This is a genomic window from Streptomyces sp. NPDC024555 (assembly GCF_055559335.1).
This window is the reverse complement of the sequence record NZ_JBVHKV010000004.1, coordinates 57,672-115,342: the sequence shown is the minus strand read 5'-3', so window position 1 is coordinate 115,342 and position 57,671 is coordinate 57,672. Positions and strand designations below refer to the sequence as shown.

Sequence of the window (57,671 nt, the reverse complement as noted above, 5' to 3'; positions counted from 1 at the left end):
GCCCGCGATCCGCCGCGCGCCCGCAGGAGTTCGGTCTCGCCGCCGCGCTCGCTGCTGAGCAGCCGGGCCACCAGCAGCAGTGCGTAACCGGCGAGCAGCACCAGCTGCACCGCCACGATCGTCAGCGTCGAACGGGAGACCAGCAGCGAGCGGTCGATCTGTTCCAGGACGGTGGGCAGCGAGGTCTGCGCGGTGGCCCCGGTGCGGAACTCGGGCGAGGCCAGCAGCTTCTTGGGCCCGGCGGTCGCCGCGTCGTGCAGCGCGTCCATCCGGTCGGTGGTGACGGTACGGAAGTCGGCGGTGGCCAGCCAGGACGTCTCGCCGGTGCTGAGCCGGCCGGAGGCGAGCTGCGCCGGATCGGTGAGCAGCGGGCCGTAGGTCGTGAAGACGACCTTGCGCACCCCGCGCCCGCCGAGGTCGTCCAGCTGCCAGTACGGATCGGACTGGTCGGCGGCCCTGTAGAGGCCGGTGACCAGGATCTCGGCGGGCGGGCCGCTCAGCCGGTCGGTGAGCCTGAGCCGGGCGCCGGGCTTCAGCCCGAGGGCGTCGGCGGCGGCGACGGGCAGCGCCACCTCGACGGGGGCCCCGGCCTTCCCGGCACCGGCCGCGGGCAGCCGGCCCCCGGCGAGCCGGATCCGGCTGCGGTCCAGCGCGGCGAAGTGGGTGAGGTCGGGGTCGCCCCGGCGGGCGGCGGGGTCCTGGAGGCTGCGCGGCAGCGCGTACGGGCCGGTGGCCTCCAGGGTCCGTACGGTGACCGGGAGCCCGTCGAAGGTGGTGCGGGCGGTGCGGCGCGCGGTCGCGTCGGCGGCGTCCCGCTCGGCGGGCTCCACCGGCGCCGAGACGGTCAGCGTGGCGGAGGCGGCGGAGCGGTGGGTGAGGGTGTGGCGCAGCGCGGCGTCACCGATGGAGCCGGAGAAGGCGGTGAGCGCCGCCAGCACCGAGGTGGTGAGCAGGACGGCCAGGACCGCGGCTGCCAGCAGGAGCCGGTGGGCCCTCACCCGCAGAAAGACGAACCCCGTCACCTGGCCCCCTTGTCAGCACTCGCAGCGCACTCACCCGCCCCCCGGCGCGTCGTACGGATGCTGTCAGACGGCGGTCCGTCCGGGAAACCGCTTACGTGCGGACCTGGGTAGACCTTGATGGGATTGTGATCGATATCCGACTGTGGAGTACCGCATTCCGCACACGCGTGACCGCCCCGCACGCTGAGTGAGGGATTCCGGTCTCAGCCCTCGGTGTTGACCATCGACGCCGCCGCGTAGGTCAGGTAGTCCCACAGCTGCCGCTCGTGCTCCGGGGCGAGCCCCAGCTCGTCCAGCGCCGCCCGCATATGGCCCAGCCAGGCGTCGTGCGCGGCCCGGTCCACCCGGAACGGCGCGTGCCGCATCCGCAGCCGGGGGTGGCCCCGCCGCTCGCTGTAGGTGCGCGGACCGCCCCAGTACTGCATGAGGAACAGCGCGAACCGCTCCTCGGCCGGGCCCAGGTCCTCCTCCGGATACATCGGCCGCAGCAACGGGTCCCCGGCCACCCCCTGATAGAAGCGGTGGACCAGGCGGCGGAACGTCTCCTCGCCGCCGACCTGCTCGTAGAAGGTCAGCTCCTGCAGCGTGTCGCGCGGATTCTCAGTCACCCGTCCATGGTCGCAGACGCCGCCGCCGGACACGGGGGCCCGGGGAGGATCCCCCGCACAGCACGGCGGCCGGTACGGGAGTCGCCCTCCCGTACCGGCCGCCCAGGTGCGCCCGCCGTCAGTCCCGGCGGATCCTGATCGTCGTCCACGCCCCGACGTGCACCTGGTCGCCGTCCTGGAGCGGAACGGGGACATAGGGCTGGATCGGGTCCTCGGCACCGTTCAGCGTGGTGCCGTTGGTGGAGTTCTGGTCCACCACGGCCCAACTGCCGTCCGGCTGCTGCACCAGCACCGCGTGCTGGTGCGAGACGCCCGGGTCCTCCGGCGGCACCGACAGGTCGATGTCCGGGGACTCGCCCGTGCTGTGCCGGCGGCGGCCGATGGTGACCTGGGTGCCGGTGAGCGGCAGCTGCTGCTCGGGGGAGTACGCCGGCAGGTTCAGCCCGGTGGCCTCCGGGCCGCTGCGCTGCATCATCGCCAGGAAGTACTCACGGTCCGGGGCGATGACCGCCGTCCAGTTCATGGACTGCGGGGCCGGCGGCTGCACCGGTCCCTGGCCCGCGCCCTGGTGCGGGCCCTGGTTGGGGCCGGAGCCCTGGTGCGGCCCCTGGTTCGGACCGGGGAACGGCGGCTGCTGCGGGCCCTGCGCCTGCGAGGGCGGCGAGAGCAGCCAGTCGTCACCGCCGGCCTGCGGGGCCTGCGGCTGCGGCGGGGCCGGCGGGCCGGGCTGCTCGAAGACCGGAGGAGCCGTCTGCTGCTGGAACGCGGGAGCCGCGGCCTGCTGCTGGAACGGCGGCGGGGGCGAGCCCTGCGGCGAGTTCTGCTGCTGGGCGTGCTGCTGCCCCTGCGGGAATCCGGGCGGCGCACCCTGCGGACCGCCCTGCGGCCCCTGCTGCTGGAACGGCGGCGGAGGCGGCGGCCCCTGCTGGCCCTGCGGCTGGAACGGACCCGGACCCGGACCCGGCGGACCGGGGCGGTCGGGACCCGAGGAGAGCGGCTCGGCCGGCCGGTTCATCTGCGAGGGCCGCGAGCTCTGGTAGTCGAAGGGGTCGCGCTGCTGCGGCGGGCCCGGAGGCTGCTGGGCCTGGAAGCCCGGCGGGAGGTTGAGCCCGGGGACCGGACCGGCTCCCGGAGCCCCCGGCTGCGGCGCCAGCGGGGTGTACGACGTGGCCGTGTTCGTCAGGAAGTTCCAGCGGCACTCCTCGCAGAACGGGGCCATGGCCTCGCGCGGGGTGCGGCACTGGGGGCAGAGTTCGGCCTGCTGGGTCGCGTCGGGCCCCTGGGGCTGCGGATATCCGTAGCCGGGCGCGGGCGGCGGGGGAGGCGGCGGGGGCACCGCGCCCGCGGGCGCGCCCGGTCCGGCCATGCGGTGGCCGCAGACCTCGCACCAGTCCTCGGAACCCGACTGGTGTCCGTTCGGGCAGGTCGGCATGTCGGCGCTTCCCTCCTTCCTCGTCCGGCCGCGGGGGCCGTCATTTTTCTTCGTGCGCAGCCGCCCGGACCTCGTCGGCCGGGCGGCTCGTCGGTGCCGGTGGCGGGATTACTTCTTGACGCGAACGGTCTTGGTGGAGCGCGTTTCGAGGGTCATCTCGTCCGCTTCCGCGACCTTCGCCTTCAGTCGCACAGTACCCGTCGCCGCGTCGACGACGTCTACCACCTTCGAAAGCAGTTTCGCAGTGTCCTCGTTCCCGGACGCCGATGCCAACTGCACCGCGCGGCCGAGTTTGGCCGTCGCCCCGTCGAAGTCTCCCGACTTGCGGGCATCGAGCCCCTGCTGGATCACTTGTGCCAGTTCCGCCTGACCCGTGTAGTGCGCCACCTGCGGATTGATGGAGGTCGAGGCCGCCATGTCGTCCGTCCACACCGCCCGTACCAGCCCCTGCGAGAGCGTCTGCGGCGCCCCGCCCGCGGGGTCGGGAAGAATGAGCGAGACCCGGGCCGCGAGCATCTCCTGGCCGATGCCGGCCTCCGGCACCCGTACGCACACGTGGTAGTCGCGGGACTCGTCGCCCCAGGAACCGGTGGGGTAGTCGCCCGCCCGCGGCCCCGCCTCGGTGCGGCGGTCGGTCAGTTCGGCGACCGTCGGCGCGACCTGCTTGACGAACTTGATCTCCACGCCGACCGGGGTCCAGAGCCGCAGCGCCACGTCCGCGACCTCCTTGCCCATCGCGTTCTCCATCATCTGCGTGAAGTCCGCGGCCAGCCCCGCGGGATCGGCCACGATGTCGGCGGTGCCCAGCATCGCGGAGGCGATCCCTGTGACCTCTTTCACTTCCCAGTCGGTGCCGACACCGCGCGCGTCACAGGTGAACCGGCCGGCGCAGGAGTCGAGCGCGGCCTTCAGGTCCTCGGGCGACTCGTGCTCGTTGCGCCCGTCGGTCAGCAGGATCCCGTGCCGGATCTCCACGTCCGCGGCGCCCAGCAGCCGGTCGGCCAGTCGCAGCCAGGTCCCGATCGCCGTGCCGCCGCCCGCGCTGAGCCGGCGCAGCGCCTCCTTGGCCTGGGCCCGGGTCGTGGCGTCCGCGACCGCCAGGCGGCCGTTGCCCGGGTAGACCTCCTTGGCCACGTGCGTCCCGCCGACCACGGCGAAGGAGGTGCCGTCGCGCAGGGTGTCGATCGCCGCGGCCGTCGCGTCCCGGGCATTGCGCATCTTCGTCGGCGGATAGTCCATCGACCCCGAGCAGTCGACCATGATCACCACCGCCGCCCCGGCCGCGCCGCCCGTCAGCGGAACACCGCCCGTGGTGCCGCCCCCGGTGGAGGTGACGGTGATGATGCCGTTGACCTCGCGGCCGCCCTCGGGCAGGTACTCGTTCTGGTACACCTCGACGGAGAACTGCGGCACGTTCGACTTGGAGAAGTTGGCCATCTGATCGGCTCCTTGAGGCTCCACTCGTCAGGTGGAGGCCGTTTTACGGACAAAAGACGTCGTAGGGGGGTGGCCGGCGCTGCCGCCGGGCGCGGACGGAACGGGACTCACCCCCTGCTGTAGGCGGATCCTGCCCCCTGCGCCGGTACGGCGAACGGCACCAGGGCCACTGTTACGTTGTCGTGGCCCCCGCCGTCGAGCGCATGGCCCACCAGCACCTGGGCACCGTGCAGCGGCCGTTCGTACGCCTCGGCGGGCATCGCGGCGGCCATCTCGGCGGCCGACTCCGCGTAGTTCCACAGCCCGTCCGTGCAGACCACGACCACGCCCGGCCGGTCCGGTTTGAACGAGGCGGTGTGCGGCTCCAGTTCATAGGCGTCCGCGCCGAGCCAGCCGGTGATGGCGTGGGCGCGCTCGTCGGCGTACGCCTCCGCCTCGTTCATCAGCCCGGCCGCGACCATCTGCGCGGCCCACGAGTCGTCCTCGGTGAGCCGGGCCGGCGGGCCGGTGCGGTCGGTGGGCACCCAGTACACCCGGCTGTCGCCGACCCAGCCCACGACCAGCAGTCCATTGGCCATGACCGCGCCGACCAGGGTGCACGCCGGAGCGTTCTGGTGGCGGTGCGGCTCGTGCTCCGGCGCCCCGGACGGGTCCAGGGCCAGCACGTTGACCGCCTCGGCGGCGGCGACGATCGCCTCGTGCATCGCCTGCTGCGGATGCGTGCCGCGCGGCAGCGCCTCCAGCAGCGACTCGTTGGCCGCGGACGCGGCGGCGGCCGAGGCCTCGTCGGGGCGGCTCGCCGACGACACCCCGTCGCAGACGATCGCGACGACGGCCGGGGTGCCGTCCGGCAGCGCGGTGGTCGACACCGCGAAGGAGTCCTCGTTGCGGTGGTGGCGCAGTCCCCGGTCGCTGACCGCCGCGACCGAACCGAGCTCCAGCTCCATGTGGTCGCGCTCGCGCGGCTGGGCGTGGCCGCAGTTCTCGCAGTAGCCGTCGTCGTCGACCCGGCCGGCCCGGCAGGCCACGCAGACCTTGCCGCCGGCCGCCGGGGCGGGCGACGGATCGGTCCGCGGATCGGCCGTCGGGGCGGCCGGTGCGGCGGGCACGGGCGGCGCGGCGGGCGCGGCCAGCTCGAAGTCGCCCGAGTCCGCCGCCCCTTCGGGCGCGGTCGCCGGAGGTGCCGGGGGCGCCGGGGGCGCCGCCGGGCCCGGCGTGGTGATGGCGACGGTCGGACGGTCCGGCGGCGGCTCGGGGACGGCCGAGAGGTCGTACCCGCAGGCACCGCAGAACAGGTCCCCCGGTTCCAGCGGCTCCGCGCAGCCGGGGCACATCGACAGGGCGGACGCCTGGTGGTTCTGCTCCATGTTCACACCCACGTTCGGGGGCGGAAACGGTTGGCCCGCTCCACCAGTTCGATCCTCTCGTCGCCGGGCTCCGCAAGCCGGGCGAGCATCCGGTACGAACGCTCCAGCCCGAAACGCAGGCCGCGCTCGTCCACCTCACTGCCGAGCAGCGTCCTCGGCCCCTGCGCCCCGGCGTACGGAGCGGACTGCGGGTCCGGGGCACGGGCCGCGGGACTCCCGGAGAGTACCCAGTCCAGGGCGGTGCCCAGCACCTCGGCCGACAGCCGCTCCCGGCGCACCGCGTCGAGCCCCAGCCCGGCCAGCCCCGACACCTGGTCCGAGGCCGCCGTCAGGTCCGCCATCAGCGGCTCGTCCGGGGCCCGCTCCCGCAGTCTCGCCCGCACCGCTGCCACCCGGGCCGCCGTGTAGTGGATCGACGCCTCCGGCACCGACTCCAGCGTCCGCACCGCACCCGGCCGGTCCCCGGCGGCCAGCTGCACCCGGGCCAGACCGAACGCCGCGCTCACGAAGCTCGGATCCGTCATCCACACCAGCCGGTAGTACTCGGCGGCGTTGTCCAGCTGGCCCAGCACCTCCGCGCAGATCCCCAGCGCCAGCTTGGGCGCGGGCTCCCCGGGGAACGCGTCGTACACCGCGTCGAAGGACAGCGCCGCGTTCTCCCGGTCGCCGGTCACCAGCGAGGTGAGGCCCCGGCACCAGACCACGCGCCAGTCGTCCGGGTGCTTCGCCTCCAGCGCGGTCAGCGTCTCCACCGCCGTGCCGACGTCGCCCATCTCCAGACAGGCCCGCAGCTCGCGCAGCCGGGTCTCCAGCGAGGCCGCGGGCACCGCCCGCAGTGCGGAGATCAGTTCGGCGGGGGCCGAGGCCATCACCCCGGCCAGGAAGCCCGCGTTGGGGTCCGCCGCGTCGACCCGCGGCACCGGCAGCGCCAGCGAGGTCGCGCGCACGTCCAGCCCGGCCAGCCGGGGCCCCGGCCCCGGGGCCACCGGGACGGAGGCCGCGACCGCCGCCCGGGGCGCCGGGACGACGGGCTGCGGCGGTACGGGAGGCGGGGCGCCGCCGTTGCCCGGGGCGCCGCCGCGCACATGGGTGGCCGAGGAGGGCACCGGTCCGGCCCCGGCGGTGAAACCGGGCGGCGGGGCGGACGGCAGCGCGCCCGGGGCCGGGGCCGCGAGCGGCTGCGCGGGCACGGCGGGCGCCGCCACGGGCGCGGACCGGCCGCGCCGCCCGAACCGGCCGCCGGACTCCGGGGCCCTGGCGCCCAGCCGCGAGACCTCCCCGGTCTGCTCGGCGAACAGCTCCGTGTCGGTGACCCGCAGCTCCGCGCCGAACAGCGTCGACAGCGCCGGGCGCGGCCGCCCCGTCTGGAGCGACACCACCTCGCGCAGCACCCCGGTCAGCTGCTCCGCCATCTCCACGGCCGAGGCGAACCGGCGCGCCGGGTCCGGGTCCGTGGCCCGCACCAGCAGCCGGTAGAAGGACTCGTAGGTGCGGAACACCTCGATGTTGTCCGGGTCCGGCAGCGAGTCCACGAACACGTTCGTGTAGCCCTGGAAGTCGAAGGTGAGGACCGCCAGGGTCCGCGCGACCGTGTACAGGTCGGAGGCGACCGACGGGCCCACCTCGGCCACCTCGGGGGCCTGGTAGCCCACCGTGCCGTAGATGGCCGACTCCTCGTCGTCCATCCGGCGCACCGCGCCCATGTCGATCAGCTTCAGCTGGTCCTCGGTCTGGATCGCGTTGTCGACCTTGAAGTCGCAGTACAGCAGGTTGCGGCTGTGCAGATGGCCCAGCGCCTCCAGCGCCTCGATGCCGAACGCACAGGCCTGCTCCACCGGGAGCGGGTCCCGCTTGCCGGCCGGTGTACGGCGCTCGTTGGCGATCTCCTTGAGCGATTTGCCGCCGACGTACTCCATGACGATGTAGCCGTCGAGCGAACCGGTGCGCTGGTCCAGGTGCTCGACGAAGTTGTAGATCCGGACGATGTTGGAGTGCTCGATCTCGGCGAGGAAGCGGCGCTCCGAGATGGCCGCCGCCATCGCGTCCTGGTCACCCGTGTCCAGCAGGCCCTTGAGGACCACCCACCGGTCCGAGACCGCCTTGTCCACCGCCAGGTACACCCAGCCGAGCCCGCCGTGCGCCAGGCATCCGGCGACCTCGTACTGCCCGTGCACCACATCGCCCTCGTGGAGCTTGGGCACGAAGGAGTACGGGTGGCCGCACTTGGTGCAGAAGCCCTCCGTCCGCCCCGGGCGCTCGCCCCGGGCCCGGCCCACCGGAGCCCCGCAGTCCGACCGCGAGCAGAACCGCTTGCGCTCGGGCACCTCCGGGTTCTCCATCACGGCGGTCCGCGGATCGGGGCGCGGCACGTCCGGGACGAGCACCAGACCGGCGCCCAGCCGGTTGCGGCCCGAGGCGTTCGTCGACTTGGCCGAGGAGCGCACCGAGACCGAGCGCGAGGTGCTGCGGCCCGACAGGGCGCGCGACAGCCGCCCCGACACCGAGCGGCGCGAGGTCGAGGAGCGGGAGGAGCGCGAGGAGTGCGCCGACCGCGACGAGGCCTGCGAACTGCTGCGTGCCGAGGAGCTGTTGCTGCCCCGGCCGCCGCCCGCGACGCCCGTGGGCGGCGAGGCGATCATCCCGCTCGGCGAGACGACCGGCGCCAGCCCGCAGGTGTCGCAGTACAGCTCACCGCCGCCCATGTCCTCGTAGCTGCCCTCGCACGCGGGGCGCTGGCACTGCGTACTCATCGTCATTCCCCCTGTCCGCCCCGGAGCCGAACCGGCCACGATGCTCCGTCACTACCCGTCGCGCGCACCCCGCGCACCCCGTGCGCCCGGGGCCCCGGGCCCCTCACGCGGGGCCCCGCCGGTCCTCGGGCCCCGAGGGCCCCCGCCCGGCCATCAGATCCAGCGCCGCGTCCTGATAGCGCTGCACCGCCCCCGCCGCGACCCGCAGATCGCACGGCGCGCTCCACAGCATCCGGCGCGCCGCGTCGTACCGCTCGATCAGCACCGGATCCTCGGCCAGCCCGTGCCGGGCAACCTTCGCCTTGTACGCGTCGAGCCGGCCGCGCAGTTCCGCCCGCACGGCCAGCGGCGCGGTCACCGCCGTCAGTTGCTCCCGGGCCCGCTCCAGCTCCTCCTCCGCCTGCCGCTCCAGCGCGTCCAGCAGCGGCGACAGCCGGTGCCACTGGGCGTGTCTGCGGTACTCGGACGCGGCGGCCAGCCGCTCCTGGAGGACGGTCGGCGGGCCGTTGACCACCGGCACCTCGGAGGCGGCGATCTTCGCCAGCACCTCGCCGCGCGCCGCCCTGGCCTCCGCGAGGGTGCGGTCGGCCCGGGAGAGGACGTCCCGCAGCTGGACCAGCCGCTGCTCGGCGTCCTGCCGGACCCCGAGCACCGCCTCGACCTCCCGGCGCACCTCGTCGAGCGCGCGGGCCGCCCAGTCGTAGCGCGCGGTGTCCGGACGGCCGCCGCCGGGCGCCGAACTGCCGGGCCCCGGCAGCCAGAAGGCCAGCGGATCGGAGACCACCTGCCTGCGCAGCGTCGCCAGCTCCTCGGTGATGGACTCCAGATCGTCGCCCGCCGGATGCTCCCCGGGCCGGACGCCCACCGAATGCGCCAGCGAGTGGGTGCGGCGCAGTTCGGCGGCGAGCAGGTCTATCCGGGCGGGCATCGCCGACCACACCGCGTCCGAGGCGACCACCATGTCGAGCGAGCGCGCGTACAGCTCGTTCATCCGGCCGACCAGCTCCTCCAGCGAGAAGCGCTCGGAGAGCCGGGCCGGACCGGCCGCGGGGTCCTGGGCGCCCGCGGTGTGCGCCACGGTGACGCCCTGGTCGCGCAGGAGTTCGGTGAGGGCCACCAGGTCCTCGCGGTTGGGCTGGCGCCGCCTGGCCCGTATCGTGCGCGCCCGGTCCAGCGCGCCGGTGTACGCGTCGAAGTACGCCCAGAGCAGGGTGATCGCCTGTTCGGTGCCGGCCCACCGCTCGCGGGTGACACCGGTCAGCTCGGCACCCTCCAGGAGCCGGCGGCCGGCGTGGTCCTGAAGCGCGAGGAGCGAGGTCTCGATCGCCTCGTGCTCCGCACCGAGCCGGGCCAGCGCGCGGTCGGCCTCGTCCCGGTCCATGACCGGACCGGGAGGCCGGGCCGCGTAGCTGGGGAAGGGGCCCGCGACGCCCATCGATCACCTCTCCGCATCTCCCCGCCGGGCGGGGCCCGGCAGGATCCGTACTGCCCATCCGCGGTCCGGGTGCCCGCGTTCCTACAGTCTGGCCCCGGTCCGCGGTCCCGGCGGGACCTCCGGAGGCGTGCTAGGACCGGTACTTGGGCGCCGGCGGGCCCTTGACACCGGGCAGACCGTCCTCCAGCCAGGCGCGGTAGGACCGCATCCACGGGCTGTTCGCCCCGCCTGCGCGGTAGTCGACGAGCACCTGGTTGACCCGGGCCACCAGATCGTCGGCGCCCTTCTTCGCGGCCACGCCGTAGTACTCGGTGGTGAAGGGGTCGCCCTTCAGCTCCACCGCCGGGTCCTGCGCGGCCTGCCCGGCCGCGAGCGCGTTGTCCGTGACGACCGCGTCGACCTCGCCCATCTGGAGCCGCACCAGGCAGTCCAGCTGGTTGGGGACGGTCAGCAGGTCCTCGTCGGCGGCGGTGCCGTCGTGCTCGTCCTTGTAGACCGAGCCGAACGACTCCTTCTCCAGCGCCTCGTAGGCCGTGGACCCCTCGGCGGTGCAGATGCGCTTGCCGGCCAGCGAGGAGTTGAAACCGGTGATCGCCGAGTCCGCCTTCGAGGCGAGGACCTGCTGACCGGCCTGGAAGTACGCCGTGGAGAACGAGACCTGCTTCAGCCGGGCGCAGTTGATCGTCATGGTCCGCACGACGACGTCGACCTTGTCGTTCTCCAGTGCGGCGATGCGCTGGTTGGTCGGGATCGCCCGGAAGATCACCTTGTCGGGGCTGCCCAGGATGTCCTTGGCCAGCGCCCGCACCAGATCGATGTCGAAGCCCTCCAGATCACCGGACTCCGGATTGCGGAAGCCCCACTGGAAGCTGTTCTGGTCCACGCCGGCGATCAGCTTGCCGCGCTTCTTGATCTTCTCGATGGCCGGGCCGTCGGCGCCCGACGGCGGCAGGCTGGCCTCCGGGTCCGTGCAGTCGTCGGCCCGCGCCTGGACGGCGTGCGCCGTGCCCGCGCCCGACGCGTCCGCGCCCAGCGCGTCCTTGGTGCCGTGGGAGAGCGGCAGCAGGGTCAGCGACGCCGTCAGCGCGCACGCCGCCGCCATGGCGCTCACCCCGCCCCAGCCGCGCAGCCGGCGCGGCCGGTCCGCGCGGTCCGCCCCCGGGTCCTTCCGAGTCATCGCTCCCCCTGTCACCGGAACTCCGAGAGCCTGCGGTTGATCCCGACGATCGCCGCGACCGCGCCCACGACCGCCAGCGCCGCGGCCCCGATCGGCAGCCCGCCCAGCGCCCCGCGCCCGTCCTTCGCGGCCTCGGTGAACTCGGCCTGCTCGTGCGTGATCGCCTTGTGCAGCGCGTCGTCCACCTGCTTGAAGGACTCGCCCGTCGACCCCTTCGACCCGATGATCAGCTCCAGCGCCGCCTCGTAGTCGCCGTCGTCGTCGGCCTTGCGGGCCGTGCGGTGGCGGGACTGCCACTCACCGACCGCCGAGACGGCGGCGGCCACCGGCTCGCTGCCCGGGGCGTCGCCGTCGGCGAGCTTCCCGGCACGGGCCAGCTCCTCGCCCAGCGCCTTCATGCCCGTCCCGTAGTCGGTCTCGTACTTGTCGTTCTTGCCGTCCGCCGTGAGCACCGCACCGCGCGCGACCACGGTCAGGTTCTCATTGGCGCGGGCCTTGAGCGAGTCGATACGGGCCCGGTTGAGCACATCGAGGGACCGCTGGCCGTGCGCGTTGGCCTCCGCCAGATCGGAGCGGGACACCGTGTGCCCCACCGCCAGCCAGAGCAGCACCACCGTGGCGGCGGCGGTCGCGGCCAGCAGACCGTGGTTGAACACCCGGTTCGTCCTGCGGTAGTTGCGCCGCTGCGCCCAGAACAGCACGGCCAGTGCCACGACACCGGCGGCCAGCGAGAGATACGGCCAGGTGCGGGCGGCCCGGTAGTCCTGGTCGAGCCGGTCGGTCTCCGCCGTGTACAGCCGCTCGGCGGCCGGCAGCAACTCGTTCGCCATCTTCTGGTTGGCGTACCGCAGATAGGCGCCGCCCAGCGGCAGCCCCTGCCGGTTGTTGGCCCGCGCCCGCTCGATCAGCCCGGTGTAGCGCGGGAGTTCCTCGTTGAGCTTGGTGATCTCCTGACCGGAGCGGGTCGAGGAGTCCGTGGTCGCGGCGGCCTCCACCAGCAGCCGGGAGGCGTCGTCGATGTCCTTCACGTACTGGTCGTGGACCTCGCGCGGCTCCTGCGGACCGGCCAGGAAGCCGCTCGCCGCCGCCGCGTCGGCGTCGGCCAGCGAACGGTAGATGTCCGCCGCCTTGGCGCTCAGCGGCTGACTGCGCTCCACCACGTCATTGGCCGCCGCCGCCCGGTCGTTGATCTCGAAGGCCGTGACGGCCCCGAACGCGACGACGAGCAGCGCCAGCACGGCCCCGATGATCTGGAGCCGGCCCGGCTCGGTGGTCGCCGCGGCCCGCAGCCGCTCCGTCACCAGGGTCCGGGCACTGTGCTGCGGCGGTACGGGCACGGCCGCCGGCACCGGCTGCCGCTCCGGCGCGCGCTCGGGCGCCGGGCGCACATTCGGCGGGTATGTCACTTGACCTCCCCCTCGGTCACTGACGGTGGCCCGCCCCCCGGCCGATCGGGGGACTGGTACCCGGCCAGAAGTATGGCCGCAGGGAACCGCGTCCACATCGCGAACGCCCGGATCCTGCACCGGTCCATGGAGCGGCCGGTGGTGACCGGCCGCGGTCCAACAGCATTCGATCAAGCCGGACGCCGTCGATCAAGCCGATCGGCGGCGCAATCCCCGGGGCGGAGCGATCTCCCCCACCATGAACACGCCCGGGACCACTGATCGGTTCCCTGCCGGCCGGGGCCCCGAAGCGCCCCGCCGCCCGCCGGAGGGGGCCGGCGGACGGCGGGGCGCCCGGGGTGAACGGTGCGGAGGAGGGGCGACGCGGTGTCAGACGTACTGCGCGCGCAGCCTGCTGTGCACCTCGGGCGCCGCGCCCGTGTGGTCCAGGCCCAGCAGCCCCGCGCCCAGCACCGGGGACTGGGTCACCACGCGCACCACGGCCTTCGGGGCGCGCGCGGCGAGCAGTTCGGCGATGCGGTCGTCGACCTGCGGATGACGGGCGGCGAGCACGCTGCCGCCCAGCACCACCGGAACCTCCTCGTCGAGCAGCCCCAGCCGGGACAGCGCGACCGAGGACAGCGCCACGACCTCGTCGGCCAGCCGGTCCACCAGCGCGCGGGCCACCGGGTCGCCGTCCCGCGCCGTGGCGAAGAGCACCGGCGCCAGCTCGTGGCGCCGCGCGCCCTCGATCCGGCCCAGGTGCAGCGCCTCGATCAGCGCGTACATCGAGTCCAGACCGAAGTGGGCCGGCAGCGTCCGGGCCAGCTCGGTCGGCTCGCCCCGGCCGTCCTCGGCGCGCGCGGCGAACCACATCGCCTCCTCGGACAGCCCCGAACCGCCGCCCCAGTCACCGGAGATCCGGCCGATCGCGGGGAAGCGCGCGTTCCGCCCGTCCGGCACCATGCCGACGCAGTTGATCCCCGCGCCGCAGACCACGGCCACACCGCGCGGCTCGTCGACGCCGGCCCGCAGGATCGCGAAGGTGTCGTTGCGCACCTCCACGGTGCTGCCCCAGCCGCGCTCCCGCAGCGCCTCGGTCAGCTCCTCCTCCTCGACCGGCAGATCGGCGTTGGCGAGACAGGCCGACACATGGGCCACCGGCCCCGCGTCCGGGCCGGCCGCGGCCAGCACCCGCTCCACCGCGGCGCCCAGCACGTCCACCGCCGTCGTGATGCCGACCACCGGAGGCTGGAAGCCGCCGCCGCGGGCCGTGGACAGCACCGTGCCGTCCGCACCGATGAGGGCCACATCGGTCTTGCTGTTCCCCGCGTCGATCGCGAGGACGGAACCGTTCACGCCCACGAAAGGTGCTCCCGGTTGTGCGCGATCAGCTTGTCGGTGAGCGCCTCGGCGTACTCGAACTGGCCGATCAGGGGGTGCGCCAGCAGCGCCTTGAACACCCGGTCGCGGCCCCCGTGCAGCGCGGCGCGCAACGCCAGGTCCTCGTACGCCGTGACATCGGCGATCAGCCCCGCGTACAGCGGGTCCACGGCGTCCACGGCGAGCGGCGTCGCGCCCGAGCCGTCGACCTTCGCCTGCACCTCGATGACGGCGTCGTCCGCCAGGAACGGCAGCGTGCCGTTGTTGTACGTGTTGACCACCTGGTGCGTCGAACCGCCGCCGCCCAGCAGCGAGGCCGCCAGGTCCACGGCCGCCTCCGAGTAGAAGGCGCCGCCGCGCTTGGCGAGCAGCTCGGGCTTCTCGTCCAGCGCCGGATCGCCGTACATCGCGAGGAGTTCCTTCTCCATCGCGGCCACCTCGGCCGCCCGCGAGGGCTTGGTGCCCAGCTCCCGCACGACCTCGTCGTGCGCGTAGAAGTACCGCAGGTAGTACGAGGGGACGACGCCCAGCCGGTCGACGATCGCGCGCGGCATGTGCAGATCGTCCGCGATCGCGGCGCCGTGCTCGGCGATCAGCCGGGGCAGCACGTTCTCCCCCTGGGGGCCGCCGAGGCGCACCCCCAGCTCCCAGGTCAGATGGTTGAGCCCGACGTGGTCCAGGTGGACCTCGGCGGGGGCCACGTCCAGCAGCCGGGCGAACTTGCGCTGGAAGCCGATCGCCACGTTGCACAGGCCGACGGCCTTGTGGCCGGCCTGGAGCAGCGCCCGGGTGACGATGCCGACCGGGTTGGTGAAGTCGATGATCCAGGCGTCCGGATTGGTGCGGCGGACCCGCTCGGCGATGTCCAGGACGACCGGGACGGTGCGCAGGGCCTTGGCGAGGCCGCCGGCCCCGGTGGTCTCCTGCCCGATGCAGCCGCACTCCAGCGGCCAGGTCTCGTCCTGGTTGCGGGCGGCCTGGCCGCCCACGCGCAGCTGGAGCAGGACGGCGTCGGCGTCGGCGACGCCCGCGTCCAGGTCCGAGGTGGTGACGATCCGCCCCGGGTGGCCCTGCTTGGCGAAGATCCGCCGGGCGAGTCCGCCGACGAGGTCGAGCCGGTCGGCCGCCGGGTCGACGAGCACCAGCTCCTCGACCGGCAGGGTGTCGCGCAGCCGCGCGAATCCGTCGATCAGTTCGGGGGTGTAGGTGGACCCGCCACCCACTACTGCGAGCTTCATGCTTCAGCCCTTTACTCCGGTCAGTGTGACGCCCTCGACAAAGGCCTTCTGTGCGAAGAAGAAGACGACGATCACAGGGGCCATGACCAGAACGGTCGCGGCCATGGTCAGGTTCCAGTCGGTGTGGTGTGCGCCCTTGAAGGACTCCAGTCCATAACTCAGCGTCCAGGCCCCCGGGTTCTCGGAGGCGTAGATCTGCGGGCCGAAGTAGTCGTTCCAGGCGTAGAAGAACTGGAAGAGGGCGACCGCGGCGATGCCCGGCTTCGCCATCGGCACGACGACGCGCAGCAGGGTGCGCAGTTCGCCGCAGCCGTCGACCTTCGCCGCGTCCAGGTACTCGTTCGGGATGGTCAGCAGGAACTGGCGCAGCAGGAAGATGGAGAACGCGTCGCCGAAGGCCATCGGGATGATCAGCGGCCAGAGCGTGCCGGACATGTCCATCTGCTTGGCCCAGAACAGGTACATCGGGATCACGACGACCTGCGGCGGCAGCATCATCATCGAGATGACGAGCATCAGCGACAGATGCCGGCCGCGGAAGCGGAACTTGGCGAGCGCGTACGCCACGGGCAGCGAGGACACCACCGTGAGGACGGTGCCCAGACCCGCGTACAGCAGGGTGTTCCGCCACCAGGTCAGAAAGCCATCTGTTTCGAATACCTGTTTGTAATTGCTCCATTCGAAGGGATGCGGCCACAGATCGCGGGTGAGCGCCTGCTGGTCGCTCATCAGCGAGGTGAGCACGAGGAAGACGAAGGGCAGCACGAAGAAGAGCGCCGCCGCGACGCCGAGGGAGTGCACACCGATCCAGTGCAGCAGCGCCTTGCGGCGGGCCGTACGGGCGGCCGGGGTCTCCGGGGCGGCGGGGCCGGCCGCCCGGGGGGTGTCGAGGACCTGCGCCATGTCAGTCACCTGCCTGGATCAGTCCGCTGCGGCGTCGCATCAGCAGTGCGGTGAACGCCATGGCGAGGACGAAGAGGACGAGCGCGATCACACAGGCGGAGCCGTAGTCGAAGCGCTGGAAGCCGAGGTTGTAGACGAGCTGCGGAAGGGTCAGCGTCGACTTGTCGGGATAGCCGGGCTCGAACTGCTGCCCGGAGCCGCCCATCACGCCCGAGGCGACCTTTCCGGCCACCAGCGGCTGCGTGTAGTACTGCATCGTCTGGATGATGCCGGTGACCACGGCGAACATGATGATCGGCGAGATGTTCGGCAGGGTGACGAAGCGGAACCGCTGGAACGAGCCGGCCCCGTCCAGCTCCGCCGCCTCGTACTGCTCCTTGGGTACGTCCAGCAGCGCGGCCATGAAGATCACCATCAGGTCGCCCACCCCCCAGACCGCCAGCGCGGTCAGGGCCGGCTTGGACCAGGTGGCGTCCGTGAACCAGCCGGGCGTGCCCAGCCCGAGCCCGCCCAGGATCGAGTTGACCGGTCCGGTGCCCGGGTTGAGCAGGAAGACGAAGCCCAGGGTCGCGGCGACCGGCGGTGCCAGGTACGGCAGGTAGAAGAGCGTCCGGAAGACCCCGGCACCCGTCTTGATCTTGGTGATCAGCATGCCGACGCCGAGTCCGAACACCACCCGGCAGGTCACCATGACCACGACCAGCCAGAGCGTGTTGCGCAGGGCCGGCCAGAACATCGGGTAGTCGTTGAAGACGAACGACCAGTTCTTCAGCCCGCTGAACTCGGGGGGCGTGAAGCCGTCGTAGCTGGTGAAGGAGAAGTAGACCGTGGAGATCAGCGGGTAGGCGAAGAAGACGCAGAACCCGATCAGCCACGGCGACATGAAGGCCGCCGTCCGAAGCGCCGCACGGCGGCGCTTCGAACGGAGTGTGTACGTGCTCATCGTTCCGGCTCTACTTCGCCTGGTCGATCGCCGCGTCGATCTCCTCGGCGGTCTTCTTCAGACCCGCCGCGATGTCCGTCTGCTTGCCCTTCTCGACGTCGAAGCCGAGGTTCTGCAGGGACGTGAGGTACGCGCCGCCGTTCACCGAGGGCGGGGTGGTCGTCGACTTCGGGTTCGCCGCGATGTCCAGGAAGGTCTTGAAGCGGGGGTCGTACTTCAGCTTCGGCGACTTCAGCGCCTCCAGCGTGGAGGGCACGTTGTGGATGGCGTTGGCGAAGTTCACCACCGCGTCGGTGTCGGTCGTCATGAACTTGACCAGCTCCCAGGCGGCGTTCTGCTTCTTGGAGGTGGTCGGGATCCCGGCGATCGTGCCCGTCAGATAGCCCTTGCCGTAGTCGGCGGCGTCCGCGTCGGGAACGGGCATCGGGGCGACCCCGATCTCGAACTTCGGCTTGGTCTCCTCGGCCATGCCGAGCCGCCACTCGCCGTCCAGCTGCATGGCCACCTGGCCCGTGTGGAACGGGTGCTTGGCGCCCCACTCGTCACCGAAGCCGGTCCGGAACTTCTCCAGCTTCGCGTAGCCGCCGAGCAGGTCGACGAGCTTCTTCTGGTTGGTGAGCATCGCGGTGAACGCCGGGTCCTTCGCGATGTTCGACTTGCCGTCCGCGTCGAAGTACGCCGGGTTCCAGCTGCCGAGGTAGTGCTCGGTCGTCGACTCGTACCCGTGGTAGTTCGGCATGAAGCCGAGCTGCTCGTACGTGTCGCCCTTGGTCTTCGTCAGCTTCTTCGCGTCGGCCGCGAACTCCGACCAGGTCTTCGGCGGGCTCGCGATCCCGGCCGCCTTGAACGCGTCCTTGTTGTAGTACAGGCCGTACGCGTCACCCAGCAGCGGCACCGTGCAGCGCACGCCGTTGAACTGCGTGTACTCGTTCATCGCCTTCGGGAAGGTCGCGTCCGCGTCGATGCCGTCCTTCTTCAGGAACGGGTTGAGGTCGACGAACGCCTTCGACGAGCAGAACTTGCCGACGTTGTTCGTGGTGAACGAGGAGACGACGTCCGGCGCCTTGGAACCGCCCGCGCGCAGCGCCTGGTTGATCTTGTCGTCGGTCATGTTGCCGACGACCTTCACATGGATGTTGGGGTGCGCCTTCTCGAAGGCGGCGATCGTCGCCTCGATGCCCTTCACCTCGCTCGGGGCGCTCCAGCCGTGCCAGAAGTTGATGGTCGTCTCCTTGGACGCGTCATCACTGGCACCGGAGTCGCTCTGCCCCGTACAGGCGGAGGCGAACAGGGCTATCGCGGCGGTCACGGCGAGCGCGGCGGCCGGCTTCCGGCGGTTTCCGGACATGGTGGTGTCTCCCGGGGAAGGGTTGGGACGGGGAAGGGACCTGCGAGAGAGATACGAGCGATACGAGGGATACGAGGGATACGAGGGATACGAGAGGGGTACGGGGGTCGGCCCGGGGGGTCCGGGCGGTCAGCGCGAGGTGTCGAAGACCTCGTCGCGGGTGGTGACGAGGGCGCTCTCCAGCGCGCCGCGCAGGACGGGACGGTGGGTGACCCGGCCGGCGATCAGCCGGGGCCGGGACGCGGCGAGTTCGGCCAGCTCGGCGGCGATCCGGAGCCGCAGCGGTTCGCCGCCGCGGGCGATCAGCTCACCGGAGAGCACGACGACCTCGGGATCGAGGACGGCGACGAGGGAGGCGAGACCGGTGGCCAGCCCCGTGGCGTAGCGGTCGAGGAGCACGCTGTACGGCCCCTCGTAGCCCCGCTCCACGGACGCGGCCGCCCGCTCCACCAGCCCGGCGGCGATCTCGTGGTGGGTGCCGCCGGCGCGCACCGCCTCGTCGTCGATGCCCAGCTCGCGCGCCAGCCTGGCCAGCACCTGGGCACCGGCCAGCTCCTGGAAGCCGCCCGCGTTGGCCTTGGTGACCTGGCGGACCAGCGGGGCGCCCGGCACCGGCAGGAAGCCGACCTCCCCGGCGCCGCCGGTGAAGCCCCGGTGCAGCCGGCCGTTGATGACGAGGGCGGCGCCCAGGCCCTCCTCGTTCCACAGCAGGACGAAGTCGCCGTGGCCCCGCGCCGCGCCGCGCCGCTGCTCGGCCACCGCGACGAGGTTGACGTCGTTCTCGTACTCGACGGGCATCGGCAGGAAGGCGGCCAGCTCGTCCAGGAGCGTGGGGGAGTGCCAGCCGGGCAGGTGCGAGGCGTACCGCAGCCGCCCGGTCCCCGGGTCGAACGCCCCCGGGGTGCCGATGACGACCCGGTGCACGTCGGAGCGGGTCAGCCCGGCCTCCTTGACCGCCCCGTCGAGCGCCCGTGTCACCTGGCCCACCACACTGTCGGCGCGCCGCCCGGGAACGCGTCCGGGGGTCCGCAGCTCGAACTCCCCGACCGTCTCACCGGTCACATCGGCCACGGCGGCGACGATCCGCTGCGCGTTCACATCGAGTCCGGCCACATGCGCCGCCGACGCGTTCACCGCGTACAGCTGCGCGTTCGGCCCCGGCCGCCCGGCTGCCGTCCCCGTCGCCACGACGAGCCCGGCCGCCTCCAGACGGGCCAGCAGCTGCGAGGCGGTCGGCTTGGACAGCCCCGTCAGCTTCCCGATCCTGGTCCGCGACAGCGGTCCGTGCTCCAGCAGGAGATCGAGGGCGGCCCGGTCGTTCATGGCGCGCAGAACGCGGGGGGTGCCCGGTGTGGTCCCGGCCATGTCACTGCACCTGCCCTCTGTCGACCTCTGTTAGGAAACTTTCCTATTCGGTGAGAGGACGGTAGGGCGCAGGTCACCGAAGCGTCAATGGCCCGCACCGGGGTGGCAACCAAAGCGTTACCTGGGCCGGTGCGGGCCATCGGGGGAAGGGAAAGCGGCGGCTACTTCGCCATGTTCGGCGACGACGGCGGTATCGGGGTCGTCGCCAGGGACTGGGGGGAGGTCGCCGAGGCGAAGGCCGAGGGGGCGGACATGCCCGCGGTGGGGTCGGCGGGGGAGGGGGCGTCCGACTGCGCGGGGATCTCGCCGATCATCTGGATGCCCGCCCGGTCGAAGGCGTGCTTGATGCGCCAGCGCAGTTCGCGCTCCACGCCCACGGACTTGCCGGGCATGGTCTTGGCGCTCACCCGGACCGTCATGGAGTCGAGCAGGACCGCGTCCAGGCCCAGCACCTCGACCGGGCCCCACAGACGCTCGGTCCAGGGGTCCTCCTTGGCCATCGCGGCGGCGGCCTCGGTGATCACCTCGCGGACCCGCTCCAGGTCCTCGGTGGGCCGGACCTGGACGTCCACGCCCGCGGTGGACCAGCCCTGGCTGAGGTTGCCGATCCGCTTGACCTCGCCGTTGCGGACGTACCAGATCTCGCCGTTGTCGCCGCGCAGCTTGGTGACGCGCAGTCCGACCTCGACGACCTCGCCGGAGGCGACGCCCGCGTCGATGGTGTCGCCGACGCCGTACTGGTCCTCCAGGATCATGAAGACGCCGGAGAGGAAGTCGGTGACCAGATTGCGGGCGCCGAAGCCGAGCGCGACACCCGCGACACCGGCCGAGGCCAGCAGCGGGGCCAGATTGATCTGGAAGGCCCCCAGGATCATCAGGGCGGCGGTGCCGAGGATCAGGAACGAGGCGACCGAGCGCAGGACGGAACCGATCGCCTCCGAGCGCTGCCTTCGCCGCTCCGCGTTGACGAGCAGCCCGCCGAGCGCGGTGCCCTCCACCGCCTGGGCGCTGCGGTTCATCCGCTCGATGAGTTTGGTCAGGGCGCGGCGGACCAGAATGCGCAACGCGACGGCGATGGCGGCGATGAGCACGATCCGCAGACCGGTGTTGAGCCAGGTGGACCAGTTCTCCTCGACCCACCCCGCGGCGTTGCCGGCCTGCTTCGCGGCCTCGTCCAGCGAGCCACCCGGCTCGGGCGACGGTGCGGCGGCCAACAGGGCGGACAGGGACACGGTGAGACCTCCGGTTGGACGAGCGCGGGACAACCACACTAACGGGGTAACCGGAATGGCCGGTTGCCATGATCGACGGGAGAGACACGGCTCACTCGGGGAGACGTACGAGGCGGGCGGGGTGTGGCGCGGGCGGCGCGACGACGGGTGCGCGGGCGCCCTGTGGCCGATCGCACACCGCACACGCGCCCGGCCCGAGGGGCGCGCACGCGCCTGATCCGGTGCGCGGCGGCACCCGGAACGCGGCGCTCCGGAGAAAAATCCCTCCAGCCCGTTACCCGCACGTGGTGGCGCTCCGACCAGGCAGGAGGGGAGACTGAGACCGGATCGTCCCGGCGCGAGCCACGCGCCGCCGGCGTACAAGGAGGCGTCCACGTGCCGCATGTCCTGGTTCTCAACGCGTCGTACGAGCCGCTCGGCGTCGTACCGCTCCGCCGCGCACTCGTCCTCGTCCTGGAGAACAAGGCCATCTGCCTGGAGGAGTCCGGCGCCTTCATGCACAGCGCCACCCGCGTCGTCCCGGCCCCCAGCGTGGTCCGTCTGAAACGGTTCGTGCGCATCCCCTACCGGGGACCGGTCCCCCTGACCCGCCGGGCGCTCTTCGCCCGGGACGGCGGGCGCTGCATGTACTGCGGCGCCGCCGCCACCAGCGTCGACCACGTCATCCCGCGCAGCCGCGGCGGACAGCACGCCTGGGACAACGTGGTGGCCGCCTGCCGCCGCTGCAACCACGTCAAGGCCGACCGCCATCTGCCCGAGCTCGGCTGGCGGCTCCACCAGGAGCCCGCCCCGCCCACCGGACTGGCCTGGCGGATCATCGGCACGGGCCATCGCGACCCGCGCTGGCTGCCCTATCTGCAACCCTTCGGCGCCGACGACGCGATGGCCCGGATCGACGGCGTGTCCGCCTGAGATCCGGGCCATCGCGTCTTTCGGCGTGCGGCCGCGTCTACGGGGCGTCCGCCACCGCGTACGCCCGGACCGACCAGAGCGAGTAGCCGTACTCGGTGGCGCGCCCGTCGCCCTGGACCCGGAGGAAGCGGGTGTCCTTCGCGTCCATCCGGACCGACTCCTGCCCGCCCCGGCCGTCCCGGACGGTGGCCGCCGTGCGCCAGGTGCGGCCGTCCGCCGAGACCTGTATGCGGTAGCGGGAGGCGTACGCGTCCTGCCAGTCCAGCACCACCCGGCCCACCCGGGCCGGCTCGGGCAGCTCGGCCTGCCACCAGGAGCCGTCCTCGGCCGGTGAGGACCACCGCGTCTCCGGGTCCCCGTCGCTCGCGGCGGAGGCCGGGAAGTCCGGGGTCTCGTCGGCGGACGAGGACGCGGTGGCCGTCCGTAGCAGATCCGGCCCGCCCGTACGGGGGAAGGCGCGGACGGTCAGCGTGGTCTCCTCGGCGCCGAAGGAGAGCGGCACCTCGTACGCCCCGGCGGGCGTCCCGGCCGGCACGGTGATCTCCACCGGCACCTCGGTACGGGAGCCGCGCGGGACGGTCGTCTGCTTGGGCAGGTGCACCTCGATGCCCTTGGGCGCCTTCGCGGTGAGCGCGCCGCGCACCTCGGCCGGGCGCCGGGCCGAGAGCCGGGCCGCCACCTTCTGCGGACCGCCGCCGATCTCCGCGTCCGTCTCGCCGCGCTCCAGATCGAGCCGGGCCACCGGCTCGTCGCCGAACCACGGCACGAGCGCCCGCACCGTGGGCGCCACCGCCCCGGCGGACGGAGCGGCGCCCGCCAGCGGCGGAATGACCAGAGGCGGCGGGGTGACGATCACGGGGGAGGCGGACGGCCAGCTGATCCGGACCGCGTCGACCCGCAGGCCCTGGCCGGACGCCTGGGTCCAGCCGCTCGCCGACAGGGTGCCGAGCGCGCGCCAGCCCTCGCCCGGCACATGGGCCTGGACGGTCGTCCCGGCCGCCGGCACCTCGGCGCCGGGCTCCGTCATCGCGGTGACCGCCTCCAGCGGGCGGACCCGGTCCAGCCGCACCGTGTAACTGCCCGGTGTCCGGGTCACCTCGCCCCGGCCCCGGTCCGAACCGGTCCAGGCGTCGGCCTCCTTGCGCACCCGGTCCAGGAAGGGGCCGAGCACCCCCTTGCCGACCGTCGCACCGCCCGCCTTCACCGCCCGGACCGCCGGCTCCAGGGCCAGCGAGGCCTGCCAGGCCGCCGCCCCGTCCCCGCGCGCCTGCGCCATGAGGAGATCCACGGCCAGTTCCCCGGCCCGGCCGTAGCGGGACAACTGCTCGCTCCACGGCCGCACTTCGTCGTCGAGCCGCCCGCCGGCCAGCCCGGCCAGCCGTTGCGGGGTCTCGCGCATCACCGTGAACGCCGCGCGCAGCCGGCGGGCCGCCTCCGCACGGCCGGCCGCGCCCTCGGGCCTGCGGGACGACCAGAACGCGTCCAGCAGCGGACGCAGATACGCCGACTCGTCGCCGCCCAGCACCGACCCCGCGCTGTTGCCCGCCAGCGCGCGCAGCGCGTCCCGGCTGCGGGCGTCGCCGCCCGCGAGGTCGTCCAGGGCCGCCTGCCAGGACTCCTGCGGCCGGTACCCCTTCGGGTTCCAGGCGAAGTCCGCCGCGGTGAACAGCGGTATCCGCGAGGCGGACGGCTGCTCCATCGCGTTGGCCAGCAGCGCCGCCGAGCCGATGGCGACGGCCGGATCGCGGCCGGTGTACGGGCCGAGGAAGATGCGGTCCTGGGCGTAGTCGTTGACCGGATAGTTGTCCATGGTCACCAGCGGATGGCGGAACGCGGTGCGCGCCCCGGCCAGTTCGCCGCCGGTGATGGTCCGCGGCACCACCCCGACCCCGGTCCAGGCCACCTGCACACCCGGGTCCAGCTCGCGGGCGAGCGCCGTGCGGTAGTCCGTCGCCCCGTCCTGGTAGAACTCCGTCGGCATCATCGACAGCGGTTCCGCCCCCGGATGGCGCTCCGCCAGATGCCGGGCCACCGCGCTCACCACCCGGGCCTGTGCGCGGGCCGCCGCCTCGGGGCCCCGGCCGAAGGTGTCCGCGTCGGCCGAGCAGTGCCACTCGCTGTAGCTGACGTCCTGGAACTGCACCTGGAACACCCGGAACCCGAGCGCCCACATGGCGTCGATCTTCTTCGTCAGCGCCTTCAGATCGCGGTCCGACGACAGACACATCGACTGGCCCGGTGCCACCGCCCAGCCGAGCGTCACATGCTCGGCGGCGGCCCGCTCGGCCAGCGCCCGGAAGCCGGCGCGCCGGTCGGCGGGGTACGGGTCGCGCCAGCGGTCCTGGCGGTACGGGTCGTCGCCCGCCGCGTAGAGGTACCGGTTCTGCTTGGTGCGCCCCATGAAGTCGAGCTGGGCCAGCCGGTCCTGCTGCGACCAGGGCTGCCCGTAGAAGCCCTCGGTCATCCCGCGGACCCCGCCGGCCGGCCAGTCGCGGACCGTGACCCCGGCGACGCGCCCGTCCTCGATCAGCTGACGCAGTGTCTGCACGGCGTGGAACAGCCCGTCCTCACCCACCCCGTCCACGGCGACGGTGTCCCGGCCGGCGACCCTGCCGACCGCGATCCGGTAGCCGCCGGAGGGGAGATCGGCGCGCTCCGGCGCGTGCAGGGCGCGCAGTGCCTCCTCGGCAGCGCTCCCGCCGAACCGGATCACCGGGCCCTTCCCGGACGGCTCCGTGGAGACCGTGCGGACCCCGGCGTCGCTCAGCACCCGGCGCAGCGCGGTGACCGCGTACGGATCGGCCCCGTCGGCGGCGAGCAGCGTCACCCCGTCGGAGAGCCGGACCGCGGAGCCGGCCGCCGTGATGCTCTGCGGCCGCGGCCAGACGGCGGGCGGGGCGGTGCCGTCCTCGCGGTCGGGGGTGGTGACGGCGGGCGTACCGGGCGCCGAGGGGGCGGCGACGGCGGCCGGGGTGCCGGCGGAGAGCAGCCCGCCGAGCACGGCCACGGCGACCGCCGTCGCGTGCTTCCTGCGCCTGAGCCGCATGCCTGTCTCCCTCGCTTCCCGCCGGTGGGCTCCGAGCCCACCACCCGCGCGCGAGGGTGTCAATGCGCGTGGTCGTTGTGGTGCAAATGCCCGATGTGGCACGCGGGGTGAACGAGGCGTGAAGGGCACCCGTACACGCGAAAGACGGCGCCGAATGGCCGAAATCGGAGGACGTCTTACGGGCAATCGGCGTCCGGGGAACGGAATGTGACCCGGAGCACGTTGAACTCGTTGTCATAACGCCTACGTCTGCGGACGTGTCCGCGGGGTAGGCCTGCTGTGTCCTGTTCTCCACGGCCAGGAGGCCACCATGCCCGCCGCAGCGCAGCTTCTGCTCTCCGCCCTGACCCCGCAGGTGCCGGCATCCCCGCCGCTGATCAGCGCGTCCCCGGCCACGGTCGTCCCCTCCCCGCTCACCAGCGAGGCGCCGCTCGCCGACGCCATACCCCTGACCAGCGAGCCCCCGCTCGCCGACGCCACCCCGCTCACCAGCGAACCCCCGCTCGCCGTCCTCGCCCCGCTGACCAGCGAGCCGGCCTCCTCCGGCGGCGCCGCCTTCGCGGCCGTGCCCGGCCCGCGCGCGGAGGGCACGCAACCCCCAGGAGTCTGAATGGGCTTGTCCCGGCTCGCCGCCCTGCACGGCGTCGCCACCTCCTTCTCCCCGTCCGCCGATGTCACCGTGCCGGTCCCCGAGGGAACCGTCGTCGCCGTGCTCGCCGCCCTCGGAGTCGACGCCACCACCCCCGACGCGGTACGGGACGCCCTGGCCGCCGCCGAGGCCGCCGCCGCGTCCCGGCTGCTCCCGGACACCGTGGTGGTGTGGGACGGCGAACCCCTGCCGGCCGCCCTCACCGCACTGCCGCCCGGCACCGAGCTGACCGTGCGCCTCGAAGACCCCGACGCGCCCCCGCCGCCCCCGATGCGCGTCCCCGCCACGGGCGCGGCGCCGACGGTTTCCGGCCAGGATTCCGGCAAGGGCGCCCCGCCGCCCCGCTGGTGGACCCCGCCGCCCCTCGGCATCCACCGGCTGACCCTGCGCTCCTCCGGCGCCCGCGTCGAGAGCCGCACGCTCGTCGTCGCCCCCGCCCGCGTCCCGCAGCCGCCCCGCCGCACCCACGGCTTCCTCGTCCAGCTCTACTCCCTGCTCTCCGCCCGCTCCTGGGGCATGGGCGACCTCGGCGACCTGGCCGACCTCGCCGCCTGGTCCGGCCGCGCCTTCGGCGCCGGCTTCGTCCAGGTCAACCCCCTGCACGCGGCGGTGCACGGCACCCCCACCGACCCCTCGCCCTACCGCCCCTCCTCGCGGCGCTTCCCCGACCCCGTGCACCTGCGCGTCGAGGCCGTCCCGGAGTACGGGCACGTGGCCGACCCGGCCGCCCTCGCCACCCTGCGCAGACGCGCCGACGAACTCGGCCGGGCCGTCCTCGACAAGGGCGCGCTGATCGACCGGGACGCCGTCTGGGCCCTCAAGCGGCAGGCCCTCGACCACATCCTGGACGTCCCCCTCACCCCCGGCCGCCGGGCCGCCTACTGCGACTTCCTGGCCACCCAGGGGCAGGCCCTCGACGACCACGCCCTGTGGTGCGCCCTCGCCGAGACGTACGGCTCCGACTGGCACACCTGGCCGGCCGGACTGCGCGACCCGCGCTCCAAGGAGACCGCCCGCGCCCGCGCCGGACTGATGGACCGGGTCGACCACCACTGCCGGCTCGCCTGGCTGACCGACTGCCAGCTCGCCGACGCCCAGCGCGCCGCCGAGGACGCCGGAATGGCCGTCGGGATCGTCCACGACCTCGCCGTCGGCGTCCACCCCGGCGGCGCCGACACCTGGGCCCAGCAGGACGTCTTCGCCCTCGGCATGTCCGTCGGCGCGCCGCCGGACGCCTTCAACGCGCACGGCCAGGACTGGGGCCTGCCTCCGTGGAACCCGGGCGCCCTCGCCGCCCGTGGCTACGCCCCCTTCCGGGGACTGCTGCGCGGACTCCTCACCCACGCCGGAGCCCTGCGCATCGACCACGTCATGGGGCTGTTCCGGCTCTGGTGGGTCCCCGAGGGCCGCCCGCCGACCGAGGGCACCTACGTCTCCCAGGACGGCGAGGCCATGCTCGCCGTCCTCGTCCTGGAGGCCCACCGGGCCGGCACCGTCGTCCTGGGGGAGGACCTCGGCACCGTGGAGCCCGGCGTCCGCGAGGCGCTCGCCCGCCGCGGCGTCCTCGGCACCTCCGTGCTCTGGTTCGAACGGGACTGGTCGGGCACCGGCCGCCCGCTCGCCCCCGAGGACTGGCGCGAGGACTGCCTGGCCACCGCCACCACCCACGACCTGCCGTCCACCGCGGCCCGGCTCACCGGCGACCATGTGACGCTCCGCCACCGCCTCGGCCTGCTCACCCGCCCCCTGGAGCAGGAGCGCACCGAGGACGGCGCCGACACCGCGGAATGGCTCGCCCTGCTCACCCGCCTCGGCCTGCTCCCCGAGGGCACCGACGACGAGGAGGCCGCCGTCCGGGCCGTCCACCGCTTCCTGCTGCGCACCCCCGCCCGGATGACCGGGGTGTGGCTGCCCGACACGGTCGGGGACCGCCGCCCGCAGAACCTCCCCGGCACCTGGGACCAGTACCCCAACTGGCGGCTGCCGGTCGCCGACGCCGAGGGCCGCCCCGTCACCCTGGAGGAACTGGCCGCCTCACCCCGTCTGCACCGGCTGATGGACGCCCTCGCACCCCGTACGGCACCCCCGGGCGCGCGGCCCGCGTAGGCGTTCGCTACGTTTGCACCGTGGACAAGAAGAACGCTATGCGCGCCGGCGCCGTCGCCGCCGGAACGACGCTGATGATGCTGCTGATGTCGTCCCCCGCGCTCGCGCTCACCCGCGACGACGGTGACGACCCCGGTTCCGGCCTGAGCGTGATCGACACGATCGGTCTGTTCGTCGTGGCGCCCATCGTCCTGTTCGCGGTCATCGCGGGCCTGGTCATGGTCCTCGACAAGTCCAAGAAGGCCTAGAGCGACAGGCCCCGGGACTCCACGCGTGCGCCGCCGGTACACCCGTACCGCGCGGCGCACGCGGCTGTCCGGACCCGGCGCGCGGGTCCGTCCGGAAAGGCCGGGCCCATGACCGAGTGGGACGTCAGGAAACTCCGCGTCCTGCGCACCCTGCACGAGCGGGGCACCGTCACCGCCGCCGCCGAGGCGCTGCGCATGACCCCGTCGGCCGTCTCCCAGCAGCTCTCCGGCCTCTCCCGGCAGCTCGGCGTCCCGCTCCTGGAGGCACGGGGTCGGCGCGTCCGCCTCACCGACGCCGCCCACCTCGTGCTGCGCCACGCCGATGCCGTCTTCGCCGCACTGGAGCGCGCCGACGCCGAACTGACCGGCTACCGCAGCGGTGAGGCCGGCGAGGTGCGTGTCGCCGCCTTCGCCACCGCCGTCCCCGCCCTGGTGGTGCCCGCCGTGCAGCGGCTGCGCGCGGCGGAACGCCCGGGGCCGGACATCCGGGTGCGGGAGGCGGAGGCCGCCCAGGCGTACGAACTCCTCGCCGCCGGGGACGTGGACGTGGCGCTCTCGCTGGCCGCGCACGCCCCGACCGCCCGCGACCCCCGTTTCACGGTGCTGCCGCTGCTCGCGGACCCGCTGGACGTGGCGCTGCCGGCCGGCCACCCGCTCGCCGCCGCCCCCGGGCTCCGGCTCGCCGACCTCGCGGCCGAACCCTGGATCTTCGGCGGCTCCGGCCCCTGGTCGGAGATCACCACGGCGGCCTGCGAGGCCGCCGGTTTCGTCCCGGAGCAGGCCCACAGCGCCTCCGGCTGGACCGCGATCCTCGCCCTGGTCGAGGCGGGGATGGGGGTCGCGCTGGTACCGCGCATGGCCTCGGCCGAACGGCAGGCACGCGACGGGGTGGTCATGCGGGCCCTGGACGCCGACCGGCCCCGCCGCCACGTGGTCGCCGCGGTCCGCCGGGGAGCCGAGTCGGGACCCGCGGTGGCTCGGGTGCTCGACGCCCTGCGCACGGCCGCCGCACCCCACACCCCGCCCCCGACCGTTCAGGAGAACTGAACGGTCTGTGCGGAAACTTTCGATGGACCCGGCACCCCGGGCCGTAGAACAGTGACCGCATGACCCTGCAGCAGGACGCCACCCACCCCGAGGACCCCCACGCCAACGACGCGGCCCCGTACGGCGGAGGTGACCCCTACGCCGACTACCGCACCGCCGACCTCCCCTTCACCCATCTCGTCGACCTCGCCGACCGCCGGCTCGGCGCGGGCGTCATCGCCGCCAACGACGAGTTCTTCGCCGAGCGCGAGAACCTGCTGGTCCGCGAACGCGCGGTCTTCGACCCCGAGCGCTTCGGCCACAAGGGCAAGATCATGGACGGCTGGGAGACCCGCCGCCGGCGCGGCGCGGACGCCGCCCACCCGTTCCCCGCCCCGGACGAGCACGACTGGGCCCTGATCCGCCTCGGCGCCCCCGGTATCGTCCGCGGTCTCGTCGTCGACACCGCGCACTTCCGGGGCAACTACCCGCAGCGCGTCTCCGTCCAGGCCACGTCCGTCCCCGGCACCCCCGGCCCCGACGCCCTCCTCGCCGACGACGTGAAGTGGGAGGAGATCGTCCCGCCGACCCCGGTACGCGGCCACGCCGCCAACGGCTTCGAGATCACCGGCGGCCGCCGCTACACCCATCTGCGCCTGTGCCAGCACCCCGACGGCGGCATCGCCCGGCTGCGTGTGCACGGCGAGGTCGTCCCCGACCCGGCCTGGCTCGCCGCCCTCGGCACCTTCGACCTGATCTCGGTCCTCAACGGCGGCAGCTGCGAGGACGCCTCGGACCGCTTCTACTCCTCGCCGACCCAGATCATCCTGCCCGGCACCTCCCGCAAGATGGACGACGGCTGGGAGAACCGCCGCCGCCGCGTACGCGACACGAACGACTGGGTCCGCTTCCGGCTGCCCGCCCAGGGCGCCGTCCGCGCGGTCGAGATCGACACCGCCTACCTCAAGGGCAACGCCGCCGGCTGGATCGCCCTCCAGGGCCGCAACGGAGAGACGGGGGAGTGGTTCGAGATCATCCCGCGCACCCGGCTCCAGCCCGACACCCTCCACCGCTTCCCGCTGCACGCCCAGGCCGTCGTCACCCACGTCCGCCTCGACGCCTTCCCCGACGGAGGGGTCGCCCGGATGCGCCTGCACGGCTCCCTCACCGAATCCGGCGCGGCGGAACTGACCGCCCGCTACGAGGAGTCGAGCGTCTGACACCCCGCATGAGTAAGGGGCACCCCTCTGGAGGGGTGCCCCTTACGCGTACCGCCCGCGTGCCTACGCGGTCGCCGCCGCCGCGTCCGCGGCGCGTGCCCTCAGCGCCCGCTCCACGCCCGAGCGGGACTCCGACATCAGCCGGCGCAGACCCGCTCCCGGCTCCGCCGAGGCCAGCCAGGCGTCCGTGGCGTCCAGGGTCTCCTGAGAGACCTGGAGCGACGGGTAGAGGCCGATCGCGACCTGCTGGGCCATCTCGTGGCTGCGCGCGTCCCAGACACCCTTCACCGCGGCGAAGAACTTCTCCGCGTACGGGGCCAGGAGCTCACGCTGGTCGGTCTGGACGAAGCCCGCGATGACCGCCTCCTGGAGGGAGTTCGGCAGCTTGTCGGACTCCACGACCGACGCCCACGCCTCGGCCTTCGCGTCCTCCAGCGGCCGCGCCGCGCGGGCCGCGGCGGCGTGCCGCTCGCCCGCCGCCGTCCGGTCGCGCGCGTACTCCGCGTCGATCGCCGGCTCGTCGAACTGCCCGGTCGCCGCCAGCCGCTCGACGAGCGCCCAGCGCAGCTCCGTGTCGACGGCCAGACCTTCGACGGTCTCCGTGCCGTCCAGCAGCGCCCGCAGCAGGTCCAGCTGCTGCGGGGTGCGGGCCGTGGCCGCGAAGGCACGGGCCCACGCCAGCTGGTGGTCGCTGCCCGGCTCCGCCGCGCGCAGATGCGCCAGCGTCGCCTCGGTCCAGCGGCCCAGCCCCGCCTCGCGCCACTCCGGCGCCGCGTACTGGTCCAGCGCCATCTTCACCTGGCGGTGCAGCGACTGGACGACACCGATGTCCGTCTCCTTGCCGACACCGGACAGCACCAGCTCCAGGTAGTCGCGGGTGGCCAGCTCCCCGTCACGGACCATGTCCCACGCCGACGCCCAGCACAGCGCGCGCGGCAGCGACGCGGTGAAGTCGCCCAGGTGCTCGGTGACGACCCGCAGGGACTCCTCGTCCAGCCGGACCTTCGCGTACGAGAGGTCGTCGTCGTTCAGCAGGACCACGGCCGGACGCTTCGTACCGGCCGGGAACGGCACCTCGGTGCGCGCGCCGTCCACGTCCAGCTCGATCCGCTCGGTGCGCACCAGCTTCCCGGCCCCGTCGAGGTCGTAGAAACCGATCGCGATCCGGTGCGGACGCAGCGTCGGCTCGCCCTTCGCGCCCGCGGGCAGCGCGGGCGCCTCCTGGAGCACGTGGAAGGAGGCGAGACGCCCCTCGGCGTCCGCCTCGATCTCCGGGCGCAGGACGTTGATGCCGGCGGTCTCCAGCCACGCCTTCGACCAGGTCCGCAGATCGCGGCCGGAGGTCTTCTCCAGCGCGCCCAGCAGATCGGCGAGACGGGTGTTCCCGAACGCGTGCGCCTTGAAGTACGCCTGCACGCCCTGGAAGAACGCGTCCATGCCGACGTACGCCACCAGCTGCTTGAGGACCGAGGCGCCCTTGGCGTACGTGATGCCGTCGAAGTTGACGAGGACGTCGTCCAGGTCACGGATGTCGGCCATGATCGGGTGCGTCGACGGCAGCTGGTCCTGCCGGTAGGCCCACGTCTTCATGGAGTTGGCGAAGGTGGTCCAGGAGTGCGGCCACCGCGAGCCCTCGGCGTACGCCAGGCACGCGATCGAGGTGTACGTGGCGAACGACTCGTTCAGCCAGAGGTCGTTCCACCACTCCATGGTGACCAGGTCGCCGAACCACATGTGGGCCAGCTCGTGGAGGATCGTCTCGGCCCGTGTCTCGTACGCCGCGTCCGTCACCTTGGAGCGGAAGACGTACTGGTCGCGGATGGTCACCGCGCCCGCGTTCTCCATCGCGCCCGCGTTGAACTCCGGGACGAAGAGCTGGTCGTACTTCTCGAACGGGTACGCGTAGTCGAACTTCTCCTGGAACCAGTCGAAGCCCATCCGCGTCACGTCGAAGATCGCGTCCGCGTCCAGGAACTCGGCGAGCGAGGGACGGCAGTAGATGCCGAGCGGAACGGTCCGGCCGTCCTTCTCGTAACTGCTGTGCACCGCGTGGTAGGGACCGACGATCAGCGCCGTGATGTACGAGGAGATGCGCGGCGTCGGCGCGAACGTCCAGACGTCGTCCTTCGGCTCGGGCGTCGGCGAGTTGGAGATCACGGTCCAGCCCGCCGGGGCCTTCACGGTGAACTGGAAGGTCGCCTTGAGGTCCGGCTGCTCGAAGCTCGCGAAGACCCGGCGCGCGTCCGGGACCTCGAACTGCGTGTAGAGGTAGGCCTGCTCGTCGACCGGGTCGACGAAGCGGTGCAGCCCCTCGCCCGTGTTGGTGTACGCGCAGTCAGCAACGACCCGCAGCTCGTTGGAGCCCGCCAGCAGCCGCGGCAGGGTGATGCGCGAGTCACGGAACACGGCGGCGACGTCCAGCGCCGTGCCGTTCAGCTCGACCTCGTGCACCGCGGGGGCGACCAGGTCGATGAAGGTCTCCGCACCGGCTTCGGCGGAGTCGAAGCGCACGACGGTGACGGACCGGTAGGTCCCGCCCGCCTGCGCCCCCGAGAGGTCGAGATCGATCTCGTACGCGTCCACGGTCAGCAGGCGCGCCCGCTCCTGTGCCTCTTCGCGGGTCAGATTCGTGCCAGGCACGCGGTCATCTCCTTGCTCTGTGATGTTTCCGGTCATCCTTCCACGCGGCCGCCCCCAGAGCGATGTCCGTTTTCCGCCGGACCCGGAGGCGTCCGGACGCGATGCTCGGACCATGACCCGATACCACGTACGCGCGATCGAACCGGCCGCGCTCAAGGAACTCCGCACCATGGACGACGCCGACCGCCCCTGCGTCCCGTACACCGCGACGGAGGCGGGCGCGCCCCTGCGCTGCTGCCTGCGGGGCAACGAGGTGGGGGAGGAGATCGCCCTGGTCGGCTACGCGCCGCTGCGCCGCTGGGCGGCGGCCGCCTGGGCCCGGCCCGGGGCTTACGACGAGACGGGGCCGGTCTTCATCCACGCCGGCGAGTGCGAGGGACCGGCACAGGACCGGAGCGGCTATCCGTTCTCCCGGGCGGGCGCCCTGCGCACCGTGCGCCGCTACGACGCGGAGGGGCGGATCGTGGGCGGCCGGCTGCTGGAGATCCCGGCCGACGAGGAGCGGGGCTTCGACGAGGCGTTCGCGGAGGCGTTCGCCGATCCGGCGGTGGCGCTGGTGCACGTGAGGGCCGTCGAGTACGGCTGCTGGCACTTCGAGGTGCGCCGGGCGTGACCGGGCCCCCGCCCCGGCCGCCTGCGCGGGCCCCCGGTCCCCGGCCGCCCGAGGGGACCGGGACGGGGGCCGGAGGGGTCAGCCGGCCAGTTCGGCGGCGACCAGCTCCGCGATCTGCACCGCGTTGAGCGCGGCGCCCTTGCGCAGGTTGTCGTTGGAGACGAAGAGCGCGAGGCCGTGGTCCACGGTCTCGTCGACCCGGATGCGCCCCACGAAGGAGGCGTCCTTGCCCGCCGCCTGGAGCGGGGTGGGGATCTCGGAGAGCTCGACGCCCGGGGCGTCCTTCAGCAGCTCGTAGGCGCGCTCCACGCTGATCGGACGGGCGAAGCGGGCGTTGACCTGGAGCGAGTGGCCGGAGAAGACCGGGACGCGGACACAGGTGCCGGAGACCTTCAGCCCGGGGATCTCCAGGATCTTGCGGGACTCGTTGCGGAGCTTCTGCTCCTCGTCGGTCTCGAAGGAGCCGTCGTCGACGATCGAGCCGGCCAGCGGCAGCACGTTGAAGGCGATCGGACGCTTGTAGACACCCGGCTCGGGGAAGTCGACGGCCTCGCCGTCGTGGGTGAGCTTGTCGGCGTCGGCGACGACCTTGGACGCCTGGCCGTGCAGCTCGGCCACACCGGCCACCCCGGAACCGGAGACGGCCTGGTAGGTGGCGACGGTCAGGGTCTCCAGACCGGCCTCGTCGTGCAGCGGGCGCAGCACGGGCATGGCGGCCATCGTGGTGCAGTTCGGGTTGGCGATGATGCCCTTGGGGCGGTCCGCCACCGCGTGCGGGTTGACCTCGGAGACGACCAGCGGGACCTCGGCGTCCTTGCGCCAGGCGGAGGAGTTGTCGATCACGACGGCGCCCTGCGAGGCGACCTTCTCGGCGAGCGCCTTCGAGGTGGCACCGCCGGCGGAGAACAGCACGATGTCCAGGCCCGTGTAGTCGGCCGTGGCGGCGTCCTCCACGGTGATCTCCCGGCCCTCCCACTCGATCGTGGTGCCCGCCGAACGGGCGGAGGCGAAGAGCCGCAGTTCGTCGGCCGGGAACTTCCGCTCGGCCAGGATCCTGCGCATGACTGTGCCGACCTGACCGGTGGCGCCGACGATTCCGACCTTCACAGGAACTCCCTCAGACGTACGAACGGGCACGGTTGCCGCTCCATGATGCGTATGTCCACGGCTTCCTTGTCCAATCCATTGTCCGGGGAGCGGACAGCCCGCACAGCGGTGTGGGGCGGACGCCGGTGAGCGTCCGCCCCACTGTCGTACGGATCACACGACCGGGAAAGCGATCATGCGATCACCGAACCGATCAAGCGATCACGGGAGCGATCAATCGATCAATCGATCACGAAGCGATCGAACGATCATGGCGCGCCGTTACTGCGTGACCTTCTCGATCACGACGCTGCCGGTGCCGGCCGCGGTGCCGCGCCCGTTCACCAGCTGGACCTCGCCGAAGAACTGCCGGCCCGCGGGGGCCGCGCCGGCGACCTTCACCTCGGCGGAGACCTGCGCGGAGGCACCGGAGGACAGGTCGACCGCCTTCGTCTCGTCGACGCTGATCGTGCCGAGCGTCGACGAGTAGTACACGTCGCGGTAGTCGTAGGCCGTGGTCCCGGCCGGGACGTCGTAGCCGTGGACGAGGACCGTGTACGTGCCCGCGGCGGGCTTCACCAGGCTGACGGACTCCTCGGAGCCGGCCGTGGTGGACGCCGCCACCTGGGTCGCGCCCTTGAAGACGTACAGGTCCAGGTCGGCGTTGGCGTCCTCGGTCGAGCCGATGGCGACGTCCAGCCGCTCGACGCCCTCACCGATGGTGACCTCCTTGAGGATCTGGTCCCCGGTGGAGATCGACGGACGCTCGACGTCGGCCGAGCCCAGCGAACCGCCCTTGAGCCTGCCCGCCAGGTCGCCACCGTTGTTGGTGACGGTCCAGTTCACCGTGGCCGGGGTGCCGATCTTCGCCTCGGCGAGCTTCTGCACCGCCGGGTCGAAGGTCGCGCCGAGCAGCGAGACGTCCAGCTTGTACGGGTTGTCGAGCAGCGGCGAGGTGCGCCGGGCCTCGATCTCGATCTCCCAGACACCGGCCTGCGGGTCGGCGTACGAGCGCACGTCCGGGCGGCAGGTGTTGGCCGGGTTCTCGTAGTTCGGGTAGCAGAACGGCGTCCCGCTGTCCTCCATCTGGACCCCGTACGGGTGGATGGAGATGAAGCGGGTCTGGCTGCCCGAGCGCAGCGCGCCGAGGGCGACCTCAAGGGTCTTGGCGCCCTCCGGAACGTTCACGAAGTACGACGTGGTGCTGTTGCGCTGCACCGAACCGGACACCGTGTACGCGTAGGACGGCTTCACCAGGTCCTTGGCGACGACGACCGTGGCCATGATCTGCTGGTCCACCCCGGAGGTCTTCGCGTCGTCCACCGTGAGGATGGCGCTGTGCACGCCCGCGCTGCGCGGCTTCGCCTGGACCTTGACCGTGACCGGCTCGCCCAGCGGCAGCTTGACGTTCTTCGCGCCGAGCAGCTTGAAGGTGCCGTCGTTGTACTTCCAGGACAGCTTGTGCTTGACGTCCTTGTCCGGGCCCGTGGTGCGGGTGACCGTCACGTCGTACGTCTTGGTCTGGCCGGCCTTGAGGCCGCCCTCGCGGTCGTACAGACCGGTGCCGAAGCCCGGGGTCTTCAGCGCGAAGTCGATCGCGGTGTCGACCGGGGCCTTGACGCTGTACTCGTGCGCCGGGGCGCCCTGCTTCTCGATCTGCTTCCAGGCGCCGACGATGTCGATCAGACCGGAGCCCTGCGCGTGCGCGGGGACGCCCTTGATCTCGGTGGCGGTGGAGGTCAGCGCGGTGCGCAGGTCGGCCGGGGGCAGCTCGATGTGCTTCTGCTTCGCGGCGGACAGCAGCAGCGCGGTGGCGCCGGCGGCCTGCGGGGAGGCCATCGACGTGCCCTGGAGCATGGAGTAGCCGGCCGGCAGGTCGTAGCCCGCCTCCTTGACCGGGCCGCCGGGCAGCCAGGTCTGGGTGGTGTTGATCGCCGCGCCGGGGGCGGTCAGCGTCGGGGTGAAGCCGCCGTCCTCACGCGGACCGCGCGAGGAGAAGGGCAGCATGTCGTACTTCTTGGTGACGCCGGAGCCGTAGTTGGCGGCCCAGGTCTCCTTGGAGATGGACGCGCCGACGGAGATGACGTGGTCGGCGAGGCCGGGGTCGCTGATGGTGTTCAGCCCCGGGCCGTCGTTGCCGGCCGCGATGACGAGCTGGACGCCGTAGATGTCGACGAGCCGCTTGTACAGCTCGGCGCGGGCGTTGTTGCCGTCGTTGAGCGGCGGCAGTCCGCCGATCGACATGTTGACGACGTCGACGCCGCGGTTCACGACGAGGTCGATCATGCCCTCGGTGAGCGCGATGTTGGTGCAGCCGCCGGACCAGGTGCAGGCGCGCGAGGAGACGATCTTCGCGCCGGGCGCGGCACCGTTCATCTTGCCGCCGAACAGGCCGTTCGCGGCGGTGATGCCCGCGACGTGCGTGCCGTGCTCGGACTCGATGACGCCGATGCTGACGTAGTCGGAGGTGGCCCCGGCCGCGTTGTACACGACGTTCTTGCGGGTCTCGACGACGAACGGGACGCGCTCGACGACATCGGTGCGCGGGTCGTCCTTACCGAAGTAGGAGACCTGGTGCTTCTCCTTGTACGGCTTGAGGACCGCGTCGTCGGAGAAGTTCCCGTTGTCGTTCAGGTCCACCCGGACGGAACCGGTGACCGGGTCGTACAGGACGGCCCAGCTGTCGGTGGTGTCCCCGTCGCGGTTGAGGTCGCCCGCCATGTCGCCGCCCTTGGTGGCGGCTTCCTGGAAGACACTGACCTTGTACGAGCCGGCCGGGGCGGAGTAGGTGCGGCCGCCGTAGGTGAACGTCGGGCCGGACACGGAGTCCGTCATCCGCAGCCAGGTGCCGTCGCCGTCGGCGACCGGGTCGGTGGCCGTCACCCAGTCGGTGATCTTGGTCTCGCCCGTCGTGGTCTTCTGCAGCGCCGGGTGGCCGAGGTCGACACCGGAGTCCAGGATGCCGATGGTCACTCCGCGGCCGTCGGCCTTGGGGTGCTGCTGGACGAAGTCGACCGCGCCCGTCTCGAAGGACGGGTTGTACGGGTTCTTCGCCGGCGTCTTCTTCCCGGGCGCCGGGTAGGTGCCGGTCGACTTCACCGATGCCTTGGCGCCGGCCGCGCGGTCGCCCGCCGGGGTCGGGTCGTCCAGCATGATCTCCTGTTTGAGATCGATGCCGTGGACGGAGGACAGCTTCGAGGCCGCCTTGATGGCGGCGTCGGCCGCCGAGGTCGGCACGGTCGCCCGTACGTAACCGAGCTTGTCGTACGCCCGGCCCAGCACGGAGCCCTTGACGGAGTCCAGCTGCTCGGCGACCTGCTCGGTCGCACCGGGAGCGGTGGCGACCATCATCGTGATGCTCTTCTCGCCCTTGGCCTTGGCCTTGGCGAGGACATCGGCGTCGGCCTTGCCGAGCTTGTCCGCCGGGGCGGAGCCCGTGGCGGCGGCCTTGACGGGGGAGGCTGCCGGGTCGTCGGCCGCGAACACGGGGCCGGCGCCGGAGGCGGCGAGCGCGGCCACCAGTCCGGCGGCGGCCGCGACGCGGGCCGCGCGTCTGGCCCCAGGTATGGAGCCGGGGGATTCGGAGGTCATCTGCATCCCTGAATGTGAAAGAGAGAGTCCGGAAATCGGTACCGGATGATCGCTCACCCTTTCGCAGATGACCGGTGTTTGTGGAGAGTTTGTGGGGGGTGAGATGCGGTCATGGCGTAATCCCGCCAGTGGTGACGAAGCGTCACCCGGGACGAATGCGCTGATACGTGGCGTGTGTGGCGGCGGGTGCGACACCTGCGGGAACCGAGGTCACCGAGGTCATCGGGGTTCATGAGACCCAGGAGGCCGACGGGACCGGCGGGGCGTACGGGGTCAGCGCGGAAGGATCATGACATACGCGGCCGGCTCCCGGTCGGCCGCCGCCATCAACGCCGTCCGGACCACGGCCGCCTGCTGCCGGGGAGTGTCCCGCAGCTTCCCCGGCGAGAGATGGACGACGGTGACACCGAGCCGCTCCAGGTGCTCGCGCCGCTCCGTGTACGCGGACCACACGCTCTCGTGCTCCTCCCGCAGCCGCCCGTCGGGCAGCCGGCTGTGGCGCGGCGCCCGCGCCTCCAGTTCCACGGCGACGGCCTCCTCGGGCCAGTACGCGTCGACCGCGCCCAGGTGCGGACCGCCGGGCAGCCGCAGGTCCACGTTCCACAGCGGCTCGGGCAGCCCGTGCGCCCGTACCAGGTCGTAGAGCCGCTCCTCGGCGAGCGCCCGCCCCTCGGCGAGCAGCGAGTCCACCGCGTGCACCACCTGGGGGCGGCCGAGCACCTTGGCCCGGTTCAGTTCGCCCACCACGACCGCCGGTTCGCAGTGCCCGCCGCGCACCGCCTCGGTCAGCAGCCTGCGCACCACGAGCGCGTCCCCCAGCCCGGCCACGGCGTCCGCCAGGGCCCGGCCCGCCGGAGCCACCGGCAGCCCGTCCACCCGCTCCGGCTCCGGCAGGTCGGAGGTGCGCGTCAGCCGTACGTGGCCGGCCGAGCGCAGCCGCCGGGCGCGCGGCACCAGCACGTCGACCCGGTCCGTGGCGAGGGCGGGCGGGGCGCTGGTGAAGCCGTGCAGCGAGAGCGCGGCCAGACCGGTGAGCACCGCCTCGCCGTACCCGGGATCGGTGCCCCCGGCGCGCGCCGGGGCGGAGCGCCGTCCGGCGGCGGGCGGCCGCCCCGCGTACAGCAGCGCCGAACGCAGCCGCTCCCGGTCGCTGAGCGGACCGGGGTGCAGGACGAAGACACCGGGCAGCGGCTGCTGCCACGGGCCGCCGGGCAGGCACCGTCCGGCGCTCTGCGCGGGGGAGACGCCCCGGGCCTTCAACTGGGCGGCCGACAGGACGCGTTCACGGGCGTCCGGCGCGATGCGGGAGTGGCAGGGGGAGAGTGGGGTGTCCTGGGTCATGCTTCGGTCTATCCCGTCGGCGGCCGGGGCCTGAACCCCTGTTACAGGCCCGTCGACATACCCGGACAACGCCGTCCTAAAGTACGGACGTTCGACTACCGAAAAGGCCCGACCCGCCGTGGTTTACCCGCTGGTCACCGGGGGCGCGCCACCACCACCGGGCGCCGGGCGCACGCGCCCCGCGCACCCGGCGGCAGCACCCGGTGACCGCACCGGGGACGGAACACCGCGGCCCGCCCTCCACCGGGAGGACGGGCCGCGTGGGACCGGACCGGGGATCAGTCCTCGGCGGCGTCGCACTCCTGGGCGCGCAGCGCCCGCGCCAGATCGTCCCGGGACTCCAGGACCAGACGCCTCAGCGCCGGGGCCGCGTCCGCGTGCCCGGCGAGCCAGGCGTCCGCCGCCGCGAGCGTCGCCGGGTCGTCCTGGAGCGCGGGGAACAGCCCCCGCACCACGGACATCCCGATCTGGATCGAGCGTTCGGCCCAGACCCGTTCGATCGCGGCGAAGTACTTCTCCGCGTACGGCGCCAGCAGCTCGCGCTGCGAGGACTGCGAGAAGCCCAGGATCGTGGCCTCCACCAGGGCGTTGGAGAGCGCGTCCGACTCCACGACGGCCGCCCACGCCTGCGCCTTGACCGCGGCCGAGGGGCGCGAGGCCAGGCACCGCACCTGGTGGCGCTTGCCGGACGCCGTGTCGTCCCGGGCCAGTTCGGCGGCGACCGCCGCGTCGTCGGCCGCGCCGTGCGAGGCCAGCGGGGACAGCAGCGCCCAGCGCAGCTCCTGGTCGACGTCCAGGCCGTCGATCCGGGCCGTGCCGTCGAGCAGCCCGGACAGCAGCTGGAAGTCGCCGTCCGAGGAGGCCACGGCGGCGAAGAAGCGGGCCCAGGCCAGCTGGTGCTCGCTGCCCGGCTCCGCGAGCCGCAGCTCGCGCAGCGCGCCCTCGGCCAGGCTCCGGGCGCCCTCCTCGCGCCAGGCCGGGGCCGCGTAGTGCACCAGCGCCGTACGCGTCCAGGTGTGCAGCATCTGCAGCACCCCGATGTCCGTCTCCCGGCCGGAGAAGGCCAGCACCAGCGCGACGAAGTCGCGGGCCGGCATCAGTCCGTCCCGGGTGAGGTTCCACAGCGCGGACCAGCACAGCGCGCGGGCCAGCGGGTCGGTCAGATCGCCCAGGTGCGCGCGGAGCGTGTCCAGCGACGCCTCGTCGAACCGGACCTTGCAGTACGTCAGGTCGTCGTCGTTGACCAGGATCAGCTCGGGCCGCAGCGAACCGGCCAGCTCCGCGATCACGGTACGGGGGCCCGACACGTCCGCCTCGGCACGCGCGTAGCGCACCAGGTCGCCGTCGGGCGTACGGCGGTACAGACCGACCGCGACCCGGTGCGGGCGCAGCTCCGGATGGGTGTCCGCCGCCTCCTGGAGCACGGCCAGCTCGGTGATCCGGTCGGCGGAGTCGTAGGTCGCCACCGGGGTGAGCGCGTTGACGCCCGCGGTCTGCAGCCAGGAACGCGACCACGCGGTCATGTCCCGGCCGGAGGTCTCGGCCAGCACCGAGAGCAGGTCGCCCAGGCGGGTGTTGCCGTAGGCGTGCTTCTTGAAGTAACGCCGCGCGCCCTCCAGGAACGCCTCCCGGCCCGCGTACGCCACCAGCTGCTTCAGGACCGAGGCGCCCTTGGCGTACGTGATGCCGTCGAAGTTGAGCTTCGCGTCCTCCAGGTCACGGATGTCGGCCGTGATCGGGTGGGTGGACGGCAGCTGGTCGGCGCGGTACGCCCAGGACTTGCGGTTGTTGGCGAAGGTGATCCAGCCGTCCTTGAAGCGGGTGGCCTCCACCATGGCGAAGACGCCCATGAAGTCGGCGAACGACTCCTTCAGCCACAGGTCGTCCCACCACTGCATGGTGACGAGGTCGCCGAACCACATGTGCGCCATCTCGTGCAGGATGACGTTGGCCCGGCTCTCGTACGCCGCCTGCGTCACCTTGCCGCGGTAGATGTACTCCTCGCGGAAGGTCACACAGCCCGGGTTCTCCATCGCGCCGAGGTTGTACTCGGGGACGAACGCCTGGTCGTACTTGCCGAACGGGTACGGGTAGTCGAAGTTGTCGTGGAAGAAGTCCAGGCCCTGCTTGGTGATCAGGAAGACGTCGTCCGCGTCGAAGTGCCGGGCGAGCCCCTTGCGGCACATCGCGCCGAGCGGGATCTCCAGGGTGGTGCCGTCGTCGAACGTACGACTGTAGGAGTCGGTCACGTAGTGGTACGGACCGGCGACGACCGCCGTGATGTACGTCGAGATCGGCTTCGTCTCGGCGAACCGCCACACCCCGCCCTCACGGGACTCCTCGGCCCCGTTGCTCCACACCGTCCACTCCTCGGGCGCCGTCACCCGGAAGCGGTAGGGGGCCTTGAGGTCGGGCTGCTCGAAGTTGGCGAAGACGCGGCGCGCGTCCGCGGGCTCGTACTGGGTGTAGAGGTAGACCTCGCCGTCCTCGGGGTCGACGAAGCGGTGCATCCCCTCGCCGGTCCTGCTGTACGCGCACTGCGCGTCGACCACCAGGACGTTCTCGCCCTCGGGCAGGTCCGCCAGCGTCACGCGCGTCCCGTCGAAGACGGCCGCGGGGTCCAGCGCCGTGCCGTTCAGCGTCACCGCGTTCACGGACGGGGCGATCAGGTCCGCGAAGGTCGTCGCACCGGGCCGGGCGGAACGGAACCGGATCGTCGTCACCGAGCGGAAGGTCCGCGGCGCGGCACCCTGTCCGTCCTCCCCGTCGGGCCCGCCGACCGCGGAACGGACATCGAGCTCGACGTCGTATCCGTCGACGGCCAGCAGCTCGGCCCGTTCACGGGCCTCGTCGCGGGACAGGTTCTCACCGGGCACGAGCACACTCCTTTGTGTCACGTTCGAATACTTTGATCCTCCCATGCCCGTCCGGAGCCCGGCAGGCGGGAATGGCCGACGCGCCCGTCGGTGTTCTGGGCCACAGGATGCGATCGGTCCTCTTGAGGAGAGAGATGTCTGACAACAGCACGGTGACCGGCAGGACCCCCGTCGATTTCTGGTTCGACCCGCTCTGCCCGTGGGCCTGGATGACCTCCCGCTGGATGCTGGAGGTGGAGAAGGTCCGCGACGTCGAGGTCCGCTGGCACGTGATGAGCCTGGCCGTGCTCAACGAGGACCGGCTCGACGAGCTGCCCGAGGAGTACCGCGACATGCTGGAGAACAAGGCGTGGGGCCCGGTCCGCGTCGTGATCGCCGCCCAGCAGAAGCACGGCGACGACATCGTCGGCCCGCTCTACACCGCCCTCGGCACCCGTTTCCACAACCGGGGCGAGGGCCCCACCCGCGAGGCGGTCCTCGGCGCCCTTGAGGACGTCGGCCTGCCCGCCGAACTCGCCGAGTACGCCGACTCCGACACCTACGACACCGAACTGCGCGCCTCCCACCGCGAGGGCATCGAGAAGGTCGGCCAGGACGTCGGCACCCCGGTCATCGCCGTCCCCGGCCCGGACGGCGAGCAGATCGCCTTCTTCGGACCGGTCGTCACCCCCGCCCCCAAGGGCGAGGAGGCGGCGAAGCTGTGGGACGGCACGCTCCTGGTCGCCTCGATCCCCGGCTTCTACGAGATCAAGCGCACCCGCACCCAGGGCCCCGTCTTCGACTGACCCCGGGAGAGCGCAGAAGAGGGCCCCCGCGAGTCACGTCCTCGCGGGGGCCCTCCTTCATCCGCCTGCCTGGTGAAGGGTGAGAAGACGATCACGAGGCAGGACGTCCGGGGCGCCGGTCAGGGCGCGAGCAGGAGCACGTCCGCGCGCTCCTTGGCGGCGGCGTAGCGCTTGGCCACGTCCTGCCAGTTGACGACCTGCCACATGGCCTCGATGAAGTCGACCTTCTGGTTCTTGTACTGGAGGTAGAAGGCGTGCTCCCAGGCGTCGAAGACCAGGACGGGCACCGAACCCTGGCCCACATTGCCCTGGTGGTCGTAGACCTGCTCGACGATCAGCCGGCCGCTGACCGGCTCGTAGGCGAGCACGCCCCAGCCCGAACCCTGCGTGGTCGCCGCGGCCTTGGTCAGCTGGGCCTTGAAGCCGGCGAAGGAGCCGAAGGACTCGGTGATCGCGTCCGCGAGGTCGCCGACGCCGTCCGCCGCGAGCGGTTCGCCGCCGCCGTCACCGGTCATGTTGTGCCAGTAGATGGAGTGCAGGATGTGGCCGGAGAGGTGGAACGCGAGGTTCTTCTGCAGCCCGTTGATGGCCCCCCACGCCTCCTTGTCGCGCGCCTCCGCCAGCTGCTCCAGGGTGTCGTTCGCCCCCTTCACGTACGCGGCGTGGTGCTTGTCGTGGTGCAGCTCGATGATCTGCGGGTTGATGACCGGTTCGAGCGCCGCGTAGTCGTACGGGAGTTCCGGAAGCGTGTACGTGGCCATGGTTCGAAGCCTCCAACTGCTGCGCTGTTGTTATTGCAATCTATATGCAAGAGCAGGCTAACAGCAGCAAGGGTTGAGGGGTGATCAGTCCTTCGGCGTAGGACCGGGGCGTCGCGACGATCCGGTACCGGCTGGACGAACCCGTAGCGACGTGACGGTCCGGTACCGGCGGGACGGTCTCGTAGCGACGCGACGGTCCGGTGTCGCGACGATCCGGTACTGGCAGGACGATCCCGTAGCGACACGACGATCCGGTAGCGTCGCGACGTCCCCGCACCCGGCAGGACGACCCAGCAGCGTCGCGACGATCCCGTACCGACGCGACAACGCCGGACGGCCCGGATCCCTCCGGCCCGCCCGGCGTTCCGTCCGGGGCTCTGGCTGTCCGCGCCTAACCGCGCTCCGCGGGCTCCTGACGCGCCGCGGCCTCCCGACGACCCGCCGCGCGCCTCTGGCGCACCGCGCCCACCACGATCAGGACCACCGTCAGGGCCCCCGTCGCCAGCAGCTGGTCGCGGGTGTCCGGCTGGCGGAGCATCAGGACGAAGATGCCGGCCATGGCCAGCAGGGCGGCCACGGTCAGTCCCGGGAACAGCCACATCCGGACGACCAGCCGCTGCGGGGCCTCGCGCTCCAGCCGGGAGCGCAGGATCAGCTGGGAGACGGCGATGAAGATCCAGACGACCAGGATCACCGCGCCGATCATGTTGAGCAGCCACGGGAAGACGTCGTCGGGCCGCCAGTAGCTCAGCAGTACGCATCCGAAGCCGAACACCGACGAGACCAGGACCGCCGTGCGCGGCACCCCCGAGCCGACCCGGCCCAGCCGCTTCGGGCCCTGGCCGCGGGCCACCAGTGAGCAGGCCATGCGGGAGGCGCCGTAGACGTTCGCGTTCATCGCCGACAGCAGTGCCACCAGGATGACCACGTTCATGATCTCCGCCGCCCCGGCGATGCCCAGGTGGTCCAGTGCCGCGTAGAAGGGGCCGACCTCCACGACCTTCGGGTCGTCCCACGGCACCAGGGTCACGACGACGGCCATCGAGCCCACGTAGAACAGCGCGATCCGCCACATCGCCGTCCGCACGGCCTTCGCGACGCCCCGCACCGGATCCTCGGACTCCGCCGCGGCGATGGTGACGGTCTCCAGGCCCCCGTACGCGAAGACGGAGGCGAGCAGGCCGATGACCAGGCCCTCCGGACCGTTCGGGAGGAAGCCTCCCTCGCCGGTGAGGTTCGCCGTGCCGGGGGCGTCCGTGCCGGGGAGGACCCCGAGCACCGCCAGCACCCCCAGCACCAGGAACAGCGTGATCGCGGTGACCTTCAGCGCCGCGAACCAGAACTCGAACTCGCCGAACCGTGTCACCGAGGCCAGGTTCGTCCCCAGGAACACCACCATGAACAGCGCCACCCAGGCCCATTCCGGGGTCCCCGGCAGCCAGCCGGTGACGATCTTCGCCGCCGCGATGCCCTCCAGGCCGACGGCGACGCAGAGCAGCACCCAGAACGCCCAGCCCGCCGTGAACCCGGCCCACGGGCCGATCGCCCGTTCGGCGTGCACGGAGAAGGAACCGGAGGCCGGATGGGCGGCCGACATCTCGCCCAGCATGCGCATCACGAGCATCACCAGCAGACCGGAGACCGCGTACGCGATCACGATCGAGGGGCCCGCGGCGGCGATGCCGGCGCCGGAGCCGACGAAGAGCCCGGCGCCGATCACCCCGCCGAGCGCGATCATGGACAGATGGCGCTGCTTGAGGCCGTTCCCGAGCGCGGCCTCCGTTCCGGCGGACGGTCCGGACGGGTCGGACGGGTCGGCCGGATCGGTGGGGGAGCCGGTGGAGGAGTCGGTGGGGGGAGACGCGGAGGTCCGGGACATGGACGAACTCTGTTCACTGGTCGAGACGTGGGGATGGGCACCAGTCTGAGCACGTGCCCCGATCAACGGGAACCGTCGTCCGCTATACGGGCACCAGGGCCTCACACGACGCACACCGGACCGCCCGGACCCCGCCCCCGCCATCCGCCGCCGCTTTAGAGGGAATTCACAGTCGCGCCCTCGGTCGCCGGTCCGCCCGCAAGGGACGTCATCACCTCTTACCTCAGTGACGAGCATCACCCCCCGACGCGATTGCGTGCACCTGTTTGTGTGAACCCCACCAACCCCTCATTCACCCCTTTGTGGGCCGCTGCCGGTGTTCCGGTCATACTCCGTCGGCTAACGTCACCCTCGGTCCGTCCCACCTGCCCTCACCCCCGCGGAGATCCGATGAGCACTGCAGCCGCCCCCGTCCGTACCGGAGCGGTCCTCGCCGACCTGCTGCCCGCCGCCCGGAACCGCTACGCCGTGGACACCGCCCTGGTGCTCGGCGGCGCCGCGCTCACCGGCATAGCCGCCCAGATCGCCGTCCCGGTGCCCGGCTCCCCGGTCCCCGTCACCGGCCAGACCTTCGCCGCGCTCCTCGTCGGCACCGCGCTCGGCGCCCGCCGCGGCTTCCTCTCCCTGGCCGTCTACGCGCTCGTCGGCATGGCCGGCATGCCGTGGTTCTCCGCCGGCAGCTCCGGCGCGGGCGGCGCCTCCTTCGGCTACGTCCTCGGCATGCTGCTCGCCGCCACCGTCGTCGGCGGTCTCGCCCGCCGCGGCGGCGACCGTTCCGTGCTGCGCACCGCCGGCACGATGGTCCTCGGCTCGGCGATCATCTACGCCGTCGGCGTCCCCTACCTCGCCCTGTCCACGGGCATGTCCGCGAGCGCCGCGATCGCGGCCGGTCTCACCCCCTTCCTCCTCGGCGACGCCCTGAAGGCCGCCCTGGCCATGGGCGCCCTGCCCACCTCCTGGAAGCTGCTCGGCCGCCGCGGCTGACGCACCGTACGAACGAAGAGGCCCGCCGGTGCCGCTGCGAAGCGCCGGCGGGCCCTTCCGGTTCCAGGGCCTGTCTGCCGACTCCCGTACGCCGGGCGACGCCATGCACGCACTCTCGTCCGGCGTGTCCTGCGGCATCGCACCGGAACCCCGGACAGGACCTCGCCCCGCCCCTGCCCGACACCGGGCACACCCCACCCCCGTCGTCCGCGGCCCGGCGCCGCACGTGCCACACTGCCCCCATGCGCGTGTACCTCGGATCCGACCATGCCGGCTACGAACTCAAGAACCACCTCGTCGAGTGGCTCAAGGGGCAGGACCACGAAGTCGTCGACTGCGGTCCCCACATCTACGACGCCCAGGACGACTACCCCCCGTTCTGCCTGCGCGCCGCCGAGAAGACGGCCGCCGACCCGGACAGCCTCGGCATCGTGATCGGCGGCTCCGGCAACGGCGAGCAGATGGCCGCCAACAAGGTCAAGGGCGTCCGCGCCGCACTCGCCTGGAGCGAGCAGACCGCCGCCCTCGGCCGTGAGCACAACAACGCCAACGTGATCTCCATCGGCGGCCGCATGCACACCACCGAGGAGGCCACCAAGTTCGTCGAGATCTTCCTGGCCACCCCGTACTCGGGCGACGCGCGGCACACCCGCCGCATCGACATGCTCACCGCGTACGAGAACACCGGCGAACTGCCCCCGATCCCGGCCCACCACCCGCAGCAGGGCTGATCACCCCTACCCTTGACCGTGCCGCCGGTACCCCCGGCGGCACAGCCATGTCACGAGGAGAACCGCAGCCGTGCCCGAGGGACACACCATCCACCGCCTCGCGGACGACCACCGCGCACGCTTCGCCGGGCGGCCGGTACGGGTCAGCAGCCCGCAGGGCCGGTTCGCCGACAGCGCCGCCCTGCTCGACGGCCTGGTCCTCGACGAGGCCGACGCCCACGGCAAGCACCTCTTCCTCGGCTTCGGGGACCGCGGCTGGGTCCACATCCACCTCGGCCTGTTCGGCAAGCTCGGATTCGGTACGGTCCCGGCCCCGCCGCCCACCGACACGGTGCGGCTGCGCCTGCTCAACGACGCCCACCACGCCGATCTGCGCGGCCCCACCGCCTGCGCCCTGATCACCGACGCCGAGAAGTCCGCGATACAGGAACGGCTGGGACCGGACCCGCTGCGCCCCGACGAGGACGGCGAGCGCGCCTGGCGGCGGATCTCCCGCAGCCGGATCACCGTCGCCGCCCTGCTCATGGACCAGAAGGTCGTCGCCGGCGTCGGCAACGTCTACCGCGCCGAGGTCCTCTTCCGCCACGGCATCGACCCGTACCGCGCCGGCAAGGACCTCACCCGCCGCGAATGGGACGCGATCTGGACCGACCTGGGCGCCCTGATGCGCGAGGGCGTACGGAACAACCGCATCGACACCGTCCGCCCCGAGCACCTGCCCGAGGCGATGGGCCGCCCGCCGCGCGTGGACGACCACGGCGGCGAGGTGTACGTCTACCGGCGGGCCCGGCAGGCCTGCCACATCTGCGGCGGCGAGATCCGCACCGCGGACCTCGCCGCCCGCAACCTCTTCTGGTGCCCCGGCTGCCAGACCCGCTGAGGACGCCCCGGCCCGCCCCCGAAAGGGCCCCGGTCCGCGCCCTCCGCACGGACCGGCGCCTCAGAACCCCCGGGGCAGCCAGGGCGCCACATCGGACAGGAACGCAGCCGACGCCTCCGCCAGCGCGCCCGCCCGCACCTCGCGCACCCGGCCGGCTCCGGCCATCGCGGAGAGCGCCTCGCCGCCCAGATAGGCCGAGGCCAGCTCCCGCACCGAGAGCGCCAGATCGGCCGGGTCCTCGGTGCGCCGGCAGGTGGCGGCCCCCTTCGCGTCCGCCGTCAGCCGCCAGCGCCCCGCGTTCCACGGGCAGAAGGCGTCCTCCACCTCGAACACCACGTCCAGCGGCCCCCGGTAGCTCCGCGCCTCCAGCGCCGCGCCCAGCTCCACCAGCCGTACGTACAGCGAGTCCCGCAGCCGTACGTCGCACCGCCGCACGTCCGACACCATGTGCAGCACCGGGTCGTCCACCGGCCGGTTCCGCGCCTCGACCTCCGTCATCAGGTCGATCGAGAACAGATGGCGCCACAGCGCCGCGTACGCCGCCGGGTCCAGCGCCGCGAGATCACCGACCAGCACCCGGCCCTTGGGGCCCGCCTTGTCCCACGCCGGCCGGAGATGGAAGTTGGTGTAGCCGACGATCTCGCCGTCGCGCTCCGCCAGCAGGCACTGGAGGGCCGAACCGCCCTCCCGCGTGCTCACCGGATCGACCAGCGGCTTGCGCTCCCAGCCGGGACCGTGCGCCGGAACGCCCGGCCGGCCCGCCACCAGGCGCGCGTACACGCCCTCGCACGCCGCGACCGCCTCGTCCGCGCGCGCGTACCGCAGCCGCACCCCGTCCGTACCCTCCGGCACGCTCAGCCGCACCCGGTCCGTGTCGATGACCAGGGACATCTGCCGGCTCGCCACCCCGTAACCGAACCGGCCGTAGATCGCCGGCTCGGAGGCCGTCAGCACCGCGATCGGCTCGCCCAGCGCCCGGACGTCGTCGAGCTGCCGGCGCATCATCGAGGTCAGCAGCCCGCGCCTGCGGTGCGTCGCCGCCACACTCACCATCGTCACCCCGGCCGCCGGCACCATCGCCCCGCCCGGCACCGCCACCCGGAAGCTGAACGCGCCCGTGGTCCCCACCACGCGGTCGCCGTCCCAGATCCCGATCGACCGCTCGTGCTCGGTCAGCGCCTCGTCCAGCTCACGCTGCTCGGGAGGCTCCGCCACCCCGCCGAAGGCGAGCTCCAGACACTCGAACCACTGGTTCCACTCGGACGGGCGCAGCACACGGAGCTCTGTAGTCATGGGCCATGCCTACCAGGGCGTCCGCAGCCCGGCGACCCGTTTTCGAACGCATTGTCACGGGGTCCCCCTGCACCGGAGGCCCCCGGATCGATAAGGTCCCCGCAATGGCCCGACGCGCAGGAGCAGAGACGTACCCGGCCCGATTGCGGAAATCGGCGCACCGGGTACGCACGGCGCTGCGCCGCTCCGGGGTCGACTACTTCCGCGGCGACGGCTCCGACTGGGTCGTGCTGGCCGCGCTGATGCTGACCATGCCGGCCCTCACCTGCGCCACCCTGCTCGATCCGCTCTGGTTCGCGCCGACCGTGCTCGTCCTGCCGATCGTCGCCGGCGGCCTGCTGCTGCGCCCGGCCAGCCTGCTCGGGCTGTACGCGACGGCCGCGGCCGCCCTGATCGTGGAGGCGCTCCGGCTCGGCCCGTACGAGGACGGTCCGGGCCGCATCACCCCGGGCACCGTGCTCACCGTGGCGGCCTGCGGATTCCTCGGGCTGATCCTCGCCCAGTTCCGCGCCCGGGTCGGCGTGCCCTGGCGGCGCGGCGGCACCATGCTCTTCGACCTGCGCGAACGCATCCGGGTGCAGAGCGCCCTGCCCCGGCTGCCGCAGGGCTGGCACCGCGAGATGGCACTGCGCCCGGCGGGCGGGCAGTCCTTCTCCGGGGACTTCGTCGTGGCGGCCCGCACCCACGGCGGGCGCACCCTGGAGGCCGTGCTCACCGACGTCTCCGGCAAGGGCATGGACGCCGGCTCCCGGGCCCTGCTGCTCTCCGGCGCCTTCGGCGGCCTCCTCGGCTCGCTGCCGCCGCACGGATTCCTCCCCGCGGCCAACGGCTATCTGCTGCGCCAGGACTGGGACGAGGGCTTCGCCACCTCGATCCATCTGGTGCTCGACCTGCACTCGGGGGACTACGAACTGCTCTCGGCCGGTCATCCCCCCGCCCTCCAGCTCCACGCCGGCAGCGGCCAGTGGGAGGAGAAGGCGGCGGAGGGGCCGCTGCTCGGGGTGTACGACGGGGCGGAGTTCGACGCCGTGAAGGGCCATCTCGCCCCGGGCGACGTGCTGATGCTGTTCACCGACGGCCTGGTGGAGGCCGCCGACCGTGACATCGCGGAGGGCATCGACCGGCTGACCGGCGAGGCCGACCGCTATGTCACGACGGGATTCGAGGGTGCGGCGTGGCACCTCATCGAGGCGTGCGCCAAGGACGTCAACGACGACCGGGCGCTGCTGCTGCTCTCGCGCAAGGCCTGACGGACCGTACGCGTACGGCCCGCGCCCTCATCCGGTGGTGAGGGGGACCGCCTCGCGGCCGCGGGGGAGCAGCCGGGCCAGCCAGTGCGAGCGTCCGGCCGCCAGGGGGGCCAGCACCGCGAGCAGCAGGACGTAGCAGGCGATGAACGGCGAGAGCCGCTCGTCCAGTCCCGCGCCCGCCGCCATGGTGGCGAGGATCAGCGCGAACTCGCCGCGCGCCACCAGGGTGGTCGAGATGTTCGCCGTGGCCTGCGGGCCGAAGCCGTACACCTTGGCGGCGGCGAGTCCGGCGAGGACGTTCATGGCGAGGGTGACGGCCACGGCGGCCAGGACCGGCCAGACCACGGTGGGCAGGTCGCCGGGGTTGATGGAGAGGCCGAAGGCGAAGAAGAAGATGGCGCCGAAGGCGTCGCGCAGCGGGTGGACCAGCTTGAGGATGCGTTCCCCCGAGGTCGTGCTGCCGAGCATCAGACCCACCATGAACGCGCCGATGGCGTCCGCGACACCGAACCACTCGGAGATGCCCGCCACCAGGACGGCCGCTCCGAGGAAGGAGATGACGAGCAGTTCGTCGTCGCGCGTGTTGATGAGCTTGCCGACGATCCGGGTGCCGAAGCGGGCGGCCAGCGCGAGGATCAGCAGGAAGCCGAAGGCCTTGCCCCCGTCGACGGCGGCCGAGGCGAGGCTGTCGGCGCCGGAGAGGATCGGCTGGAGGGCCGCGAGGTACAGGGCGAGGAACACGTCCTCGACGACGATGATGCCGAGGATCGGCTTGGTCTCCGGATTGCCGATGCGGCCGAGGTCGACCAGGACCTTGGTGACGATCGCGGACGACGATATGCCGAGCACCCCGGCGAGGACCAGCGCCTCGGAGGTGCCCCAGCCGAGCGCGAAGCCGAAGCCGAGCCCGGCCCCGACGTTCAGCGCGAGATAGGTGCCCCCGGCGAGCGCCATCTTGCGGCCGCCCGCCTTGAGGTCGTCGAGGTGGAACTCCAGGCCGAGGTAGAAGAGCAGCAGCACCAGGCCGAGCGCGGAGAGCATCTCCAGCTCGTGCGGGTCGGCGACCAGGACGATGCCGGGTGTGTGCGGGCCGAGCAGGATCCCGGCCAGGATGAACAGGGGGATGGTGGGCAGTCCGATACGGCTGCCGACGCGGGCGAGGACGGCGGCGGCGAGGAAGGCGCCGCCCATGGCGATGAGCGTGTCTGCGTGTCCGATGAGCCTGATCCTTCTTTAGGTCAAGAGAGCGTCAAGAAATCGTCAGTAATTAGTTTACCGAACGATCGATGGCGCTCCCGGTCCCCCTGGGAGGCCCGGCGGCCGGGCCGTACGCTCACCCCATGACCGCCACCTCCGGGGCAGCCGCCCGCCCGCCCCTGACCCTGGCCGAGATCGAGGCCCTCGCCCGCGCGGCCCACGCCGGTCAGCGCGACAAGGCGGGCCGGCCCTACACGGAGCACCTCGCCGCCGTCGCGGAGGGGGTGCGCGCCCGGGGCGGCAGCGAGGAGCAGATCGCGGCGGCCTGGCTGCACGACGCGGTGGAGGACCGGGCGCTCGGCGAGGAGTGGCTGGCCGGTGCCGCGCTGCCGGCGCGGGTCAAGGAGATGGTGCTCGCCGTCACCAAACGGGAGGGCGAGGAACTGCCCGCGTATGCCCGGCGGATTCTGGCCACGCCCGGGGCCCTGCTGGTCAAGGAGGCCGATCTGGCCCACAACGCGGACCCGGACCGGCTCGCGGTCCTGGACGCGGCCACCCGTACCCGGCTGACCGCGAAGTATGCGCTGGTACGCGAGCTTCTGGGGCTCTCCGTACGGTGACGGGTCCCGAGCGTCGCTATTGAGCCAACACGACGGCGCCCGGCCCTCCGAGGGGGCCGGGCGCCGCCGTGTCGGGGTGCCGGGGACGGGCCGTGCTCAGATCCTGGCGGCGTCCTTCCGGAACGCCCAGTTCATGTCCGGCTCGGTCACGCACCGCAGCGCGCGCCGCACCGGAGGCGTGCACATCAGCGTCACCCCGGCCGAGGCGACGACCGTGGCCAGCACCAGACCGGTCGGCGAGACCAGCCACTCGTTGTGGTCGATGAGGCCGGAGTACTCGGCGCCCTTGACCATGAAGCCGTGCAGCAGATAGCCGCAGATCGTCCCGGCGCCGAGCACCGTGAACCACATCCGGCGGCGCGGCACCCAGGACAGGAACGCGGCGGTGAGCAGGACCGCGCAGCCGAACAGCGCGAGCGTCATCACGACGCCGTACCACCACGGGTTGCCCGTGTCCTGGGCGCTGTTGTTCCGCAGGAACCAGTCCAGTTGCATCCGGTGGGCCGCCCAGTACGCGAACACCACCGCTCCCACGACCAGCGGCACGGCCAGGATCCGCACCTCGCGGCGGCGCACCAGGCGGAAGTGCTCGGGCGTGAGCCGGAGCCCCAGCACGAAGAACGGCAGGAACTGCAGGACGCGCGGCAGATCGAGGTCATGGCCGATGCTGGGCGCGAACGACGCGAGGCAGGCGATGACCAGCGAGACCGCCAGGGGATGGCGCAGGCTCTGCCAGATCGGCGTGGTGAGCCGCCAGACGAACAGCGCCGCCAGGAACCAGGTGAGGTACCAGGGCTCGGTGAGGCTGATGGGGGCATCGGGGTCGTCGACGTACCGCCGGAAGAGCGAGTACCCGGTCTCGAACACCACGTACGGCACGGCCACCCCGGTGACCAGTCGCTTCACCTTGGCCGGGCTCAGGTCGAACGACCGTGAGAAATAACCCGAGATGATGATGAACGCGGGCATGTGGAAGGTGTACGTCACCATGTACAGCGCGCGGGCGGCCCGGCTTCCGTCCATGACGGGCACCCATGAGTGCGCCACCGCGACGAGCACGATGGCCAGGTACTTGGCGTTGTCGAAGTAGGCATCCCGCCGTTTCGCCGCGGCGGCCTGATCGGGCCGGTCCGCGGTGGTCGCCGATGTGTCCGGTCTGGGCTCCGACTCCCGGGTCGCCGATGGGAGCGGGGCCCTCTGAAATGCGTGCGGAGCGTGGAACATCTCAAGCACCCTAGACGTCTCGATTGCAATGCGTAAAACCGCGTTCGAATATCCCGGCTGCCCGCACAGATGCCTCTCAAACCGTCAACTGACGCCCGAAATGCCCTGACTTACCCCTCTTGAATGGGGCATATCGCCCGCCCCTTATGGAGGTGAATTCCCGCTCGCCGCCCTGTCGGAATTGCATGTGAATAAACCGTGTGGATACAGAAACGATCACCGTTGCAATTGCACGCCCACCCGGCCGGGCGCCGCCCGGACCGCCCTTCGGGCGACCGCCGCCGGGCCCGGTGCGGGACGGTCCGGACGGCCCCCGGCGGACCGACCGGCGCGCGGGGGGCGCAGGGGGCGCAAGATGGCGCGATATCGACAGGTCGATTCGTCACCCGGCAGCAACCACAGGGCAGTTGGTGGCACCATGGACGGAACGGAGGAGTGCACGGCCGCACCTCTCCGGGCCGGCAAGGCGGACCGACCGAGGGTGTGAACAGTCGTGGCCATTTCACTGTCCGTGGTGCTTCTTTTGGCGATCATCCTGGTGGTCATGATCCGAGGCGGCTCCATCAAGGGCGGACCCGCGGTCGTCGCGGTGCTCTTCGGCTTCTTCCTGGCGTCGACCGGCATGGCTCCGTCGATCAACAGGTTCATGAACTCGATAGCCGAGACGATCAACCAGATCACCTTCTGACCCGCCGGCCCGGCCGCGCGGACCGGGCAACGCGAAAGGGCCCGGTCCGAACGGACCGGGCCCCTGCGTCATGGAGCGGGCGACGGGAATCGAACCCGCGTAGCTAGTTTGGAAGACTAGGGCTCTACCATTGAGCTACGCCCGCATGCGGCGCACCGCAGGTCACCTGGACCGCGGCACGAGAAGCATCGTAGCGGGTCGCGGGCGCCTCCCGCACACCCCATTCGAGGCGCGCGGCGCGAGGTCCGACGGGCCCGCGCAAACCGGCCGATGCACTGCCTCACTGCATGTACCCTACGTGTCGCACCGACGGGGTGTGGCGCAGCTTGGTAGCGCGTCCGCTTTGGGAGCGGAAGGTCGTCGGTTCGAATCCGGCCACCCCGACCACCGGCAAGATCGCGTTGTGGGAGTCCTCCCCCTTGCCGTTACTATGCAAAATGCGTGCCCGTGTGTCTGATGTACCGGGCTCGGTCGGCGAAGCCGCCTGTGAAGCGGTGGAGCAGAACCCCAAGAAGTCAGCCACCAAGGAGACCGAACCGTGAAGAGCGCCGTGGAGACCCTGAACCCGACCCGGGTTCGGCTCAGCATCGAGGTGCCCTTCGAGGAGCTCAAGGACAGCCTCGACGCGGCGTACAAGAAGATCAACCAGCAGGTCACGGTGAAGGGGTTCCGCAAGGGCAAGATCCCCAACCGGGTCATCGACCAGCGGTTCGGCCGGGGTGCTGTGCTGGAGGAGGCCGTCAACGACGCGCTCCCGAAGTTCTACACCGAGGCCGTCAACGAGGGTGAGCTCAACGTCCTCGGCCAGCCCGAGGTCGACATCACGGAGCTGAAGGACGGCGAGCTGCTGGCCTTCACCGCCGAGGTCGACGTGCGCCCCGAGATCGAGATCCCGGACTACTCCGGCATCGAGGTCACCGTCGACGCCCTCGAGGTCAGCGACGAGGACGTCGAGAAGGCCGTGGAGCAGCTGCGCGAGCGCTTCGCCTCCACCAACCCGGTCGAGCGCGCCGCCGCCGAGGGCGACGTCGTGACGATCGACCTGGAGGCCAAGGTCGACGGAGAGGTGCTTGAGGACGGCGTCGCCGAGGGTGTCTCGTACACCATCGGTTCCGGCGAGCTGCTCGACGGCATCGACGCCGCCGTGACCGGCCTGGAGGCCGGTGGCGAGGCCACCTTCACCTCCGAGCTGAAGGGCGGCTCCGCCGAGGGCAAGGAGGCCGAGGTCACCGTCAAGGTCTCCGCCGTCGCCGCCCGCGAGCTCCCCGAGCTCGACGACGACTTCGCCCAGATGGCCAGCGAGTTCGACACGCTGGAGGAGCTGAAGGCCGACAGCCGCAAGCGCCTGGAGAACACCAAGCAGTACGACCAGGCCACCCAGGCCCAGGAGCGCGTCCTGGAGGAGCTGCTGAAGCTCGCCGAGGTCCCGATCCCGGAGAAGCTGCTCGCGGACGAGATCCAGACCCGCAAGCACAACCTGGAGCACCACCAGCTCGGCCAGATGGGCCTGACCCTCGACAAGTACCTGGAGATCCAGGGCAAGACGCTCGAGGAGTTCGAGACCGAGACGTCCGAGCAGGCCGTCAAGGGCATCAAGACCCAGTTCATCCTCGACGAGCTGGTCAACAAGGAGAAGCTGAACGTCAACCAGGAGGAGCTCACCGAGCACCTCATGCGGCGTGCCGCCTCCTCCGGCATGAGCCCGGACCAGTTCGCCCAGGCCGTCGTCGAGGGCGGCCAGGTGCCGATGCTCGTCGGCGAGGTCGCCCGCGGCAAGGCGCTCGCCGTGGTCGTCGAGGCCGCCAAGGTCGTCGACACCAACGGTGAGGTCGTCGACCTGGAGGACGACGAGGAAGAGGCAGTCGAGACGGTCGAGGCCGCCGAGGGCACCGACGTCCCCGCCGAGGAGAAGACCGAGGCCTGAGCCTCGCTCACCATCCGCCCGACGGGCTCCGGACAGCAGCTGTCCGGAGCCCGTCGTCGTATCCCCGCACGCCCCCACAACCCTTGTGCGGACTGCGGAGCTTGCGCTCCCAGCGAACAGTTGCGGAAGCGGGATGGCGTTGTCCCACCTGCGCGTTAGGGTCCATGAAGAGGAAGGGTCGGGGAGTCCCGGCCCACCCCGGTACGAAGACGCTGAGACGGCCGGAGCCGTCAGAGACGAGCAGGTGGATACGTGACGAATCTGATGCCCTACGCCGCCGGTGAGCCGTCCCTCGGTGGAGGCCTCGGTGACCAGGTCTACAGCCGACTGCTCGGCGAGCGCATCATCTTCCTCGGTCAGCAGGTCGACGATGACATCGCCAACAAGATCACCGCACAGCTTCTCCTCCTTGCCGCCGAGCCGGACAAGGACATCTACCTCTACATCAACAGCCCCGGCGGCTCGGTGACGGCCGGCATGGCCGTCTACGACACCATGCAGTACATCCCGAACGACGTGGTCACCATCGGGATGGGCATGGCGGCCTCCATGGGCCAGTTCCTGCTCACCGGCGGCACCGCCGGCAAGCGCTTCGCGCTCCCGAACACCGACATCCTCATGCACCAGGGTTCGGCCGGCATCGGCGGTACGGCCTCGGACATCAAGATCCAGGCCCAGTACCTGCTGCGCACCAAGCAGCGCATGGCGGAGATCACCGCCCGCCACTCCGGCCAGACCGTGGAGACGATCATCCGCGACGGCGACCGCGACCGCTGGTACACCGCGGAGGAGGCCAAGGAGTACGGCCTCATCGACGAGATCATCACGATCGCATCGGGCGTTCCGGGCGGCGGCGGCACCGGCGCCTGATCCGGCTCCCCGGACAGCGCCCACCGCACCGCATCTCTCGTACGCCGAGACCCCAGCCCACAGAACGCCACCAGGATGGTGAACACCCACATGAACAACTTCCCCGGCGCCTCCGCGAGCGGCCTCTACACCGGCCCGCAGGTGGACAACCGCTACATCGTGCCCCGCTTCGTGGAGCGGACCTCGCAGGGCGTGCGTGAGTACGA

General features: G+C 72.3%; 44 protein-coding genes and 2 tRNA genes (2 of these 46 cut by a window edge). 18 read left to right on the top strand and 28 right to left on the bottom strand.

Features of this window, described 5'->3' with window-relative positions; all coding sequences use genetic code 11:
- The 16 genes from ACZ4FH_RS08195 to ACZ4FH_RS08120 all read right to left on the bottom strand — a co-directional run.
- Window positions 1–1,022: the 5' end (the start) of an FtsX-like permease family protein gene (locus ACZ4FH_RS08195; protein ID WP_467303194.1), read on the bottom strand. It extends 2,299 nt beyond the left edge of the window; only the first 1,022 of its 3,321 coding nucleotides appear in the window; it begins with the start codon at window positions 1,020–1,022; the stop codon falls past the left edge of the window.
- 203 nt (window positions 1,023–1,225) lie between these two features.
- Window positions 1,226–1,630, bottom strand: coding sequence for a globin (locus ACZ4FH_RS08190; protein ID WP_467303193.1), 405 nt, complete (start codon window positions 1,628–1,630; stop codon window positions 1,226–1,228).
- Between the two features lie 118 nt (window positions 1,631–1,748).
- Window positions 1,749–3,062, bottom strand: coding sequence for an FHA domain-containing protein (locus tag ACZ4FH_RS08185; protein ID WP_467303192.1), 1,314 nt, complete (start codon window positions 3,060–3,062; stop codon window positions 1,749–1,751).
- Between the two features lie 108 nt (window positions 3,063–3,170).
- Window positions 3,171–4,499, bottom strand: a complete 1,329-nt coding sequence (locus ACZ4FH_RS08180; protein WP_467303190.1) for a vWA domain-containing protein — start codon at window positions 4,497–4,499, stop codon at window positions 3,171–3,173.
- A gap of 107 nt (window positions 4,500–4,606) precedes the next feature.
- Window positions 4,607–5,872, bottom strand: a complete 1,266-nt coding sequence (locus ACZ4FH_RS08175; protein ID WP_467303189.1) for a PP2C family protein-serine/threonine phosphatase — start codon at window positions 5,870–5,872, stop codon at window positions 4,607–4,609.
- The gene (locus tag ACZ4FH_RS08170; RefSeq protein WP_467303188.1) at window positions 5,869–8,616 is read right to left on the bottom strand and encodes a tetratricopeptide repeat protein; all 2,748 of its coding nucleotides are present in this window, start codon (window positions 8,614–8,616) and stop codon (window positions 5,869–5,871) included. Before ACZ4FH_RS08170 ends, ACZ4FH_RS08175 begins: the two co-directional genes overlap by 4 nt.
- A 103-nt stretch (window positions 8,617–8,719) precedes the next feature.
- Entirely contained in the window at window positions 8,720–10,051 is a 1,332-nt protein-coding gene (locus ACZ4FH_RS08165; protein ID WP_467303186.1) for a hypothetical protein, read from the bottom strand.
- Between the two features lie 130 nt (window positions 10,052–10,181).
- Window positions 10,182–11,228: a glutamate ABC transporter substrate-binding protein gene (locus ACZ4FH_RS08160; protein ID WP_467303184.1), complete on the bottom strand. Its 1,047-nt coding sequence runs from the start codon at window positions 11,226–11,228 to the stop codon at window positions 10,182–10,184.
- Between the two features lie 11 nt (window positions 11,229–11,239).
- On the bottom strand, window positions 11,240–12,634 hold the full coding sequence (locus ACZ4FH_RS08155; RefSeq protein ID WP_467303182.1) for a hypothetical protein: 1,395 nt from the start codon (window positions 12,632–12,634) through the stop codon (window positions 11,240–11,242).
- Window positions 12,635–13,003: 369 nt separating this feature from the next.
- Window positions 13,004–13,978 (bottom strand): N-acetylglucosamine kinase, encoded by a 975-nt coding sequence (locus ACZ4FH_RS08150; RefSeq protein WP_467303181.1) that lies wholly within the window; start codon window positions 13,976–13,978, stop codon window positions 13,004–13,006.
- Window positions 13,969–15,234, bottom strand: a complete 1,266-nt coding sequence (locus tag ACZ4FH_RS08145) for a 6-phospho-beta-glucosidase (RefSeq protein WP_385110053.1) — start codon at window positions 15,232–15,234, stop codon at window positions 13,969–13,971. Before ACZ4FH_RS08145 ends, ACZ4FH_RS08150 begins: the two co-directional genes overlap by 10 nt.
- A gap of 3 nt (window positions 15,235–15,237) precedes the next feature.
- Window positions 15,238–16,137: a carbohydrate ABC transporter permease gene (locus ACZ4FH_RS08140; protein ID WP_467303180.1), complete on the bottom strand. Its 900-nt coding sequence runs from the start codon at window positions 16,135–16,137 to the stop codon at window positions 15,238–15,240.
- A gap of 1 nt (window position 16,138) precedes the next feature.
- A complete protein-coding gene (locus tag ACZ4FH_RS08135) occupies window positions 16,139–17,080 on the bottom strand; it encodes a carbohydrate ABC transporter permease (protein WP_467303179.1) in 942 nt (313 codons plus the stop codon).
- 10 nt (window positions 17,081–17,090) lie between these two features.
- Window positions 17,091–18,428, bottom strand: coding sequence for an ABC transporter substrate-binding protein (locus tag ACZ4FH_RS08130; RefSeq protein ID WP_467303178.1), 1,338 nt, complete (start codon window positions 18,426–18,428; stop codon window positions 17,091–17,093).
- Between the two features lie 129 nt (window positions 18,429–18,557).
- Complete coding sequence (locus ACZ4FH_RS08125) at window positions 18,558–19,793, bottom strand: ROK family transcriptional regulator (RefSeq protein WP_467303177.1); 1,236 nt, start codon at window positions 19,791–19,793, stop codon at window positions 18,558–18,560.
- A gap of 161 nt (window positions 19,794–19,954) precedes the next feature.
- A complete protein-coding gene (locus tag ACZ4FH_RS08120) occupies window positions 19,955–21,025 on the bottom strand; it encodes a mechanosensitive ion channel family protein (RefSeq protein WP_383633453.1) in 1,071 nt (356 codons plus the stop codon).
- Between the two features lie 375 nt (window positions 21,026–21,400).
- On the opposite strand from ACZ4FH_RS08120, the gene ACZ4FH_RS08115 reads away from it, so the two are divergent.
- Complete coding sequence (locus tag ACZ4FH_RS08115) at window positions 21,401–21,937, top strand: HNH endonuclease (protein ID WP_383633449.1); 537 nt, start codon at window positions 21,401–21,403, stop codon at window positions 21,935–21,937.
- Window positions 21,938–21,974: 37 nt separating this feature from the next.
- Here the strand turns inward: ACZ4FH_RS08115 and ACZ4FH_RS08110 are convergent, their stop codons facing one another.
- The gene (locus tag ACZ4FH_RS08110) at window positions 21,975–24,983 is read right to left on the bottom strand and encodes a beta-N-acetylglucosaminidase domain-containing protein (RefSeq protein WP_467303175.1); all 3,009 of its coding nucleotides are present in this window, start codon (window positions 24,981–24,983) and stop codon (window positions 21,975–21,977) included.
- Between the two features lie 310 nt (window positions 24,984–25,293).
- Between ACZ4FH_RS08110 and ACZ4FH_RS08105 the strand changes: the two genes are divergently transcribed.
- From ACZ4FH_RS08105 to alc, 5 genes are all read left to right on the top strand, one after another.
- Window positions 25,294–25,593: a hypothetical protein gene (locus tag ACZ4FH_RS08105; protein WP_467303174.1), complete on the top strand. Its 300-nt coding sequence runs from the start codon at window positions 25,294–25,296 to the stop codon at window positions 25,591–25,593.
- Window positions 25,594–27,738, top strand: coding sequence for a 4-alpha-glucanotransferase (malQ, locus tag ACZ4FH_RS08100; RefSeq protein ID WP_467303172.1), 2,145 nt, complete (start codon window positions 25,594–25,596; stop codon window positions 27,736–27,738). It begins immediately after the preceding gene.
- A 20-nt stretch (window positions 27,739–27,758) separates the two neighbouring features.
- Window positions 27,759–27,986 carry a hypothetical protein gene (locus ACZ4FH_RS08095; RefSeq protein WP_383633438.1) on the top strand — a complete coding sequence of 76 codons (228 nt, stop codon included), beginning with the start codon at window positions 27,759–27,761 and terminating at the stop codon, window positions 27,984–27,986.
- A 108-nt stretch (window positions 27,987–28,094) separates the two neighbouring features.
- Window positions 28,095–29,033 (top strand): LysR family transcriptional regulator, encoded by a 939-nt coding sequence (locus tag ACZ4FH_RS08090; RefSeq protein WP_467303171.1) that lies wholly within the window; start codon window positions 28,095–28,097, stop codon window positions 29,031–29,033.
- A gap of 59 nt (window positions 29,034–29,092) precedes the next feature.
- Window positions 29,093–30,232 (top strand): allantoicase, encoded by a 1,140-nt coding sequence (gene alc, locus ACZ4FH_RS08085; RefSeq protein ID WP_467303169.1) that lies wholly within the window; start codon window positions 29,093–29,095, stop codon window positions 30,230–30,232.
- A 63-nt stretch (window positions 30,233–30,295) separates the two neighbouring features.
- Here alc and pepN (ACZ4FH_RS08080) read toward each other — a convergent pair whose 3' ends face one another.
- Window positions 30,296–32,872, bottom strand: coding sequence for an aminopeptidase N (pepN, locus tag ACZ4FH_RS08080; protein ID WP_467303168.1), 2,577 nt, complete (start codon window positions 32,870–32,872; stop codon window positions 30,296–30,298).
- Window positions 32,873–32,984: 112 nt separating this feature from the next.
- Between pepN (ACZ4FH_RS08080) and ACZ4FH_RS08075 the strand changes: the two genes are divergently transcribed.
- The gene (locus tag ACZ4FH_RS08075; protein ID WP_467303167.1) at window positions 32,985–33,485 is read left to right on the top strand and encodes a DUF1203 domain-containing protein; all 501 of its coding nucleotides are present in this window, start codon (window positions 32,985–32,987) and stop codon (window positions 33,483–33,485) included.
- Window positions 33,486–33,563: 78 nt separating this feature from the next.
- Here ACZ4FH_RS08075 and ACZ4FH_RS08070 read toward each other — a convergent pair whose 3' ends face one another.
- The 4 genes from ACZ4FH_RS08070 to pepN (ACZ4FH_RS08055) all read right to left on the bottom strand — a co-directional run bounded on the left by ACZ4FH_RS08070 (window position 33,564) and on the right by pepN (ACZ4FH_RS08055) (window position 42,379).
- Entirely contained in the window at window positions 33,564–34,592 is a 1,029-nt protein-coding gene (locus ACZ4FH_RS08070; RefSeq protein WP_385110069.1) for an aspartate-semialdehyde dehydrogenase, read from the bottom strand.
- A 261-nt stretch (window positions 34,593–34,853) separates the two neighbouring features.
- Window positions 34,854–38,168, bottom strand: coding sequence for a S8 family serine peptidase (locus tag ACZ4FH_RS08065; protein ID WP_467303165.1), 3,315 nt, complete (start codon window positions 38,166–38,168; stop codon window positions 34,854–34,856).
- Window positions 38,169–38,435: 267 nt separating this feature from the next.
- A complete protein-coding gene (locus tag ACZ4FH_RS08060) occupies window positions 38,436–39,503 on the bottom strand; it encodes a hypothetical protein (protein ID WP_467303163.1) in 1,068 nt (355 codons plus the stop codon).
- Between the two features lie 278 nt (window positions 39,504–39,781).
- Entirely contained in the window at window positions 39,782–42,379 is a 2,598-nt protein-coding gene (gene pepN, locus ACZ4FH_RS08055; protein ID WP_467303162.1) for an aminopeptidase N, read from the bottom strand.
- Between the two features lie 134 nt (window positions 42,380–42,513).
- On the opposite strand from pepN (ACZ4FH_RS08055), the gene ACZ4FH_RS08050 reads away from it, so the two are divergent.
- Window positions 42,514–43,164, top strand: a complete 651-nt coding sequence (locus ACZ4FH_RS08050; RefSeq protein WP_467303161.1) for a mycothiol-dependent nitroreductase Rv2466c family protein — start codon at window positions 42,514–42,516, stop codon at window positions 43,162–43,164.
- 119 nt (window positions 43,165–43,283) lie between these two features.
- Here ACZ4FH_RS08050 and ACZ4FH_RS08045 read toward each other — a convergent pair whose 3' ends face one another.
- The gene (locus ACZ4FH_RS08045) at window positions 43,284–43,925 is read right to left on the bottom strand and encodes a superoxide dismutase (protein WP_467303159.1); all 642 of its coding nucleotides are present in this window, start codon (window positions 43,923–43,925) and stop codon (window positions 43,284–43,286) included.
- A 391-nt stretch (window positions 43,926–44,316) separates the two neighbouring features.
- On the bottom strand, window positions 44,317–45,804 hold the full coding sequence (locus tag ACZ4FH_RS08040) for an amino acid permease (protein WP_467303158.1): 1,488 nt from the start codon (window positions 45,802–45,804) through the stop codon (window positions 44,317–44,319).
- Between the two features lie 390 nt (window positions 45,805–46,194).
- Here ACZ4FH_RS08040 and ACZ4FH_RS08035 point away from each other — a divergent pair, with 390 nt between their 5' ends.
- The 3 genes from ACZ4FH_RS08035 to ACZ4FH_RS08025 all read left to right on the top strand — a co-directional run bounded on the left by ACZ4FH_RS08035 (window position 46,195) and on the right by ACZ4FH_RS08025 (window position 48,399).
- Window positions 46,195–46,788 (top strand): biotin transporter BioY, encoded by a 594-nt coding sequence (locus ACZ4FH_RS08035; protein WP_467303156.1) that lies wholly within the window; start codon window positions 46,195–46,197, stop codon window positions 46,786–46,788.
- A gap of 242 nt (window positions 46,789–47,030) precedes the next feature.
- The gene (locus tag ACZ4FH_RS08030) at window positions 47,031–47,519 is read left to right on the top strand and encodes a ribose-5-phosphate isomerase (protein ID WP_383633401.1); all 489 of its coding nucleotides are present in this window, start codon (window positions 47,031–47,033) and stop codon (window positions 47,517–47,519) included.
- Between the two features lie 70 nt (window positions 47,520–47,589).
- Window positions 47,590–48,399 (top strand): Fpg/Nei family DNA glycosylase, encoded by an 810-nt coding sequence (locus ACZ4FH_RS08025; protein WP_467303153.1) that lies wholly within the window; start codon window positions 47,590–47,592, stop codon window positions 48,397–48,399.
- A 60-nt stretch (window positions 48,400–48,459) separates the two neighbouring features.
- Here ACZ4FH_RS08025 and ACZ4FH_RS08020 read toward each other — a convergent pair whose 3' ends face one another.
- A complete protein-coding gene (locus ACZ4FH_RS08020; RefSeq protein WP_467303152.1) occupies window positions 48,460–49,692 on the bottom strand; it encodes a GNAT family N-acetyltransferase in 1,233 nt (410 codons plus the stop codon).
- Window positions 49,693–49,796: 104 nt separating this feature from the next.
- On the opposite strand from ACZ4FH_RS08020, the gene ACZ4FH_RS08015 reads away from it, so the two are divergent.
- Window positions 49,797–50,942, top strand: a complete 1,146-nt coding sequence (locus ACZ4FH_RS08015) for a SpoIIE family protein phosphatase (protein ID WP_467303150.1) — start codon at window positions 49,797–49,799, stop codon at window positions 50,940–50,942.
- 27 nt (window positions 50,943–50,969) lie between these two features.
- Here ACZ4FH_RS08015 and ACZ4FH_RS08010 read toward each other — a convergent pair whose 3' ends face one another.
- The gene (locus ACZ4FH_RS08010) at window positions 50,970–52,133 is read right to left on the bottom strand and encodes a cation:proton antiporter (protein WP_467303148.1); all 1,164 of its coding nucleotides are present in this window, start codon (window positions 52,131–52,133) and stop codon (window positions 50,970–50,972) included.
- A 149-nt stretch (window positions 52,134–52,282) separates the two neighbouring features.
- Here ACZ4FH_RS08010 and ACZ4FH_RS08005 point away from each other — a divergent pair, with 149 nt between their 5' ends.
- A complete protein-coding gene (locus ACZ4FH_RS08005; protein ID WP_467303146.1) occupies window positions 52,283–52,759 on the top strand; it encodes an HD domain-containing protein in 477 nt (158 codons plus the stop codon).
- A 96-nt stretch (window positions 52,760–52,855) separates the two neighbouring features.
- Here ACZ4FH_RS08005 and ACZ4FH_RS08000 read toward each other — a convergent pair whose 3' ends face one another.
- Window positions 52,856–53,983, bottom strand: a complete 1,128-nt coding sequence (locus tag ACZ4FH_RS08000; protein WP_467303145.1) for an acyltransferase family protein — start codon at window positions 53,981–53,983, stop codon at window positions 52,856–52,858.
- Between the two features lie 493 nt (window positions 53,984–54,476).
- Between ACZ4FH_RS08000 and ACZ4FH_RS07995 the strand changes: the two genes are divergently transcribed.
- On the top strand, window positions 54,477–54,671 hold the full coding sequence (locus ACZ4FH_RS07995) for a hypothetical protein (RefSeq protein WP_383633380.1): 195 nt from the start codon (window positions 54,477–54,479) through the stop codon (window positions 54,669–54,671).
- 71 nt (window positions 54,672–54,742) lie between these two features.
- Here ACZ4FH_RS07995 and ACZ4FH_RS07990 read toward each other — a convergent pair.
- A tRNA-Gly gene (locus ACZ4FH_RS07990) sits at window positions 54,743–54,816 on the bottom strand.
- A 165-nt stretch (window positions 54,817–54,981) separates the two neighbouring features.
- Here ACZ4FH_RS07990 and ACZ4FH_RS07985 point away from each other — a divergent pair.
- The 4 genes from ACZ4FH_RS07985 to ACZ4FH_RS07970 all read left to right on the top strand — a co-directional run.
- Window positions 54,982–55,058, top strand: a tRNA-Pro gene (locus ACZ4FH_RS07985).
- 151 nt (window positions 55,059–55,209) lie between these two features.
- A complete protein-coding gene (gene tig / locus ACZ4FH_RS07980; RefSeq protein ID WP_467303144.1) occupies window positions 55,210–56,595 on the top strand; it encodes a trigger factor in 1,386 nt (461 codons plus the stop codon).
- 264 nt (window positions 56,596–56,859) lie between these two features.
- A complete protein-coding gene (locus ACZ4FH_RS07975) occupies window positions 56,860–57,465 on the top strand; it encodes an ATP-dependent Clp protease proteolytic subunit (RefSeq protein ID WP_267008104.1) in 606 nt (201 codons plus the stop codon).
- 75 nt (window positions 57,466–57,540) lie between these two features.
- On the top strand, window positions 57,541–57,671 hold the 5' portion of the coding sequence (locus ACZ4FH_RS07970) for an ATP-dependent Clp protease proteolytic subunit (protein ID WP_383633374.1). It continues 553 nt past the right edge of the window; 131 of the gene's 684 nt are visible here — the first part of the coding sequence; the start codon lies at window positions 57,541–57,543; the stop codon falls past the right edge of the window.

Bases quoted from the DNA above. Each gene is read 5' to 3' on its own strand.
- ACZ4FH_RS08040 (WP_467303158.1), bottom strand. From the start codon at position 45,804: ATGTCCCGGACCTCCGCGTCTCCCCCCACCGACTCCTCCACCGGCTCC.
- ACZ4FH_RS08035 (WP_467303156.1), top strand. From the start codon at position 46,195: ATGAGCACTGCAGCCGCCCCCGTCCGTACCGGAGCGGTCCTCGCCGAC.
- ACZ4FH_RS08165 (WP_467303186.1), bottom strand. From the start codon at position 10,051: ATGGGCGTCGCGGGCCCCTTCCCCAGCTACGCGGCCCGGCCTCCCGGT.
- ACZ4FH_RS08045 (WP_467303159.1), bottom strand. From the start codon at position 43,925: ATGGCCACGTACACGCTTCCGGAACTCCCGTACGACTACGCGGCGCTC.
- ACZ4FH_RS08090 (WP_467303171.1), top strand. From the start codon at position 28,095: ATGACCGAGTGGGACGTCAGGAAACTCCGCGTCCTGCGCACCCTGCAC.
- ACZ4FH_RS08110 (WP_467303175.1), bottom strand. From the start codon at position 24,983: ATGCGGCTCAGGCGCAGGAAGCACGCGACGGCGGTCGCCGTGGCCGTG.
- ACZ4FH_RS08005 (WP_467303146.1), top strand. From the start codon at position 52,283: ATGACCGCCACCTCCGGGGCAGCCGCCCGCCCGCCCCTGACCCTGGCC.
- ACZ4FH_RS08135 (WP_467303179.1), bottom strand. From the start codon at position 17,080: ATGAGCACGTACACACTCCGTTCGAAGCGCCGCCGTGCGGCGCTTCGG.
- ACZ4FH_RS08075 (WP_467303167.1), top strand. From the start codon at position 32,985: ATGACCCGATACCACGTACGCGCGATCGAACCGGCCGCGCTCAAGGAA.
- ACZ4FH_RS08180 (WP_467303190.1), bottom strand. From the start codon at position 4,499: ATGGCCAACTTCTCCAAGTCGAACGTGCCGCAGTTCTCCGTCGAGGTG.
- ACZ4FH_RS08145 (WP_385110053.1), bottom strand. From the start codon at position 15,234: ATGAAGCTCGCAGTAGTGGGTGGCGGGTCCACCTACACCCCCGAACTG.
- ACZ4FH_RS08050 (WP_467303161.1), top strand. From the start codon at position 42,514: ATGTCTGACAACAGCACGGTGACCGGCAGGACCCCCGTCGATTTCTGG.
- ACZ4FH_RS08125 (WP_467303177.1), bottom strand. From the start codon at position 19,793: ATGGCCGGGACCACACCGGGCACCCCCCGCGTTCTGCGCGCCATGAAC.
- ACZ4FH_RS08140 (WP_467303180.1), bottom strand. From the start codon at position 16,137: ATGGCGCAGGTCCTCGACACCCCCCGGGCGGCCGGCCCCGCCGCCCCG.
- ACZ4FH_RS08015 (WP_467303150.1), top strand. From the start codon at position 49,797: ATGGCCCGACGCGCAGGAGCAGAGACGTACCCGGCCCGATTGCGGAAA.
- ACZ4FH_RS07975 (WP_267008104.1), top strand. From the start codon at position 56,860: ATGCCCTACGCCGCCGGTGAGCCGTCCCTCGGTGGAGGCCTCGGTGAC.
- ACZ4FH_RS08000 (WP_467303145.1), bottom strand. From the start codon at position 53,983: ATGTTCCACGCTCCGCACGCATTTCAGAGGGCCCCGCTCCCATCGGCG.
- ACZ4FH_RS08185 (WP_467303192.1), bottom strand. From the start codon at position 3,062: ATGCCGACCTGCCCGAACGGACACCAGTCGGGTTCCGAGGACTGGTGC.
- ACZ4FH_RS08060 (WP_467303163.1), bottom strand. From the start codon at position 39,503: ATGACCCAGGACACCCCACTCTCCCCCTGCCACTCCCGCATCGCGCCG.
- ACZ4FH_RS08010 (WP_467303148.1), bottom strand. From the start codon at position 52,133: ATGGGCGGCGCCTTCCTCGCCGCCGCCGTCCTCGCCCGCGTCGGCAGC.
- ACZ4FH_RS08030 (WP_383633401.1), top strand. From the start codon at position 47,031: ATGCGCGTGTACCTCGGATCCGACCATGCCGGCTACGAACTCAAGAAC.
- ACZ4FH_RS08065 (WP_467303165.1), bottom strand. From the start codon at position 38,168: ATGCAGATGACCTCCGAATCCCCCGGCTCCATACCTGGGGCCAGACGC.
- ACZ4FH_RS08170 (WP_467303188.1), bottom strand. From the start codon at position 8,616: ATGAGTACGCAGTGCCAGCGCCCCGCGTGCGAGGGCAGCTACGAGGAC.
- ACZ4FH_RS08160 (WP_467303184.1), bottom strand. From the start codon at position 11,228: ATGACTCGGAAGGACCCGGGGGCGGACCGCGCGGACCGGCCGCGCCGG.
- malQ (WP_467303172.1), top strand. From the start codon at position 25,594: ATGGGCTTGTCCCGGCTCGCCGCCCTGCACGGCGTCGCCACCTCCTTC.
- alc (WP_467303169.1), top strand. From the start codon at position 29,093: ATGACCCTGCAGCAGGACGCCACCCACCCCGAGGACCCCCACGCCAAC.
- ACZ4FH_RS08020 (WP_467303152.1), bottom strand. From the start codon at position 49,692: ATGACTACAGAGCTCCGTGTGCTGCGCCCGTCCGAGTGGAACCAGTGG.
- ACZ4FH_RS08130 (WP_467303178.1), bottom strand. From the start codon at position 18,428: ATGTCCGGAAACCGCCGGAAGCCGGCCGCCGCGCTCGCCGTGACCGCC.
- ACZ4FH_RS08105 (WP_467303174.1), top strand. From the start codon at position 25,294: ATGCCCGCCGCAGCGCAGCTTCTGCTCTCCGCCCTGACCCCGCAGGTG.